A 55,937-nucleotide genomic window follows, 5' to 3' on the forward strand; every position below is an offset into this window, starting at 1 on the left:
CGCCACCCCCGCGTGTGGCTGCGCCGTCGCCTCCACCAAGGATGGCCGCACCAGCGCCTCCGCCGCCCCGGATGGCTGCTCCACCGCCAGCAGCAGCGCGCCCGGCGCTGCCTGCGCCGGCGGCGGCCAGGGCATGCCCGCCGGGTGTCCGATGCTGATTGTTAACGGGCCAGATCCTCTGATCTGGCCCGAAGGGGCCCTAAATCGCAGGGCTGGAAGACCAGACATCCGGCCGTATTTCCTTGCTTCTGGCTGGAATCCGGCTATATAGCGCGCCATCTCACACGGAAACATGGCTCTCAAAGGCCGTCCGGTGGCAGCCGGGCCAGTCAGGCTCGTTTGCTCACACGTTTCCGGAGGAACCAACCGGAGAACTATCACTATGGCGCTACCCGATTTTTCTATGCGTCAGCTCCTCGAAGCTGGCGTGCACTTTGGTCACCAATCGCACCGCTGGAATCCGAAGATGGCGGATTACATCTTCGGTGCCCGCAACAACATCCACATCATCGATCTCGCCCAGACCGTGCCGATGCTGCATCGCGCGCTGCAGGCGGTATCTGACACCGTCGCCAAAGGCGGCCGTATCCTGTTCGTCGGCACTAAGCGCCAGGCGCAGGACGGTGTTGCCGATGCCGCCAAGCGGTCGGCGCAGTATTTCGTCAATTCGCGCTGGCTCGGCGGCACGCTGACCAACTGGAAGACGATTTCGGGTTCGATCAAGCGCCTGCGTCACCTCGATGAGGTGCTGTCGTCCGGCGAGGCCAGCTCCTACACCAAGAAGGAGCGGCTGACGCTGCAGCGCGAGCGCGACAAGCTCGACCGTTCGCTCGGCGGCATCAAGGACATGGGCGGGCTTCCCGACATGATCTTCGTGATCGACACCAACAAGGAAGACATTGCGATCCAGGAAGCGCAGCGACTCAACATTCCCGTTGCCGCGATCGTCGATACCAATTCCGATCCCAAGGGCATCACCTTTGTGGTGCCGGGTAATGACGACGCCGGCCGTGCCATTTCGCTGTATTGCGACCTGGTTGCCCGCGCCGCCATCGACGGCATTTCGCGCGCGCAGGGCGATTCCGGCATCGATATCGGCGCCGCGGTTCAGCCGGTTCGCGAGGAAGTCGTGGCGGCTCCGCAGCCGACCGGCTTCCAGGGTCTTGCCGGTCCGCGCGGCACCGCCGACAACCTCAAGAAGCTCACCGGCGTGTCGGGTGCGATCGAGAAGAAGCTCAACGACCTCGGCATCTTCCACTACTGGCAGCTCGCCGAGCTCGACCACGATACCGCGCACAAGATCGGTGAAGAGGTTGGTCTTCCGAGCCGCGCTGATGCGTGGGTTGCCCAGGCCAAGACGCTGACCGCGGAAGCGGAATAATTGGTACGCCGCGTGGCCGGCTTTCCGGCCACCGGTTTCGTTCCTCAAGACTGGGCATTCCCTGGAGCTGACGACGGCACGGTGCAAAGCGCGCATGCCGCGCCTGCGGCTAACAGGCAAGAAGGATATTCGACGATGGCAACGATCACTGCAGCAATGGTCAAGGAACTGCGCGAGTCGACCGGCGCGGGCATGATGGACTGCAAGGCAGCCCTCACCGAAACCTCCGGCGACATGCAGGCCGCCCAGGATTGGCTGCGCAAGAAGGGGCTGTCCAAGGCCGCCAAGAAGGCCGGCCGTGTTGCGGCCGAAGGCCTGATCGGTGCGGTGACCTCGGGCGCCAAGGGCGTCGTGGTCGAGGTCAACTCCGAGACCGATTTCGTGGCCCGCAACGAGCAGTTCCAGGGTCTCGTCAAGATGATTGCGCAGGTCGCGCTTCACAACGGCGCCGACGTCGAGAAGATCAAGGCGGCCAAGGTTGGCGACGTTACCGTCGAGACCGCGATTTCGGATGCGATCGCGACCATCGGCGAGAACATGACGCTGCGCCGCGCGGCTTCGCTTGAAGTCGGCAAGGGCGTGGTGTCGAGCTACATCCATGGTGCCGTGATCGACGGCGCCGGCAAGATGGGCGTGCTGGTCGCGCTCGAATCGGCCGGCAAGACCGACGAGCTCGCTCATCTCGGCCGCCAGCTCGCCATGCACGTGGCCGCGACCAATCCACAGGCGCTGGATCCGTCTGGCCTCGACCCCGAGATCGTAAAGCGCGAAAAGGACGTGCTGGCCGACAAGTATCGCCAGCAGGGCAAGCCGGAAAACGTGATCGAGAAGATCGTCGAGTCCGGCCTGAGGACCTATTACAAGGAAGTCTGCCTGCTGGAGCAGGCGTTCATCCATGACGAAAAGGGCAAGTCGGTCGCGCAGGCGGTGAAGGAAGCCGAAGGCAAGGTCGGTGCGCCTGTGAAGATTGCCGGATTTGTGCGCTATGCTCTCGGCGAGGGAATCGAAAAGCAGGAATCCGATTTCGCGGCCGAGGTCGCGGCGGCCAGCGGCAAGAAGTAACCGCTGCGGTCACAATCTTCCGGCGCTAGCGCGCCGGAAGTCACCTGCGCGGGACAAGGAAGCGATAAACAATGGCTGAGCCGGTCTATCGTCGCGTCGTGATCAAGCTCTCGGGCGAGTATCTCGCAGGCAGCCACTTTTTCGGCATCGACCAGCCCACTATCGACCGTATCGCCGACGACCTGATCGCCGCGAAAAAGCTCGGCGTCGAGGTGGCGGTCGTGATCGGCGGCGGCAACATCGTGCGCGGCGTGGAAGTCTCCTCGCGCGGCGTTTCGCGCCCGACCGCTGACACCATGGGCATGCTCGCCACCGTGATGAACTGCTTGGCGCTGGAAGCCGCCATCGAGCGCAAGGGGACGCCGGCGCGTACCCTGTCGGCGTTCGTGATGCCCGAGATTTCCGAGCTGTTTACCCGCAGTGCGGCGCACAAATACCTCTCCGAGGGACGAATCGTCCTGCTTGGCGGTGGAACCGGCAATCCGTTCTTCACCACCGACACCACCGCCGTGCTTCGGGCGGCCGAGATCGGGGCGCAGGCAGTGCTCAAAGCCACCAATGTCGACGGCGTTTACAGCGCCGACCCCAAAAAGGACCCGTCGGCCAAGCGCTTCGATCGCCTGACGCATTCGCAGGCGATTGCCGGCGACTACAAGGTGATGGATGCGACCGCATTCGCGCTTGCCCGCGAGACGTCACTGCCTATCATCGTATTCTCGATCGCCGAGCCGGGTTCGATCGGCGCGATCCTGCGCGGGACCGGCCACGGCACGGTGGTTGCCGGCTGACACGTTAGTGCTGCTTCGAACCGCGGGCTTTAAGGATGCCGGCGGCTGGTTTCCAAGGAGGGGAGAGCGTTATGCCCACGCCCGGTTTTGACATCAATGAATTGAAGCGCCGCATGCAAGGCGCCACCCATTCGCTCAAGCACGAATTGGGCGGCTTGCGGACCGGCCGGGCGGCGGCGTCCATGCTGGAGCCGGTGCAGGTCGAGGCTTATGGCTCACACATGCCGCTCAACCAGGTCGCGACCATCAGCGTGCCCGAACCGCGCCTGCTCTCTGTTCAGGTGTGGGACAAGTCCATGGTGAAAGCCGTCGAGAAGGCGATCGTCGATTCCAATCTCGGCCTCTCGCCCGCGACCGAAGGGCAGGTGCTGCGCCTGCGGATTCCGGAACTCAACGAGGAGCGGCGCAAGGAACTGGTGAAAGTCGCGCATAAATACGCCGAAGCTGCCAAGGTTGCGGTCCGCCACGTCCGTCGCGACGGCCTGGATATCGTCAAGAAGCTCGAGAAGAATCACGAGATTTCCGAAGACGATCAGGAGCGGCTCGCCAACGAGGTGCAGAAGGCGACCGATGGAACGATTGCGGAAATCGATCAGTTGCTTGCGGCGAAGGAAAAGGAAATCCTCACCGTTTGACGGCAACGCTCTAAAGTTGAGACTGGTCCTGGAATTTAGATGATGCCAAACGCCGCCGCCCCCGCCACGGAAGGATCTGACCGATCCGTCCCGTTGCATGTGGCGATCATCATGGACGGAAACGGGCGCTGGGCGGCAGCGCGCGGCTTGCCGCGTGCCGAAGGCCATCGCCGCGGCGTCGATGCGCTGCGCCGCGTCGTTCGCGCCGCTCATGAACTCGGCGTGCTCTACCTGACGATCTTTTCGTTCAGCTCCGAGAACTGGTCGCGGCCGGCGACCGAAATCGGCGATCTGTTCGGCTTGCTCCGCCGCTTCATCCGCAACGATCTGGCAACGCTGCATAGCGACGGCGTGCGCGTGCGCGTGATCGGCGAACGAGAAGGGTTGGAGCCCGATATCTGCGCACTGCTGAACGAGGCCGAGGAACTGACCAAGGCCAACACCAAGCTCAATCTGGTGGTCGCGTTCAACTACGGATCGCGCCAGGAAATCGCCGGCGCCGCCCAGCGGCTAGCGCGCGAAGTGGCCGAGGGCAAGCGCGATCCGGCATCGATCGACGCCGATACGCTCGGTCGCTATCTCGATGCGCCTGACATTCCCGATCCAGACCTGATCATCCGCACCAGCGGCGAACTGCGGCTGTCGAACTTCCTGATGTGGCAGGCGGCCTATAGCGAGCTCGTGTTTGTGCCGATCCACTGGCCGGATTTCGACAAGGCCGCGCTCGAAAGCGCCATTGCCGAATACGCCAGACGGGAACGCCGCTTCGGCGGTCTGGCCGTGAAAACCGGATCGTGACCGAGCGCGAGGCCGCACCGGCGGCAGCGCCCGATTCGCGCAATCTCATGATGCGCATCGCCGCAGCCGCCGTGCTGATCCCGCTTGCGGTCGCGATCGCCTATGCGGGCGGCTGGTTCTGGGCCGCGCTGGTGACGCTGGCTGCCATCGGCCTCTTCGTGGAATGGCTCGCGATCGTGGGTCTCGCCGGCGCGATTCGCGTGACGGTGCCGGGTGTGGCCGCGCTTGCGGTCGCCGGGCTCTGTTTTGCGATTGGCCGCCTCGATGCCGCGCTGATCGTGCTCGGCGTCGGCTTCGTGGTTGTGGTGTCGATCGCGCCGGAGCGGCGCAACTGGGCCGCGGCAGGATTTTTGTACGCGGCGGCGGCCGAGATTGCCTCGGTGCTGGTGCGTCTCGATCCCGTAAAGGGATTCGCCGCGCTGATGTTCGTGCTGCTGATCGTATGGGCGACCGATAGCGGCGGCTATTTCGCGGGCCGCGGCATTGGCGGCCCGAAACTATGGCCGCGCGTCAGCCCGAAAAAGACCTGGGCAGGCGCCGCCGGCGGACTTGCCGGCAGCCTGGCTGTCGCGGTCGGGTTTGCCGCGTTCGATCTGGGCAGAATCGGGCCGTTATTGATGCTTTCGGCGGCTCTTTCGGCTGTCTCACAGCTCGGCGATCTCTTCGAATCCGCCGTGAAGCGGCGTTTTGGCGTAAAGGACTCAAGTCACATCATTCCCGGCCATGGCGGGCTAATGGATCGCCTGGACGGGTTTGTCGCTGCTGTCGTCGTGGCGGCACTTTTCGGCCTTTTGCGGGGTGGCCCCGATGGCGTCGGCCGCGGTCTTATGGTTTGGTGAAACGATGAGCGCAGTTCCATTGCGTAACAACAAGGCCGTGGCGGCAGCCGCGCGCACGGTCACGGTGCTGGGTGCCACCGGCTCTATCGGCGACAGCACCATGGATTTGCTGCGCGGCGCGCGCGACCGCTATGAGGTCGAGGCGCTGACCGCGAATTCCAATGTCGAAGCGCTGGCCAGGCTCGCGATAGAATTCGGCGCACGATTCGCCGCGATTGCCGACCCGGCGCGCCTTGGCGAACTGAAGGACGCCCTCGCGGGCACCGGCATCGAATGCGGCGCCGGCGAAAGCGCAATCATCGAAGCTGCTGCGCGTCCCGCCGACTGGGTGATGGCGGCGGTGAGCGGTGCGGCCGGATTGAAGCCCGCATTGGCCGCGGTCGATCGCGGTGCGGCCGTCGCGCTCGCCAACAAGGAATGCCTGGTCTGTGCCGGCGATTTCTTCATGCAGCGCGCCGCGAAGGCGGGCGCCTGCATTCTACCGGCGGATTCCGAACACAACGCGCTGTTTCAGGCGCTATCTTCGGGCAATCGCGAGGAGTTGGTGCGCGTGATCATCACCGCCTCGGGCGGGCCGTTCCGCACCTGGGCGCCGGCCGACATCGAGCAGGCGACGCTAGAGCAGGCGTTGAAGCATCCGAACTGGAGCATGGGCCAGAAGATCACCATCGATTCGGCGTCGATGATGAACAAGGGCCTCGAAGTCATCGAAGCTTCCTATCTTTTCGCGCTGAGCGCCGACGAGATCGACGTTCTCGTGCATCCGCAGTCGATCATCCACGGCATGGTCGAATTCTCAGATCGCTCCGTGGTTGCGCAGCTCGGCGCACCCGACATGCGCATCCCGATCGCGCACTGCCTTGGATGGCCCGATCGAATCGTTGGCCCGTCGGCCAGGCTGGATCTCGCAAAAATCGGACAGCTAACCTTCGAGGCGCCGGACTTTGAACGGTTCCCGGGCTTGCGGTTGGCCTACGAGGCGTTACGTACGGGGCGTGGTGCGACCACGGTATTCAATGCTGCCAATGAGGTGGCGGTGGCGGCTTTCATCGCCGGAAAGATCAAGTTCGGGTCGATCGCGCACCTCGTCGAAGCCACCATTAACGACTGGATTCGTGCCGGGAACCTTGCGCCTTTGAGCTCGGCCGACGACGCGATTTCCGTTGACCATAGCGCGCGAAATAGAGCCGCCTCCCTATTGCCTCAAATTGCCTTAAAGGCATCGTAGAGGGTTGGGGACGGAGCCGTTGGCTCTTGTCGAGGGGAACCTGATGTCAGAGTTTTTTCTAAGTAGTTTCAATACGTTGGGCCATGGCCTGATCGGCTACATCATTCCCTTTTTGTTCGTCCTGACCATCGTCGTGTTCTTCCATGAACTCGGCCACTTTTTGGTCGCCCGATGGGCGGGCGTGAAGGTGTTGACGTTCTCGCTTGGTTTCGGCCCGGAACTCGCCGGCTTCAACGACCGCCATGGCACGCGCTGGAAGATCTCCGCGATCCCGCTCGGCGGCTATGTGAAGTTCTTCGGCGACGAATCCGAAGCCTCGACGCCGGCCTCGGCCGAAACGCTCGCCGGCATGACCGAGGAGGAGCGGGCGGGCAGTTTCCATCACAAGAAAGTCGGCGCCCGCGCGGCCATCGTTGCCGCCGGTCCGATCGCGAATTTCATTCTGGCGATCGTTATCTTCACGTGTCTCTTCACCTTCTTCGGCAAGCCGAGCACGACGGCGCGCGTCGACAAGATCGAAGCCAGCAGCGCCGCCGAGCGGGCGGGCTTTCAGGCCGGGGACATCGTCACCGCCATCGACGGCAAGAAGATCGGCAGCTTCTCCGACATGCAGCGATTCGTCAGCGTCCGCGCCGGCGAGACCATGACCTTCACCGTCAAGCGCGGTGATTCCACGCTGCAATTGAAGGGCACGCCGGAACTGCGCGAAGTGAAGGATCCCTTCGGGAACACGCAACGGCTCGGGATTCTCGGCATTACCCGCGCGACGACGCCGGGCGAAGTCACCACCGAGAAGGTCGATCCGGCGACCGCGCTTTGGCTGGGAATCAAGGAAACCTGGTTCGTCATCGAGCAGACGCTCGCCTATATCGGGAACATCTTTACCGGCCGGGCCAGCGCCGATCAGATCGGCGGGCCGATCCGGATCGCGCAGATCTCCGGTCAGGTCGCCACGCTGGGGCTTGTTCCGCTGCTTCATCTGGCGGCGGTGCTGTCCATTTCGATCGGGCTGCTGAATCTGTTCCCGGTGCCCCTGCTCGATGGTGGCCACCTTATGTTCTACACGGCTGAGGTGCTGCGGGGGCGGCCTTTGTCAGAAAAGTCCCAGGAATACGGGTTCCGCGTGGGGTTGGTGTTGGTGCTGATGCTGATGGTGTTCGCCTTCTATAACGACTTCCATCAGGTGCCATGGCTGAAAGGGCTGTTCGGGAGATCGTAGAAGCGGCTTTTTTGTGACGTTGCCCATTGGCAACGTCTTGGAATGAAAATGGAATCGCATCGCGATGTCCGGTTTGCCGCCCTGTCGAAATTGGCTACAAGCAATGCAACTTTGGGATTCTGCCGGTTCGTAGGGGTACGAGCCGGCAGTGCAATGACGAGGGCGCGTTGCGCATGATGTTTGGAATGCGAGTGCGGGGGGGTCTGCTGGCCGCTCTGATCATGATTGCCGCGCCGATGGGGGGCGCGCTGGTGTCCGTGCCGGCTGCGGCCCAGACGGTGGCGTCGATCACCGTTGAAGGGAACCGGCGTGTCGAGGTCGAGACCATCCGTTCCTATTTCAAGCCAGGTCCCGGTGGTCGCCTCGGGCAGGCCCAGATCGACGACGGCTTGAAGGCGCTGATCGAAACCGGCTTGTTCCAGGACGTGCGAATCAACCAGGTGGGCGGCCGGCTGGTCGTGACCGTCGTCGAAAACGCCGTGATCGGGCGCATCGCGTTCGAGGGCAACAAGAAGGTCAAGGACGAGCAACTTTCGGCTGAGATCCAGTCCAAGCCGCGCGGCACGTTTTCGCGCCCGATGGTCCAGTCGGACGCCCAGCGGATCGCCGAAATTTACCGGCGCTCGGGCCGTTATGACGTGCGCGTCACCCCGGAAGTCATCGAGCAGCCGAACAACCGCGTCGACCTGATCTTCACGATCACCGAAGGCACCAAGACCGGCGTCAAGTCGATCGAGTTCGTCGGCAACGTTGCCTATTCGTCCTATCGCCTGAAGGACGTTATCAAGACACGCGAATCCAACCTCTTGAGCTTCCTCGGCGGCGCCGACGTCTACGATCCCGACCGGGTCGAGGCCGACCGCGACCTGATTCGCCGTTTCTATCTGAAGAACGGCTATGCCGACGTGCAGGTCGTGGCCGCGCTGACCGAGTATGACCCCGACAGGAAGGGCTTCCTCGTCACCTTCAAGATCGAGGAGGGGCAGCAATATCGCGTTGCCTCCGTCGACTTCCAGACCTCCATTCCAACCCTCGATGCCACCTCGATGCGCAGCTTCTCGCGCGTCAGCGTCGGCTCGGTCTACAATGCCGAGGCGCTTGAGAAATCGGTCGAGGAGATGCAGATCGAGGCCTCGCGCCGCGGCTATGCCTTCGCAGTGGTGCGCCCGCGCGGCGATCGCAATTTCGAACAGCACACCGTTTCGATCGTGTTCGCCGTCGATGAGGGCCCGCGAACCTATATCGAGCGCATCAACGTGCGTGGCAACACCCGCACCCGCGACTACGTGATCCGCCGCGAGTTCGACCTGTCCGAAGGCGACGCCTATAACCGCGCGCTGGTCGATCGCGCCGAACGCCGGCTGAAGAACCTCGACTTCTTCAAAAGCGTGAAGATCCTGACCGAGCCCGGCTCGTCGACCGATCGGGTGATCCTGGTCGTCGATCTCGAAGAGAAGTCGACCGGCGACTTCTCGGTATCGGGCGGCTATTCGACCTCGGACGGTGCGCTCGCCGAAGTCAGCATTTCCGAGCGCAACTTCCTGGGTCGGGGCCTATATGCAAAGGCAGCCGTGACCTACGGCCAGTACGCGCGCGGCGGTTCACTTTCGTTCGTTGAACCCTATTTGTTCGACTACCGCGTCGCGCTCGGCCTCGATCTGTTCTATCGCGAACAGCTCGCCAACAGCTATATTTCCTATGGCACCAAGACGCTCGGCTTCAGCCCGCGGCTAGGCTTCACCTTGCGGGAAGATCTCGCATTGCAGCTCCGCTACTCGATCTATCAGCAGGAAATCTCGCTGCCGAGCCAGCTCGCGAACTGTAATAACAATTCATCGAACTCGTTGCTCGCGTTCAATCCCACGCCGGCATTTGCGAATATTGCCGGCGCTCCCGCCGGCGGGTCGATCACAGAAGGGGGACAAACCGCCACTGACACCTCCGGCCAGGGCCTGTGGTGCTATAGCGACGGCGAAGCCTCGCTGCCGGTTCGCAGGGAATTGCAGAGCGGCAAGGCGTTGACCTCGTCGGTCGGCTATTCGTTGAACTACAACACGCTGGACAACAACAAGAACCCGACCGACGGTTTGCTGATCGACTGGAAGCAGGACTTCGCCGGTGTCGGCGGCGACGTGAAGTACATCAAGTCGGCGATCGACGCGAAGTACTACACCCCGCTGGTCGCCGATATCGTCGGCTTGATCCATCTCCAGGGCGGCATGCTGAACCAGTTCGGCGGCAGCGAACTGCGCATGCTGGATCACTTCCAGATGGGACCGAACCTCGTTCGCGGTTTTGCGCCGAACGGCATCGGTCCGCGCGACATCAACCCGTTTGGCACGCGCGACGCGCTCGGCGGCACCAAATATTGGGGCGCTTCGTTCGAATTGCAGATGCCGTTCTGGTTCCTGCCGAAGGAAGTCGGACTCAAGGGTTCGGTCTATGCCGATGCCGGCGGACTGTTCGACTACAAGGGACCGACGTCGTGGGCGCAGACGGGCGAGGTCAACGTGCCTGGCTGCGTGCCGCCGACTCAGGCGACGGCGACGACGCCGGCCAACGCCGGAACTTGCTTGGGATTGCAGCATGACAACGGCAATGTGGTCCGCACCTCGGTCGGTGTCGGCATCATCTGGGCTTCGCCGTTCGGTCCGCTGCGCTTCGACTATGCGGTTCCGCTTACGAAGGGTCAGTTTGACCGCGTGCAGGAATTCAAGTTTGGCGGCGGCACATCGTTCTAAGGTATCTTGAAGCGAAACGGACGTAAGGTCCGCGTAGCGAGAACGCCTTGGAAAGAAGAGAAACAAGAAGAGGGTCGGCTCCATCTCTTTGGAGCCGGCGCTCTGGTGCGAAGGTCGCCGGACTGCGACGGGTGGAATGGCGCAGCCGATATTTTTCAAGCAACCCCCTTCCTCGACGCTGGCCGAGCTGGCCACGTTGACAGGTGCGGTATTGGTCGACCCCGTACAGGGCGGCCATGTGATCAGGGGTCTCGCTTCGCTCGACGAAGCCGGTCCCATGCATCTGGCGTTCTTCGACAACCTCAAATACGCCGATCAGCTCAAGGCGACCAAGGCCGGCGCCTGCCTGGTGAGCCCGCGTTTCGAGGCCCAGGTCCCCGCCCATGTGGCGGTGCTGCGCGCCACCCAGCCGTTCCGCGCCTTCGTGAAGCTGGCGCGCGAGTGGCATGCGGACGCGCTTCGTCCGCAATCATGGTTCGACAATGATGGCATCGCGCCATCGGCGATCATCGATCCGTCGGCTCATCTCGAGGACGGCGTCATCGTCGATCCGCTCGCGGTGATCGGGCCCAGGGTCGAGATTGGCGCCGGAACGGTGATTGGCGCGGGTGCGGTGATCGGTGCCGACGTCAAGATCGGCCGGGACTGCAATGTCGGCGCACGCACCGCGATCCAGTTCGCCCTGATCGGCAACAACGTCCTGATTCATCCAGCCTGCAGTATCGGCCAGGACGGCTATGGCTTCATCTTCTTCGGTCCTGAGGGCCACCTGAAGGTGCCCCAGACCGGCCGGGTCCTGATCCAGAACGATGTCGAGGTCGGCGCCGGCACCACTATCGACCGCGGCAGCCTGCGGGATACCGTGATCGGCGAGGGCACCAAAATCGACAATCAGGTCCAGATCGGCCACAATGTGACCATCGGCAGGCACTGCCTGCTCGCGGCCCAGATCGGGCTCGCGGGCAGCCTGACGATCGGTGACAACGTCGCGCTGGGGGCGAAGGTGGGCATCAACAACCACCTCAAGATCGGCGACGGCGCCCAGGTGACGGCGATGAGCGGGGTCAAGGACGACATTCCGCCCAACGGCCGCTGGGGTGGCTTTTTTGCCAAACCCACCAAGCAGTGGTTCAAGGAGATTATTGCGGTGGAGCGACTGGTGCAGGGTGGCACCGCCGATCCAAAAGGTGAGAGGCGGGAGTAATGGAGGAATCACCGGTCAGGTTTGAGCTCGTCGATATTAACGAGATCCTCAAGACGCTCCCGCATCGCTATCCGATGCTGCTGATCGACCGGGTGATCAAGATCCGGACCGATTACAGTGGCATCGGCATCAAGAACGTCACGTTCAACGAGCCGCCGTTTCTCGGCCATTTTCCCGAGCGTCCGGTCTATCCCGGCGTCATGATGATCGAGGCCATGGCCCAGACCGCTGGCGTCATCGGCATCAAGTCGGTCGAGGGCACCGAGAAGCCGCGCGCGGTCTATTTCCTCACCATCGACAAATGCAAATTCCGCAAGCCGGTGATGCCCGGCGACACCATCGAGTATCACATGCGCTCGATCGGCCGCCGCAAGGCGATGTGGTGGTTTCACGGCGACGCCAAGGTGAATGGCAGCGTGGTCGCCGAGGCCGACGTCGGCGCAATGCTGACGGACTGATTGAATTTATCCCGCCACACAACTGACGTCTTCCTGATATCTTTGTTCAATCGTTGGTAGTGGAACCCACGCCGAGGTCGTTTGACGAAATTTGCCGATTAAATCTGGTTTGGGGCCACGCTTCTTTTTTAATGGAGGCGTCCGTGAGCAAGCTTGCGTCTATTATTTCGTGTTTGGTCATTTTTCTGCTGATGCCGCCGCAAAGTTACGCGGCAGATCTGGGCGGTCTCGTATCGTCCCTCAAGGGTGGTGGCTACGTCATCGTGTTTCGACACGGCGCCACCGACGATAGCCAGAAGGACGTCTACCCCTTCAAACTCGACGACATGAGCGCGCAGCGGCAACTGAGCGAAAAGGGCCGCGAACTGGCGCGCGAGCTTGGGGCGGCGCTCAAGAGGTTGGGTGTGCCGATCGGCGAAGTCTACACGAGCCAGCTCAATCGAGCCGTTGAAACGGGCAAACTGCTCAGCGGCAAGGACGTCTCTCCGGTGGAAGCATTGACAGACAGCGGCGCCGGCAGCTCATCCGCAATGGCAAATCCCGACGGCAAGAATGCCAAGGCTGGACGCGCCGTGCGCGATCTCGTCAACGCGCCCCCGAAAGCCGGCGCCAATAATCTGCGGTGACGCACAAGACCAACGTCGCGGACGCCTTCGGAAAGGAGTTTTCCGATATCCGCGAAGGCGAGGCGCTCGTCTACAAGACCAGCACTTCGGGTTCGGCTGTCCTGGTTACGCGGGTGCAGCCTGGCGAATGGATCGCGCAAGCCGGTAGCTAGATTCGGTCTCGCCTGGATAGGTATCTGCGCGGAAGGCGGCCGTGTGATCTCCGATCAATGCACATAATATCCACTGGACGCGAGGGAACTTCAGCCTCCCGACAGGTTTGTATGTCGGTGGGAAATTGTGGTTGCCGAGACGGGCCGGATGAAACTTCTCAGAGCCGCCGTAGCGCTGATAGCCTCAACCGCTGTTCTCGTCGGGGTTGCAATGGCCCGCGATGATGGCCGCTACGCCAACTCCCCGCTAAAGTCCTGGTTTGACAGCCTTAGAAGCGGAAAGGGGCCATGCTGCTCCGACGCCGACGGCTCCGCCGTCGCCGACGTGGATTGGGAATCCAGGGACGGTCACTACCGCGTGCGGCTTGAGGGCCAATGGATCGACGTGCCCGACGATGCCGTCATCACCGAGCCAAATCGTGCCGGCCGGACCATGGTCTGGCCGATCAAGGGAGCCTACGGGATTTCGATCCGCTGCTTCTTGCCCGGCAGCATGACCTGATGACATTCTTGATACCAGCGTGCCGCAACATGACGTAACGATACGTCACTGGACACCATCTGGGTGCCGCGCTAACCACCGGAAAACGCGCGATATTCGCGTGCATCGATGGGCTGGGCTGTGTGATGGGTACGATCGATCCAACCGCGCGGGTTGAGGATGGCGCTGTGATCGGCGAGGGGACGACGATCGGTCCCTATTGCATTATCGGCCGCGACGTCGTTATCGGCGCCAACTGCAATCTGATTGCGCATGTTCACGTCACCGCGCAGACCACGATCGGGGCCGGCTGCACGATTTATCCGTTCGTCTCGCTCGGCACGCCGCCGCAATCGCTGAGCTACAAGGGCGAACTGACCCGGCTGGAGATCGGCGCGGGCTGCACCATCCGTGAGTCCGTGACCATGAATGCCGGAACGGTTGGCGGCGGCGGCGTGACGCGGGTCGGCGAGCGCGGCTACTTCATGAATTGCAGCCATGTCGGACACGATTGCCAGGTCGGCAACGATGTCATCTTCGCCACGTCGGCAACGCTCGGCGGTCACTGCGAGATCGGCGATTTCGTCTTCATCGGCGGGCTGTCGGCTGTGCACCAGTTTACCCGGATCGGACCGCAAGTGATGGTCGGCGGCGTCTGCGGCGTGCGCGGCGACGTCATTCCGTTCGGCCTCGTCAACGGCCAGTATGCTGCTCTCGAAGGGCTGAACATCATCGGCATGAAGCGCCGCAAGTTCACCAAGGAGCGGCTGGCGAAAGTGCGCGCGTTCTACCAAAAACTGTTTCACGGCCCCGGCGTCTTTGCCGAGCGGCTGGATGCGGTGCAGCCCCTGGCCGGAGAGGATCCGGCGATCGCTGAAATCCTCGCCTTCATCGAGCAAGGCAAGCATCGCGCACTCTGTCTTCCCGCCGGCGACGGCAACAAGCAGTGATGATGGGATCCGCCGCAGCCATGATTTCAGCGGCTTCTGATATTTCGTCGCCCGTTGGCGTTATCGCAGGCGGCGGCGCGATGCCGTTTGCGGTGGCGGATTCGCTTAGCCAGCGCGGGATCGTGCCGGTGCTGTTCGCGTTGCGCGGCGCCTGCGATCCGGCGCGCGTCGGCCGCTTCCGCCATCACTGGATCTCGGTTGGACAACTCGGCCGTGCCACAAAGCTGTTTCGCAGCGAGGGCTGCCGCGACCTGATCTTCATCGGCACGCTGCTGCGTCCGGCGCTGTCGGAAATCAGGCTGGACTGGGGAACGATCCGCGTCATCGGCCACGTCTGGGCCGCGTTTCGCGGCGGTGACGATCATCTGTTGTCGGGGATTGGCCGCATCCTCGAACAGGACGGCTTCCGGATGGTCGGCATCCGGGATGTCGCTCCCGACATTCTGATGCCGGAGGGAAACACTGCCCGGGCCGCGCCCGATCCTGCCGCCGTTGCTGACATCGCCAGAGGGCGGGAGGTGCTTGGCGCGCTCGGCCCGTTCGACATCGGGCAGGCCGTCGTCGTGATCGACGGACATGTGGTGGCGGTCGAGGACATCGAGGGCACCGATGGGCTCCTGGCGCGCGTGGCGCGGCTGCGCGAGGCGGGGCGCATTCGCGCCAAATCCGGCCGCGGGGTGCTGGTGAAGGCCCCGAAGAGCGGACAGGATTTGCGCTTCGACCTGCCGACCATCGGTCCTAAAACCATCGAAGGTGTGGCCAAGGCCGGGCTCGCCGGCATCGCGGTGATCGCCGGCCATACGATTGCGGCGGACTCGCAAGCCATGATCGAGGCTGCGGACAAAGCCGGCCTGTTTATCCAGGGCTTATCAGCGTGACGCCGTCTCGCGCGACCGCCGGGATGGAGCGAAGGGTATTTCTGATCGCGACGGAAGAGTCCGGCGATCGCCTCGGTGCCAACCTGATGAAGGTGCTGCGCCAGCGCCTCGGCGACGCGGTGAGGTTCGAAGGCGTCGGCGGCCGCGCAATGGCGCGCGAAGGCCTGGAGACGTTGTTTCCGATCGAAGAGCTCTCGATCATAGGCCTTGCTGCCGTCATCAGGGACCTGCCGAAGATCCTCGGGCTGATCAAGGAGACGGCGATCGCGGTGACGGAAGCGGCGCCGGATGTTCTCGTAATTATCGACAGCCCGGACTTCACCCACCGCGTGGCGAAGCGCGTTCGCGCCAAGGATCCCAAAATTCCGATCGTCAACTATGCGTCGCCCTCGGTCTGGGCATGGCGGCCCGGCCGGGCGCGCGCGATGCTGAAATATATCGATCATGTGCTGGCGCTGCTGCCGTTCGAGCCCGAGGCCTATCGCAGGCTGCACGGGCCACCCTGCACCTATGTCGGCCATCCCCTGACGGAGCAACTATCGTCGTTGCGGCCGAACGCCGATGAAGCCACGCGGCGGGCGGGATCGCCGCCGGTGCTGCTGGTGCTGCCGGGAAGCCGGCGCAGCGAAATCCGCCACCACATGGCGGTGTTCGGCCAGGCGGTGGCGCGGCTGCAGGAGCAGGGCGTGGGATTCGAGCTCATGCTGCCCACCATGCCGCATCTGCAGGAAGCGGTCGTCGACGCGGTGAAAGGCTGGCCGGTTCAGCCTCAGGTCGTGATCGGCGAGCAGGACAAACGGGCGGCCTTTCGGATCGCCCACGCGGCGCTCGCCAAATCCGGCACGGTGACGTTGGAGCTGGCACTGGCCGGCGTGCCGATGGTGACGGCTTATAGGGTCGGCGCTATCGAAGCGTTCATCCTGAGGCGCGCGATCCGCGTGTCGTCGGTGATCCTCGCCAATCTCGTGATCGGCAGGGAGGTCATTCCCGAATTCCTTCAGGAAGACTGCACGCCTGAAAAATTGTCGCAGGCGCTGGGCGAAGTGCTGTTGGACTCCGCGCTGCGCCGCGAGCAGCTCGAGGCTTTCGCCACGCTGGATGCGATCATGTCGACCGGCAACCAGCCGCCGAGCGTGCGGGCCGCCGATATCGTGCTGGCGACGATGCACAAGGCGCGGCGGGGGTAGGGAGTAGGATGGGTGGAGCGAAGCGATACCCATCAATCGCTGTTTATGAAGCTGATGGGTATCGCTTCGCTCCACCCATCCTACGCATATAAGCAAAAAAGGCCGGACGCGATAATCGCATCCGGCCTTCTTTGTACATAAACGACGTCGCTTACTTCCGCTTGTCCATCGGCACATAATCGCGGCGGCCGACGCCGGTGTAGAGCTGGCGCGGGCGGCCGATCTTCTGGTGCGGGTCCTCGATCATCTCGCTCCACTGGCTGATCCAGCCGACGGTGCGGGCGACTGCGAACAGCACGGTGAACATCGAGGTCGGGAAGCCCATCGCCTTCAGCGTGATGCCCGAATAGAAGTCGACGTTCGGATAGAGCTTGCGGTCGATGAAATACTGGTCGGAGAGCGCTATCCTTTCCAGTTCCATCGCGACGTTCAGCATCGGATCGTCGCCATGGCCGGTCTCGGCGAGCACGGCGTGACACATCTTCTGCATGATCTTGGCGCGCGGATCGTAGTTCTTGTAGACGCGGTGACCGAAGCCCATCAGGCGGACTTCTGAGTTCTTGTCCTTCACCTTGGCGATGAATTCCGGAATCTTGTCGACCGTGCCAATTTCCGCGAGCATCGCGAGTGCGGCTTCATTTGCGCCGCCATGCGCCGGGCCCCACAGGCAGGCGATGCCGGCGGCAATGCAGGCGAACGGATTGGCGCCGGAGGAGCCGGCGATGCGCACTGTCGAGGTCGAGGCGTTCTGCTCGTGGTCGGCGTGCAGGATGAAGATCTTGTCGAGCGCGTCAGCCAGCACCGGATTGATCTTGTATTCCTCGCACGGCACCGCGAAGCACATGTGCAGGAAGTTCTCGGCAAAGGAGAGCGAGTTCTTCGGATACATGAAGGGCTGGCCGACGGTGTATTTGTAGGCCATCGCGGCCAGCGTCGGGACCTTTGCGATCATGCGCATCGAAGCGATCATGCGCTGCCGCGGATCGTTGATGTCGGTGCTATCGTGATAGAACGCGGCCAGCGCGCCGACGGCGGCGACCATGATCGCCATCGGATGGGCGTCGCGGCGAAAACCCTGGAAGAAGCGGGCCATCTGCTCGTGAACCATGGTGTGATGGATCACGCGGTGGTCAAAATCCTGTTTCTGGGCCGGGGTCGGAAGCTCCCCGTAAAGCAGGAGGTAGCAGGTTTCGAGGAAGTCGCCCTGTTCGGCGAGCTGCTCGATCGGGTAACCGCGGTATTCCAGCACGCCGGCGTCGCCGTCGATATAGGTGATCTTCGACTGGCAGCTACCGGTGGAGGTGAAACCGGGGTCGTAGGTGAACATCCCGGCCTGGGCGTAGAGCTTGGCGATGTCGATGACATCCGGCCCCACCGTGCCGCTGAGGATCGGGAAATCGTAGGTCTTGTTGCCTACCGTGAGCGTTGCAGTTTTGCTGGATTTTGCGTCCATCGTGAATCCCCGATGAAATCGTTACGAAAAACCGCGCCGACCCTGGTGCCATTATCGAAGCGCAGCAAGGAAAGCCGGATTGTCTAGAAGCGGCGCCAAAGGCGTAGCTTATTGCCCTGTGCACTGCAAGATGGCCGCGGCCCCCCATATGGTAGGGGCTCTTATAGCGTTTTCGAGCGAATGCCTGCCCGGACTTGATCCGGGGTGGATCCCGGTTCGCGTAAAGAAAACGCGTCAAAACTAAATGCTGGAGCCCGGGGCTCTAGCTGGCCGCCTGATCGGCGAGGCGAGCCAGGCATTTCTCCCGCCCCAGTACCGCCAAAACGTCGAAAATGCCCGGCGAAGTCGTGCGTCCCGTCAGCGCCACCCGGAGTGGCTGGGCAACGGCGCCGAGTTTGAGATTGTTCTGCTCTGCGAAATTCCGCATGGCGGCTTCCGTGGTCTCGGCGCGCCAGTCGGTGACGGCTTCCAGCGCTGTCAGGAGCTGGCCGATCAGGATGCGGGTCTCCGGCGTCAGCAGGGCGGCGGCCTTCGGCTCGATCTGAAGCGGGCGGTCGGCGAAGATGAAATAAGCACCCGATATCAGCTCGATCAGCGTCTTGGCGCGCTCCTTCAGGCTCGGCATCGCCCGCAACAATTGCGCGCGGGTGGTATCGTTGAGCTTCGCCTTGAGATCGGCGCCTTCGGGGACGTAGTCGAGCACGCTCTCGAACTTCGCCACCAGTTCGCCGTCATCCGCCTGGCGGATGTAGTGGCCGTTGAGGCTTTCCAGTTTTGCGAAATCGAATCGCGCCGCGGAGCGCCCGATGGCCGGCAGATCGAATGCATCGATCATTTCCTGCGTCGAGAAGATTTCCTGGTCGCCATGGCTCCAGCCGAGCCGGACCAGGTAATTGCGCAGCGCTGCCGGCAAATAGCCCATCGCGCGGTAGGCATCGACGCCGAGCGCGCCATGGCGCTTCGAGAGCTTCGAACCATCTGGTCCGTGGATCAGGGGGATGTGAGACATGTTCGGGATGTCCCAGCCGAGCGCATCGTAGATCTGCTTCTGGCGTGCAGCGTTGATCAGATGGTCGTCGCCGCGGATGACGTGGGTGACACCCATGTCATGGTCGTCGACCACGACAGCCAGCATGTAGGTCGGGTTGCCGTCGCCACGCAGCAGCACGAGGTCGTCGAGGTTCTCGTTCTGCCAGACCACGCGACCCTGAACCTGGTCCTCGATTACGGTCTCGCCGGTCTGCGGCGCCTTCAGGCGAATGGTGGGCTTCATGCCGGCCGCCGCTTCGGAGGGATCGCGGTCCCGCCACATCCCGTCATAGAGGCGGGTGCGGCCCTCGGCGCGCGCCTTCTCGCGCATCGCCGCCAGTTCCTCCGCAGTGGCGTAGCAGCGGTAAGCCCTGCCGCTGGCCAGCAATTGCTCGGCGACCTCGCGGTGGCGGGCAGCGCGGCTGAACTGGTAGATGACGTCGCCGTCCCAATCGAGCTCGAGCCACTTCAGCCCGTCGAGGATGGCGGCAATCGCCGGCTCGGTCGAGCGTTCGCGATCGGTGTCCTCGATCCGCAGCAGCATCCTGCCGCCGCGCTTTTTGGCATAGAGCCAGTTGAACAGCGCGGTCCGGGCTCCTCCGATATGGAGGAAGCCGGTGGGCGAGGGGGCAAAGCGTGTGACGACGGAATCAGTCATTTACCAGATGCGGGCTAAGGGTGAATTGCGGTGGTGTATAACAGGAACGGTACATAACTAAAGCCTTAGCCATGGGCAAAGTAGGCTTGGCGCGCGGGGGCGAATTTGGCAGAAGGTTCGCCAATCCCTAACAGGAACTCAGGATGACCACAGAACCGGTAGCGGCAGAGGCGGGACGCGATTTCATCCGCGACATCGTCCAGGCCGATCTTTCTTCCAAAAAGCACAGCCGGATCGTGACCCGATTTCCGCCGGAGCCGAACGGCTATCTGCATATCGGCCATGCCAAGTCGATTGCCCTGAATTTCGGCATCGCGCAGGAGTTTGCCGGCAAGTGTCATCTGCGTTTCGACGACACCAACCCGACAAAGGAAGAGCAGGAATATATCGATTCCATTCAGGCCGACGTGCACTGGCTCGGCTACGACTGGGGAACCGATCTCTATTACGCCTCCGACTATTTCGATCGCCTGTATGACTGGGCAGTGGGGCTGATCGAGGCCGGCAACGCCTATGTCGACGATCAGTCGCAGGAGGAAATCCGCGTCAACCGCGGCACGCTGACGGAACCCGGCAAGAATTCGCCGTTCCGCGACCGCACGGTGGAGGAAAACCTCGACCTCTTCAGGCGCATGAAGGCGGGCGAATTCCCGAATGGCACACGCGTGCTGCGCGCGAAAATCGACATGGCCGCCGGCAATATCAACCTGCGCGACCCCGTGCTCTACCGCATCCTGCATGCCGAGCATCCGCGCACCGGCAACAAATGGTCGATCTATCCGAGCTACGATTACGCCCACGGCCAGTCGGACGCCATCGAAGGCATCACGCATTCGATCTGCACGCTGGAGTTCGAGGACCACCGGCCGCTCTATGATTGGCTGCTCGACAAGCTGCCGGTGCCCTCAAAACCGCGCCAGTACGAATTCGCCCGCCTCAATTTGACCTACACGCTCTTGTCCAAGCGCGTGCTGACGCAGCTCGTCCGCGACGGCCATGTTTCCGGCTGGGACGATCCGCGCATGCCGACCATAGCCGGCTTGAAGCGGCGCGGTGTGCCGCCGGCCGCGGTGCGCGAGTTCGTCAAGCGCATCGGGGTTGCGAAAGCCAACAGCGTGGTCGACGTCGGCATGCTGGAATTCTGCATTCGCGAGCATCTGAACAAATCAGCGCAGCGGCGGATGGCGGTGCTGCGGCCCCTGAAGGTCGTGATCGAGAATTATCCGGAAGGCCAGGTCGAGGAGCTCGAGGCCGTCAATCATCCTGACGATCCATCGGCCGGCACACGAAAAATTTCATTCGGCCGCGAGCTCTATATCGAGCGCGACGATTTCATGGAGAACCCGCCGAAGAAATTCTTCCGCCTGTCGCCGGGCAACGAGGTGCGGCTGCGCTACGCCTATTTCATCAAATGCACCGGCGTTATCAAGAACGACGCCGGCGAAGTCGTCGAGCTGCGCTGCACCTACGATCCCGCGACCAAGGGCGGCAACGCGCCTGACGGTCGCAAGGTCAAGGCAACCATGCACTGGCTGTCCGCGAAGGATTCGGTGCCGGCGGAAATCCGCGTCTACAATCAGCTCTTCTCGAACCCGAGCCCGAGCGCTGCAAATTTCGCCGCCGACCTCAATCCGGAGTCGCTCGAAGTATTGCCCGACGCCCGGATTGAGCCTTCGGTTGCATCAGACAATTCGGGCGAGGTGATGCAGTTCGAACGGCAGGGCTATTTCGTGCGCGACAAGGATTCGGCGCCCGGCAAACCCGTGTTCAACCGCACCATCGGCCTGCGCGATACGTTTGCGAAGGAAGTCGGCGGGAAGGGCTGAAGGCGACCGATGGCATCCTCCGGACGCAGCGCGACCGACGACATCGTCTCCGGCATCATGGGCAGATGGGCGACGTCGTTCAGCAGACTGGACGCTGAAGCGCTTGCATCGCTGTACTCACGGAACGCGTTCTTTTTCGGCTCCAATTCGAATCTGTATCGCGGCAACGACGGCGTTGCCGCCTATTTCGAAGCGCTGCCGCGCTGGTCTTCGCCATCAGTTCAATTCACCGACGTCAGGACCGTGCATGCCGCGGCTGACCTGATCAACGTCGCGGGCACGGCAACTTTCACCGTCGAGAAGGATGCCGAGCCGCTGGTGGTGAAAATCACCTGGGTGATCGTTCGCGAAGCCGGCGAATGGAAGATCGTCAGCCACCACGTCTCGTCGAAGACGCCGCTGATCGAGCAATAGGCCAGCTGCGCGTCAGGGCGCGGTCCCTGCGTCATCCCATTCTAGATGTCGTAATACAAATGGAACTCGTATGGATGAGGGCGCAGCCGGATCGGGTCGACCTCCTTCTTCCGTTTGTAGTCGAGCCAGGTCTCGATCACGTCGGCGGTGAACACGTCGCCGCGGAGCAGGAAGGCGTGATCGCGCTCGAGCGCATCAAGCGCCTGATCCAGCGATCCCGGTGTCGACCTCACGTCCTTCGCCTCGGCGGGCGGCAGGTCATAAAGATTCTTGTCGATCGGGCTGCCGGGATCGATCCGGCTGTTGATGCCGTCGAGGCCGGCCATCAGCATCGCGGCAAAAGCCAGATAGGGATTGCAGGAGGGGTCCGGCGAGCGAAACTCAACCCGCTTTGCCCGCGGGTTCGGCGAATACATCGGGATCCGGCAGCAAGCTGACCGGTTGCGCTGGGAATAGACCAGATTGATCGGAGCCTCATAGCCAGGCACCAGGCGACGATAGGAGTTCGTGGTGGGGGCGCAAAGCGCGCACAGCGCCCAGGCGTGAGTCAACAGACCGCCGATGTAGTAGCGGCCGAGCTGGCTCAACTCGGCATAGTCGTCCTTGCCGTAGAACAGATTGGTCTCGCCCTTCCACAGGGACTGGTGAACGTGCATCCCCGAGGCGTTGTCCTCGAACAGCGGCTTTGGCATGAACGTTGCCGTCATGCCGTGCTCGCGGGCGGTGTTCTTCACCACGTATTTGTAGATCATCAGATTGTCGGCCATGCGGGTGAGTGTAGTGAAGCGCATGTCGATCTCGTTCTGGCCGCCGGTCGCGACTTCATGGTGATGGGCTTCGATCTGGATGCCGAGCTGTTCCATCGTCAGCACCATATCGGTGCGGAGAGCCTGCATGCTGTCGGTCGGGGGAACAGGAAAATACCCCTCCTTCGGGCGCGGCTTGTGGCCCAGGTTCGGCGCTTCCTCCTTGCCGGTATTCCAACTGCCTTCGCTGGAATCGATTTCGTGGAAGGCGTAGTTGATCCCCTGTCCGTAGCGCACGTCGTCGAACACGAAGAACTCCGCCTCCGGGCCGAAATAGCTCGTGTCGGCGTGGCCGGTGCCCTTCAGGTTGGTTTCGGCCTTCTGGGCGATGTAACGGGCGTCGCGGCTATAGGGTTGACCGGTCACGGGGTCCCTGATGTTGCAGATCAGGACCAGGGTCGATGCAGGGGAGTACGGGTCGAGGAACGCGGTGGTCGGGTCCGGCACGACCAGCATGTCGCTTTCCTGGATTTCCTGGAAGCCGCGGATGGATGAGCCGTCGAATCCAATGCCTTCGCTGAGAGCATCGACACCCGCCGCACCCGGCGGGATGGAAAAATGCTGCCATACCCCAGGCAAGTCGGTGAAGCGCAGATCGATCATCTGCACCTTCTCGTCGCTGATCGCCTTCAGGAGATCTTCGGCTGTCGCACACTTCGGAAACATGGTTTCACTCCTGTTATGGAGAGCCGCATCTTGGAGGTCGTGCCGCCATTCAGCCGCGGTGAGGCGGCTTGCAATGGGTCCTGGTTCTGCGTTGCCGCGCCGGCAGCCTCAGCTTTGGTGGGGCCCGCGCATGAGCTTCATCGCGTCTTCGATATGCCGCCAGGTTCTGGCCAGTTCGACCTCGCCTTTGGCCTCGAGTTCGATGGCGTTCTGGGCGGCTTCCGCAATGGCCTTGGGGCCATGTGCTTCCAGCAATTGCCGCGCATAGTCGTGGATTTCGATTTCTCGCATGGCGTCATCCTCCGCTCGTTCTGAGCGCAACTGTGAATTCCAGTCGCGCCGAGACCCGTAGACGTTGACACCTCGTCAAGCGCACCCAGTTTGCATCCTGCTGCGGCGCACTTGCAAGCGCGCTTTCCGGGCGGTGGGCTGCCGGGATTGGATGGTGGCGCCGGCTGCCTAGCAGCCCCGGCAAATGCTGCGCAGGGACTTTGCGAGCTGGGCATCTTCCTGCGTCATGGGCTCGTAGGGCTTTTGTTGCGCTTGCTTGGCCTCGTCGCTTTTCTGTCGGGCGGCCCGCTCGGCATCCTGGCGCTTATAGCATGCCTCGCGCTCGGATCTCGCCTCGATGAAACGGCATTGTTCAGCCGCTGCAGCGGCGGTCGCCAAGGTGCTGATCATGAGGGCGTATGAAAGGCAGGTAGCAAGCTTCATGGAGCGATCATAGCGCGAGCCGCGGCGCATTTCTTTAGGTTTCTGCCTGAACCCCGAAGGGCATGGATCTTTAGCGCAAGTCAATCAACGGCGGCGGGATGCTTCCCGTGACCTCCGATGTGTCACCGGAGTTGCGCCAAGCTGCTACTCCGAAGCATGCCGTAAGCATCAGAGCCGTCACAAGCAGAAGCGTGCAAGAAAACTGGCTCACGTCGTGCTCCGCAACCAGCCTCGAATTTCAGAGAACGAGCACGCTTTGCCGATTCGGAAAATGCAGTTCGGCTGACCTAGCGGCATTTTTCCACGCGGATGAATTGTCCTTTTGGCGGAAGTCGTCGGGGGAAATCCGTGGATGTTACGCCCTGTTTCTTCAGGTTTCTGCATCTGTTCCGCTAGCGGTCCGAATGCAGCGTCCGGTAGTCTTGCGGCCTCGATTGGATCGTAAGGTGTAAACCGGGTGGCGGAGCAGGGCGACACGTCGGGCCGGAAGCGGGGCTACGCCGGAACCTGGCCGCCGCGCGCGGCCGCGCCCATCGGTGGCTACGCGCCTTCGCGGCCCGCTTTCTGGCCGCCGTTGATCGAAACGTTGCGAACATGGGCTCGCGCGGAAGCCGGCGCAGGGCGCCTGCTGCCGTGGGTGCCGGTGGCGTTCGGGACCGGTATTGCCTTTTACTTTGCCGCCGATCATGAGCCGGTGCTGTCGGTGGCGGCTATTGTGGCGATCATGCTTGGCGCGGTCGCGATCCTGCTGCGGCGGCAAAAATTCTTTCCCATAGCTGTCTTGATTGCAGCCGTTGCGGCAGGCTTTGCGGTGGCGACCTGGAAGACGGCGCGGGTCGCGCATGGCGTGCTGGCGCGGCCGATGTTTTCGGTGTCGCTGACCGGCTTTGTCGAGACGCGCGACATTCGCGAGCGTACCGATCGTTTTGTCCTCCGCGTGGCCACCATGGAAAGCGCGCGGGGGAAGACCAAGCTCGAGCGCGTGCGGCTATCGGTAAAGAAGGGCACGGCGCCGCCGGTCGGCAGCTTCGTCGAACTGAAGGCGCGGCTGTTGCCGCCGCTTTCGCCGGTGCGGCCGGGCAGCTACGATTTCAGCCGCGACATGTTCTTTTCCGGCATCGGCGCCTCCGGCTTCGTGATGGGCGCGATCAAGACCGCGAAGCCGCCGGAGGGGGCAGGACTCCGCCTGCGCTATTCAGCGTTCATGCAGGGGCTGCGCGATGCGATCGATGCGCGGATCAGGACCACGCTGGAAGGTGACAAGCGCGCGATTGCGACCGCGCTGTTAACCGGGCGGCGTGACGCGATCTCGCCGCCGGTGAACGATGCGATGTTCATCTCCGGTCTGGGCCATGTGCTTTCGATCTCGGGCTATCACATGGCCGTCGTTGCCGGTGTCGTGTTCTTTGCGGTGCGGGCGCTGCTTGCGTTGTTTCCAACGCTCACGGTCGGCTACGCCATCAAGAAATGGTCGGCGGCGGCCGCCCTCGCAGCCGCTGCGTTTTATCTGTTGTTGTCGGGCGCCGAGGTCGCAACCCAACGCTCGTTCTTCATGACGGCCGTGGTGCTGATCGCGGTCATGGTCGATCGCCGTGCCATCACGTTTCGCACACTCGCGGTCGCGGCCATGATTGTGCTGACGGTAGCACCGGAAGCTTTGGTGCATCCGAGTTTTCAGATGTCGTTTGCTGCCACTTTGGGACTGGTGGCGCTGGTGCAAATCGGCATGCCGCGCCTGTTCGCGACAGCAGACCATACCGCGACCGCGCGTGCGGCGCTGTGGGGCGGCCGCGAGGTCACCATGCTGCTGCTGGCCTCATTGGTTGCAGGGCTCGCAACCACGCCTTACGCGGCCTTTCACTTTCACCGGGTCACGCCTTACGGCGTGCTCGCCAATCTCGCGGCGATGCCGGTGGTCTCGGCGGTCGTGATGCCGATGGGTCTCCTTGGGCTGGTCGCGATGCCGTTCGGGTTCGATGGTGTGTTCTGGGCGATCATGGGCGTCGGCATCGACTGGATGATTGCGGTGACGCAATGGGTCGCGGCGTTGCCTGGCGCGGTCGGGCGGGTGCCGGCGTTCGGCATCGGCCCGGTGATCGCGGCCAGCCTTGGCATCATCCTGCTCGGGCTGTTGCGCACGCCGCTGCGCTGGTCGGGTGCGGTGCTGGTGCTGGTGGCGGCGCTATGGGCGGCGAGGGTACCGCAGCCGGACATCCTGATCTCCGCCGACGGCCGCAATGTCGGGATCCGCGGCCAGGATGGAAAGCTGCGCCTGATGCATGCGGCCAAGGGCTCCCGGGATGCCTTCCTCCTGAAGGAGTGGCTGGCGGCGGACGCGGACGCGCGAACGGCGGCTGATGCCTCGCTCACCGCCGGCGTGTCATGCGACGACTTTGGCTGCGTGACGCAAGCGGCCGGCGGCGGTTTCGTCGCGCAGTCGTTCAAGCCCGAGGCGCTTTCGGACGATTGCGAGCGCGCGGCGCTCGTTGTGACGCTGCGGCAGGCGCCCGCGGTATGCGCGGCTTCCGTCATCGATGCCGAGCGGCTGCGACGGCAGGGCGCGCTGGCGTTGCGGCGAGGCCGTGACGGATTTGTCGTCGAGGCGGCCAAATCCCGCGGGATCGATCGCCCGTGGTCGCCGGCGATAGCGGACGAGAGCGAAGCAGACGCCGCCGTGCTGGCGCCGCGTGTCGTGCCACCGCGCGCGGTCGATGCCACGCCGGCCGAGGCGGACCTGCAGGCGGAGGAGTAGGCGGACGTCAGTGCTCGCGTCAGTGCTCGTCGAGCGAGGGACTGGCTGGTATTTCGAACGCGCCGAGGTGGAATTCCTCGGGCGCATCGGGCTCCGACGGCAGGTTGACCAGCGTGAACGACGCCTCGGGAAATTGCCGCCAGATCGCGAGATCTTCGGCAGTGATGGTGAGCCAGCCGTACCTGAACATGTACCGTCCGGGCTCAGTGACGCGTCCGGCTTTTTGCCATGTGACTTTGTTGACCACCGATTGCCCCCTCGGCGCCGAGTTCTAAAATTATATCACAATGATCCGCCGGCCGGAGCCGGCGGATCGCATAGGCTTGGCGCTTATCTATCCGGTCACGATGGATGTGGCCGGAGGTGCTTCCTTGACCTTCGGTGCACGTTCGCCATCGGTCTGAACCACCGGCAATTGCAGCACAGTCGCGCGCTGGCCTTCGCAAAGCTGCGTCACCAGCACATGGCTTCCATCAGGAAATTCGATCGCGTCATGGTGACGATCGGATACTTCGGGCTCGATCTGGTTGAACTTGCCGACCCGCCAGTCGGTGGTTCGCGTCCAGATCCAACGGTTGTCGTATTTGACGTCCTCGGCGAATGCCAATTCGGTGCCGGGAAGCATGCAGACCGCCACTGCAGGCTCGCGTTCTGACGCAAAGCCGCGGGTAGATGTACCGCGGAACGTCGTGGTGATTAGCGTCTCGCCGACCTGGGCGGGCCGCGTCGCTACAGCATGCAGGCTATAGTCACACATCGGATGGCTCCCTCGTTTGAGATAGCTGACCCGTGTCTCGAAGGAGGCACAGGCCTCTATCAGAGTGGACTTGGCGCAGAGCCTTTTCTTGTTTCTGGGCAATTCTGCGACTGGCGCACGGCGCCTAAATCACAAACGCGATAGCGCAGCTTGGTTCCCCGCGCGCCACAAAAAACCCCGGCCGAAGGCCGGGGTGGGGTGCGTCGCAGTCATGTCCGCAAAACTGGCCGGTCAGTATTTACGGTACAGCCCGATCAGCTTGCCCTGTATCCGGACCCGGTTCGGCGGCAGAATGCGGACTTCGTAGGCAGCATTGGCGGGCTCCAGCGCAATCGAGGCGCCGCGGCGGCGGAAGCGCTTCAGGGTGGCTTCCTCCTCGTCGATCAGCGCCACCACGATGTCGCCGGTGTCGGCGGTCTCGTTGCGCTGGATCAGCGCCATGTCGCCGTCAAGAATGCCGGCGTCCACCATGGAATCGCCGCGCACTTCGAGCGCGTAATGTTCGCCCGAGCCGAGCATGTCCGGCGGCACGTTGATGGTGTGGCTGCGGGTCTGCAGCGCCTCGATCGGCGTACCGGCGGCAATCCGGCCCATCACGGGGACGGCGACCGGACGATTGCCATCGTCCTCCATGACGGGCGCGCTCGAGGTGCGTTTGCCGAGCGTGCCTTCGATGACGCTCGGCGTGAAGCCGCGGCGGCCGTTACCGGCGGCAGCGAGCTCCGGCAGCTTGATGACTTCAATGGCGCGGGCGCGGTTGGGCAGGCGCCGGATGAAGCCACGCTCCTCCAGCGCCGTAATGAGGCGGTGGATTCCGGATTTCGAGCGCAGGTCGAGCGCGTCCTTCATCTCGTCGAAGGAGGGCGGTACGCCGGCCTCTTTCAGCCGTTCATTGATGAAACGCAGAAGTTCATACTGTTTGCGCGTAAGCATCGCGAGCAATCCCCCGGTTGGCGTCGTCGGTTCCGATTAGTCAGGGCCTAGATTGCGGGAGTCCCCAAACTCCCCAACTAGACACTAGCAGTCGAAACAAATCATGAACGGACACTATATGTTCGATATGTGTTCCGCAACCACTTAATTTCAGGTGAACGCATTGCGGCTGCGGCCAAAAGTGCCGTTCAGGGCATCATTCCGGCAGCCGGAGCAGCTCGCAAGGCGAACCCTTCGCGGCTGCCGGCGCGAATGGCGGACGTATCACAAGTGCCTGCGCCGCAGCCAGATTCCCCAATAACGACGAGTCCTGGTGGTTCACCGGCACCGCGATCAGCGTGCCATCCGCGCGCTCTTCGAGGCGTGCGCGAAGATAGTCTTCGCGCTGGTCGTTGGCGGCGAGATCGCGGCCCAGCAGGGCGCTTTCGCGCGGATGATGGATGTGATCGCGGCCCGATAGTGCGCGAATCAACGGCACCAGAAACAGGAAGCCGCAGACATAGGAGGAGACGGGATTGCCGGGCAGGCCGATCACCCGCATCGCGCCCAGCATTCCATGCATCATCGGCTTGCCCGGCCGCATCGCTATACGCCAGAACGCCATGGCGACGCCCTCGGCCTCCAGGGACTGCTTGACGAGGTCGTGGTCGCCGACCGAGGCGCCGCCCATGGTGATCAAAATGTCCGCGCCGGCCTCGCGGGCCCGCCGGATGCCTTGCGTGGTGGCGGCGACCGTGTCGGCGGCGATGCCGAGATCGACGATCTCGGCCCCCTCGGCCCGCGCCAGCGCCCGCAAGCCATAGCCGTTGGAATAGACAATCTGGCCGGGGCCGGGGTTTGCGCCCGGCATCACCAGCTCGTCGCCGGTGGCGAGGACAGCGACTTTCGGGCGGCGGTGCACCGCAAGCTCCGGATAGTTCATGCCGGCGGCGAGCGACAGGTCGCGGTCGGCGAGGCGGCGCCCGCGCGTGAGCAAGACATCACCCTCGCGGAAATCGACGCCGGCGGCGCGGATATGTCGCCCCGGAACGGCGGCTTCCGTAATGGTGAGGGAATCGCCGTCGATCGCCGTGTTTTCCTGGATAATGACGGCGTCGGCGCCGCCAGGGATCACGCCGCCGGTGAAGATCCGCACGGCTTCGCCTTGGCCCACCTTGCGCTCGAACGGGCGGCCGGCCTTGACCTCGCCGATCACCTTCAGCCGCACGGAGAGATCGGCGGCATCTGCCGCACGCACCGCATAGCCGTCCATCGCCGACATCGGCTGCGGGGGCTGCGTCCGCTTTGCTGCGACATCGCGCGCCAGTACGCGATGCCAGGCGGCCTCGAGCGCGATCATTTCTTCGGGCAGCGGGGCTGCACCGCTAAGGATCGCTGCAAGCGCATCGGCGACAGGCATCAAGGCCACAGGCAGACCCCTCAAATACCAAGCGCGGCAAGCGCCATTGCGACGTCATCAGGCGATGCCACATGCACCGCGGTCAAGCCTCGCGCACGTGCGCCCGCGATATTCTCGGCGGAATCGTCGAAGAATACGATGCGCGGCGCGGGGACGCCGATCGCCTTCACCACGTGATCATAGGCCGCCGCGTCCGGTTTCCGAAGCCCGATCACGGGCGACAGGTAGATTTCGCGGAAATGGCCGAGCACCCCGGCATAGGCCTTCGAGAAATGCTCGACATGCGCGCTGTTGGTGTTTGAGAAGGCGTAGAGCGGCAACCGGGTTCCGGCGCGCGCGAGCATCGCGGCAATGCCGGGCATTTCGCCGGTGAAGATCGCGTTCCAGCCTTCGAGGAACTGGAGGTCGGTGATGCCGATCCCGAGCGAGGCGCGCAGGCTTTCGAAAAACGCGGCGTCGCTGATCTCGCCGCGCTCGTGCCGCCGCCAGGCCTCATCAGGTGAAAAACGGCTGACGAGATCGGCGGGCTTGCAGCCGGCATGGCCGGCCCAGCTCGCCACCACCCTGTTGAAGTCGATATCGAGCACGACCCGGCCGAGATCGAACAGCAAGGCGTCGGCGGCGTGGGGGGCGAGCGGCGAATTCATGGCAGTCGTTTACAAAACTCGCCCGGCCTCGGCAACGGCCACGGGGATTCGCGCCCCTCACGCAATCCGGCGCTTAAGCCGGTGCGCGAGCTGTGCTAAGCCTTGGCCCGAAAAGTTTTGGAGGGGCTCGCATGAAAATCGTTGGCGTTGTGGCTGTGATGACACTGCTGGCCGGGCCGGCCTGGGCCCAGTCGCAGCCTATGCAGAAATACGGGGACCCTGACAAAGTGAAGACTCCTGCGGAAATCCGGGCCGAGAAGGAGGCCGAGCAGTCCTACCGGAGATCGCTGGGCAACATACCGGAACAGAAGAGCACCGACCCCTGGGGAACGATGCGCGGCGACGGCGCGCCGCCGAAAGCAGCGGCCAAAGATACTGCCAAGGCGCCCGCCAAGCCGAAGGCCACATCCGCCGAAGGCGCTGCAAAGTAAGAAGACACTTCCCGGCGCTATGCAGGGACAATGATGTCCGTGTGCGAGAAGATGCGGCTACTGGTTGGGCACCCGCGCCAAACGCGGCTTCGGAACCCGGCCCTCCACCTGGCAAAACGGGCTGCAGGAAGCCGATAATAGCTCCTGAGAGCTTGGCCCCGCCCGCCGTCATGGCCGGGCTCGTCCCGGCCATCCACGTCTTTTGCGAGCCGACCGGGTGACTAAAGACGTGGATGCCCGGCATCCGTCTACGCCAAGGCTTCGCCGGATTCAGTGCTAGTCCGCCGAAGCTTTAGCGAAGGCGGGCACAAGGCCGGGCATGACGACGCGAAATGTAACGTGATGATTTCATTCAGACTCTGAAAACGCGTAATGGCGCGGGTTGGCATGCCTTGATCCGACCAAAAAGCCATTGTGAGTTGGCGGGACCGGGACAGGGGCGCCGATTCACGGGGAATCGCGGGCGTCCGTAAGCCGAAAGGGACGCCCCACGATGCGCAGGAATTTTGCCTTTCTTCTCGGCACCGTGACGGGCGCGTGTCTGACGGTTCTCGTGGTGGGACCGCAGGGGGCGCATCTGGTGGCGGCGGCAAAGGCCGCGGCCCGTTCCGACACCTACACCCAGCTCAATCTGTTCGGCAGCGTGTTCGAGCGGATCAAGACCAGCTATGTCGAAAAGCCCGACGATTCCAAGCTGATGGAAGGCGCCATCAACGGCATGATCTCGGCGCTCGATCCTCATTCGCGCTACATGAATGAGAAGGGCTGGAGCGACATGCAGGAGACCACGCATGGCGAGTTCGGCGGACTCGGCATCGAGGTCACGATGGAAGACGGCCTCGTCAAGGTGGTGACGCCGATCGACGATACGCCTGCGGCAAAGGCCGGCATCCTGTCGGGCGACGTGATCACCCAGATCGACGACGAGGCCATTCAGGGCCTGTCCCTCGAACAGGCGGTGGGCCGGATGAAGGGCCCCGCCAACAGCAAGATCCGGCTCAAAGTGGTGCGCAAGGGTTCTGTCGCGCCGGTCGATATTGCCATCGTGCGAGAAATCATCCGGGTGCGGCCGGTCCGCCACAAGACCGACGGCGGCGATATCGGCTATATCAGGATCACCCGCTTCAACGAGCAGACCACTGATGGGCTGAAAAAGGCCATTGCCAGCATCGCCAAGGAGATCCCGGCGGACAAGCTCGCCGGCTATGTCGTCGATCTCCGTAACAATCCCGGCGGATTGCTCGACCAGGCCGTATCGGTGTCGAGCGCCTTCATGACGCGCGGCGAGGTGGTCTCGACCCGCGGCCGCACCGCGGAGGAAACCCAGCGCTTCAGCGCGCGCGGCGGCGACATCACCAAGGGCAAGCCGCTGGTGGTGCTGATCAACGGCGGCTCGGCCTCCGCGTCCGAGATCGTGGCCGGCGCGCTGCGCGACCACAAGCGCGCCACCCTGATCGGCACGCGCACCTTCGGCAAGGGCTCGGTGCAGACCATCATCCCGCTCGGATCAGGCAATGGCGCGCTGGCGCTGACCACCGCACGCTACTTCACGCCATCAGGCCGCTCGATCCAGGCTCAGGGGATCGCGCCCGACGTCGAAGTGCTGCAGGACGTGCCGGATGAACTCAAGAGCCGTTCCGAGCTGAAGGGCGAAGCCTCGATGCGCGGGCACCTCGCCGCCGACGGCGCCGAGCAGCCCGGCTCGCAATCCTACGTTCCGCCCAACGACAAGGATGACAAGGCGCTGAACGCGGCGTTCAACCTGCTGCGCGGCGGCACGGTGAATGCGAACGCGGCGACGGCGGCGAAGCGGGCGGTGCCGAACTAGCGGTCGCTTTCAGCCTAGAGGCCGGCTATTCCACCTTCAGCCCGAGCTGATGGACGAGCTTGCTCCACTTCTTTTCTTCCCGATCGATGTCGTCGGCATACTCGGCCGGCGTCGAGCTGAGGGGATCGCCGCCTTCGAGACGAATGCGTTTCTGCACCTCCAAATCGTTGCCGAGTTTGCGCAACTCGGCGCTGAGGATGTCTATGATCTCAGGTGGCGTGCCGTGCGGCGCAAGCAGCCCGTAATGCAACACGGCTTCGAAGCCGGGCAGTCCCGACTCGTCGAAAGTCGGCACATCGGGCAATAGCGAGAAGCGCGTCTTGCTGGTGACGGCGATGGCCCGCAGTTGGCCGGCCGCGATATTGCCCAGTGCCGGCGGCAGCACGCCGAATGCGACCGGCACGTGGCCGCCGAGCAGATCGTTCATGACCGGCGCCGTGCCCTTGTAGGGGATGACCGCGATATCGATCCCGGCCTCGGCCTTGAACAGTTCGGCGCACATGTAACCGCCGGTGCCGACGGGCGACGTGCCGATATTGAGCGTGCCCGGCGTCTTCCGCGCAACCGCGATCAATTCGGCGACCGTCTTCGCGGGAAACGACGGATGGGCGAGCAGGGCCACCGGCATCGAGGCGACGAGGCCGATCGGCGCGAAATCCTTGCGCGGATCCATGCCGAGCCTCGTGTAGAGGCTTGGGTTGATCGACAGCGTCCCGGTGTGGCCGAGCAGCAGCGTGTAGCCGTCCGGCGCGGCGCGCGCGACCGCGCGCGTGCCGATGGTGCCCCCGCCACCGCCGCGGTTGTCGACGGTCACGGTCTGGCGGAAAGCGTCCGACAGCTTTTGCGCCACCACGCGCGCCATCGCATCGACGCCGCCGCCGGCCGGGTACGGCACGACCAGCGTGATGGAGCGCGTCGGAAAGTCAGCAGCACGGGCGGTCGACATAAGCGAGGCGCCTGCGAACGCAACGGTCGATGCCATGGTGATCGCGGCGACCGTCACCAAATTGCGACGCGACAATTCATCCATGCGATGACCCTCTTGCAGGCGACGGCGACACGCCCAAGTCAAGAACACATCTTATGTTATGGCGTTCCCGACGGTTAATCCATGGCTGGAGCGTTGTAGCCCGGATGGAGCAAAGCGAAATCCGGGGCGGCCACCAACAGACGGGGAATCCCCGGATTGCGCTGCGCTCCATCCGGGCTTCTTGCTCTCCACGTCATTGCGAGCGAAGCGAAGCAATCCATCTCTCCGTTTGCACGCGGGGTGCTGATCTATCCCCTCATGCCGCGGCGCTCCTGCCGGCTATTGTTGCCGACAATTCGTTCCGAATTTGTGGCGTGTGGCACTCGCTGGCCGGGCTGCAAGGCATCGTCAAGGCACGGGTGGCGATCCGGAAACAAGACCTCTTTTTTTGAAACCTCATCTCCATCCAAGCGTAGCTCGGGCCGGACACCATGCGCGTTCAGACGGAGTAGTCATGTCGAGAAAACAGATTTTGCTCACCCTGATCTTGTCCCTCGGTTCGAGTGGAGCCCTGCAGGCAAATCCGCTCGATTCGCCCGGCGTCGTTTATATCGATGGGCTGCCATGCAACAGCGCGTGCCAGTCCTATATGGCCTGGTCTGATCAGGCATTGTCTGCCCGGCATCGCGGGGAACGCGAGACGAAGGTCGTGGTACCGGCCGAGGCGGAAATAGAGAGAGTTGAACCAGCGGTTCGTTCACGCGTGTCGAGGCAACCCGCGCCGGTTTCCCGCGCCCCGTCGCGCACCGGCACGGCGGCGTCGCACAAAGCGTCGAATACCAAAAAGGCCGTCGTCCCCAATCTCGCAGCAACCAGGAAGGATATTCCAGCGGCGACGGCGAGAGCGGCGCGGGAAAAGGCCGTCGCGGGAGGAGAGGTGCCGGAGCGCAAATTGCAAAGCTCCGACAGGCCGGAGCCGGCTCAGGCAGCCTCCATTGCCGCAGCGAAGCCCGCGGAGGCCGCCAAATCCGAGGTCAAGTCCGAGGTCGCCCTGCCGCCGCCAGCCACGCTCGAGATTGGCGCGCCGCCGGCCACGTCCGAGATCGCCGCGGCGCCCGCCACGGCCGCGAGCGCTCCCGCCCGAACAATACAACAGCAGCTCGTCGAAGCGACTGGAATGGCCGATTTCGTCACGGCAATCGGGGCGGGGCGGGAGCCGGCCAACAAATCGGACAATCCGGCAGTGGAGCCCGGTGAGGCCGACGATATCGACGAGACGGCATCCGCATCGCCAGACGATGCAGACAATCTGGTCGCGCTTGTCCTGGCACGTCCGGAGATCAGTTCGTTATCCGACCTGAACAACAAGAGCATTGCAATCGAGGAGAAGCAATCCGCATCGAGCGGACGTGTCAGCGCCGCATTCATGGCGGCGGGCGCCGCGGAAGTCCAGTTCAGCGAAGCAAAAGCCGGCGCGATCGACCGGCTGGTCAACGGCGAAGTCCCGGCCGCGGTTCTGACGTTGGCCTCGCGCGAAGCCGCAGAGCGGTTTCCCGACATCGAAGGCTTTAGGACGTTTCGGGTGCCGCTGAAGGCACGTCTCTAGCAAGCCGAGCTTGGATGAGCGAAGCGATATCGGGGTCTTGGCCAATCCCCGCATATCGCTGCGCTCATGCAGGCCACTTGCTGTCACAGAAATTAGCGTGTCTCATTCCAAGGGGCAGTCCAGGCCTGTCACCGCCGTTATTTTCGGTTGCCGCCGCGATCTTGAGGCGGCAATCATCGGGCGTTGCGCAACGCCCCAAAGCAACGGCGTAACTCCTCTGTGAAGAGATCCGGAACCTCGAGTGATGCAAAATGCCCGCCGCGGTCGAGCTCACGCCAGTAGAAGAGGCTCGGGTAGACCTGCGGGGCCCAGCTGCGCGCGACTGGCCAAACGTCATGAGGAAAGACGCTGACTCCAACGGGCAGGTCGACGCGGCCGGGATTGTTGCGCTTGCCCAGCAGCTGGGTCTGCTCAAGATACAGGCGCGCCGATGACGCGGCGGAATCGGTGAGCCAGAACAGCGTAATTTCGTCAAGCATCTGGTCGGGGGTTAGGGCGTCTTCAGGCCGCCCTGTGGCACCAGTTGCGCTGTTGAAGATGTCATAGATCCAAGCAGCCTGCCCCGCGGGTGAGTCAGCAAGCGCATAGCCGATCATCTGTGGCCGCGTCGCCTGGAGCTGGAAATAGCCCGAATTCTTCTCGCGGAACGTGTTCATGATTTCCACCGCCCGTTTCTGGTCCGGTTGAAGCTCGGCTGGGATCACGTCAGGAATCGTTTGTGCAAAGTTGAGGTGGATCGCTGCGAGACCCGGCGCCCGCTGTTGCGCGATCGCGGTCGTCACGAACGCTCCCCAGTCGCCTCCTTGCGCGACGTACCGCCGATAGCCGAGCCGTTGCATGAGCACGCCCCAAGCTCGCGCGATCCGCTCGGAGTTCCAGCCTCGTTCGGTCGGCTTGTCGGAGAAAGCGAAGCCCGGCAGCGAGGGGATGACGACATCGAATGCGTCCGCCGCCGTACCACCATGTGCAATGGGATCGGTCAGTGGGCCAATGACTTCGCGAAACAACAGAATCGTGCTTGGCCAACCATGCGTCAGGATGATCGGCAGGGCGTTCGAGTGGCGTGACCGAACATGAATGAAGTGTATGCCGAGATCGTCGATCACGGTTTTGTACTGTGGCCATCGGTTGAGCTCGGCCTCGCACCGCCGCCAGTCATAATCTGTTCGCCAATAGGCGACGAGTTCCTTGAGTTTTTCGAGCGGTGGACCCTGATCCCATCCTGCTCCAGTCTCGCGCTCCGGCCACCGCGTCTGCTCAAGGCGCCGTCGCAGATCGGCAAGGGCCTCATCCGATGCGTGATAAGCGAAAGGAACGATGGGGTCGTCGTCGCCCTGCGCGAGCGCATCCGCCGGGCCGAGGACAAGCGCCAAAGGACCCACAGTCGCTGAAGTGCCTGTCAATGCAGCAGCGCTTGAGACAAGCAATTCGCGCCGGGTCATTTGCTCAGTATGAGAACCCATACGAGGCATCTGCTTTTCCAGCATATGAGGCATACTCTGCCGGGCTCTGCCGGGCATAACGAACGCGCGCGAATGCGGTTCCGATCGAAAAATGGACCCTGCATCCGGGTGGCGGAGTTAATTACGGTGCCTCATTCCAGGGAGCAGTCCAGCACTGTCACCGTCATTCTTCAAGCCATCGTGAGAGCCCCGGAAACGCACCGTGGATATGATTGGCAAGGTTGGCTAGCGCAGCGACGGCAAGGCAACGAATTGCATGTATGAGGTGTCAAATGTCTGCACCCTGCAAGTTTGAGCTAAGTATTCTGAAACACGATGAGAAAGCGCTCATACAGACCTCTCATCACCCCGAAATTGGTGATGTGGATCGCGCGACACTTGAAAACCTGAAATCATCGCTCAGAAAACTCCGCGACAAGGAGCGTACGCTCGCCTTCCAGCGGCGCCGGATCAGCAAAGGCACCGCCGAGCCTCGCGGCCAAAGCGTTTCGGGGACTGCCGAGCATTCTCTCCGCCGTAAGCAGGTTTTCGTCGCTGCCCTGAAGCGGGTTAACAAGGAGCTCGCTCGCCTCCAAAAATTTGAGGCGAGGAGGGAACTGGGAGAAGCGGCTCGGCGAGCGCTTTCTCTTCGGAGAGCACAGCAATTCTCCCGCCCGACAAATGAGCCAACTTCCCATGAAGGCATGAAGTCGATTCCGAGTCGCCGACGAAATATCAAGCTCCCGCGATCAACGATTGGACGGGTGTCACAGGCGAACAAGAGAGCACAGGCCGCAAGAGATTCCCGCCGCTGACCGGCCTCATCCAATTGGAATTACGGTGACGTGCTGCACCGTAATTCGTGTCTACGCCCGCAATTACTATCGGCTTGTCGTGAGCCTCGGGCGAAGCAAGCCGCGAGAAGGCGAAGGTGTGTTTGCGTAGGATGGGTGGAACGAAGCGATCCCATTGGAAACCAGTTTTCGTCGTCCCTGCGAACGCAGGGACCCATACGCCGCGGCGGATGTTGTGTGAGCGAGATGGTCGACCGCTTTGCTTCAACAATGCAGATCGGTGGTTATGGGTCCCTGCGTTCGCAGGGACGACGAGGAGGCGGTCGCTTCTCGCAATGAGAGTTGCAGGAAGCGTCACGCGAAAACGCAGTGATCGCCTACGCCGTCCGCACAATCGGCTTGCGCCGGCGCGGCCGGTTCGCCCGCGCCGCCTCGGGCCCCTGCCGGTGCGCCGAAAGCAGCGGCCTGATCTCCGCTGCCGGCTTCGGCGCGCTGAACAAGTAGCCCTGCATTTCCGAACACCCGAGTTCGCGCAGCAAGTCGCGCTGCTGCGCGGTCTCGACGCCTTCGGCCGTCGTCGTCATGTGGCGATCGGCGGCGATGGTCACCACCGCCTGTACAATGCTGGACGATCCTTGCGGCTCGGCGATGTCGGTGATGAAGCAGCGGTCGATCTTGATCTTGTCGAACGGGAAGCGCTGCAGGTAGCTCAGCGAAGAATAGCCGGTGCCGAAATCGTCCAGCGCGATGCGGACGCCGATGCCGCGAAGATCGTGCAGAACGGCGAGCGCTGTCTCGTCGTCGCGGATCAGCACGGCCTCGGTGATTTCGAGTTCGAGCCGGTCCGCGGCGAGGCCGGATGCGGCCAGCGCCGCTATCACCTTCAGCGCCAGCGTGCCGCTCCTGAACTGAACCGGCGAGACGTTGACCGCGAGCCTGATATTGCCGGGCCAGCTCGCCGCTTCCTTGCAGGCAGTGGTCAGCACCCACTCGCCGAGCTGGTTGATCAGGCCGGTGTCCTCGGCGAGCGGCACGAACTCGGCGGGCGAGATCATGCCGCGCTGCGGATGACGCCAGCGTACCAGCGCCTCGCAGCCGGTGATCGCGTTGGTCTGCAGGCTGAGGCAGGGCTGGTAGTAGACCTCGAAGCCGCCATTGACGAGCGCCTGGCGCAGGTCCATTTCCAGGCTGCGGCGGGCGCGCACCTCGGCTTCCATGTCCGCTTCGAAGAAGCGGTAGGTGCGGCGGCCGGCGGCCTTGGCGGCGTACATCGCCAGATCCGCATTCTTGAGGATCTGGTCGATATCGGAACCGTCGCGCGGCGCCAGCGCGATGCCGATGCTGGCATCGGTGGTCACCTGATGGCCGAGGCATTGATAGGGGATGCGGATCGACTCGAAGATGCGGCTGACCAGCATCATCACGTCGTCGGTATCCTCGATGCCGGTCTGAACGATGGCGAACTCGTCGCCGCCGAGCCGGGCCACGAAATCGGATTTCCGCGCGCAGGCGGCGAGGCTCGCCGCGACCGATTTCAAGAGCTCGTCGCCGATCATGTGTCCGAGCGAATCGTTGACGCTCTTGAATTCGTCGATGTCGATATAGAGCACCGCCAGTTGCCGGCTCGGCGCGGCGTGAGACAATTCGCGCTTGAGCTGTTCGTGGAACAGGGTGCGGTTCGGCAGGTTGGTCAGCGCGTCGTAATGGGCGAGGTGGGTGATGCGTTGCTCGGCGCGCCGGCGCTCAGTGATGTCTTCGTGCGTCGCCAGCCATCCGCCGTCCGGTACGGGCTCGTTGACGACCTGAATAGAGCGCCCGTCGGGCGTCGAGATGACCATGACGTTCCGGTGCGCGACTTCGCGCAGCACCATCTCGACATAATGATCGATGTCGCCGACGAACGAACCGGTTTCCTTGCGATGGGCAATCACCTCGCGAAAGCTGCAGCCCGGCTTTACGACGTCGGCCGACAGGCCGTACATCTCGAGATAGCGGTTGTTGCAGATGATGAGATGCTGCTTCGAATCGAACAGCAGCAGCCCTTGCGTCATGTTGTTGACGGCGGTGTCGAGGCGCTGCTTTTCCAGCGTCAGCCGCCGCTTCGAGGCGCGGTGCTGATGCGAAAGCTTGCGAACGACAAGAAACAGCAGGGCGGCGATCGCCAGCACGGAAAGTCCGGCAATCGTGATCACGATTCCGATCTGCTCGCGCCAGTCGGCCAGCGCGGCCGATGTCGTCGTCGATGCGATGATCAGAAGTGGGAAATTCGTCAGCGCGCGCGAGGCGATCAGCCGGTCCTCGCTGTCGATCGGACTGGCGAGGCGCGAAGTGCTGCGGGGCCGCTCGAATACCTGCCGCTGGGCGGCCGGACCGTTCCTGAAGTTCTTGCCGATCAACTCGGGCACGTGCGGGTAACGGGCCAGCAGCGTGCCGTCGCTGTGGTGCATGGCGATCGAGGAGCCGGGCCCGAGTGCTACGGTTGCGAAGAACTTTTCGAAATTGACGGGTTCGATGCCGCGGCCGATGACGCCGAGGAGTTCGCCCTTCGGCCCGGTGACCTTGCGTGCGATCACCGTAGTCCAGACGCCAGTGACGCGGCTGTAGACCGGCTCGACCAGCATCTCCGGGGATTGCGGGCTGGACTTGAAGGTCCTGAAGAACGCGCGGTCTGCCGAGTTGACTATTGGCGGCGGCCAGGCGACCGATGCGTTGATCAGGTTACCGTCGGCGTCGAAGACGTTGACGCCGCCGACATAGGACAACGCGTCGATCTTGGATTTGAGCATCAGGTGGATGTCATGGCTGGACATCCGGGGCTTGTAGTTTTCGACAGTCGCGATCCCGCTGGAGCGCATGAACGCGATCAGGTCCTTCTGAACGACCTGGAAGTCTTCAAGCTGCTGGTCGAAATGGCGGGCGAGCAGCAGCACGGTGTTTTCCAGCTCGCGTTCGCTGTTGCGCAGCGCGCGCTCGCGGAAATTGCCGGCCATGATGGTCGCGCCGATCGCGATGGCGGCGATCAGGAGCGTGCCGCCGAGAACCAACCAGCGGATCGGGCCGCCGCGGAAGGCGGACGCAATCCTGAATGATGTGGTGCCGGTCGAAGCCATGGAACGCGATTGCTGCCAGGAATGGACTTCCGGAAGCGGTTATCTCAACCCCCGGCCCATGACACCGATACTGCGCCGAGATGGAATTGACGTTAGGAAGTCTGGTTAATGAATGGTTATTCCGGTGGCGAGCGGGGGCGATGACAACCTCAGGAGAGGGTCCGGTTTCCGGGCATCCGCAGGCGTCCGGGTGCCAGCGGCAGGTAGCGCTGATGGGACACTCAATGTTGCCTTCATGCGCTCAGCGACGGATGGCGGCGATGCCAGGATGTGACCCTCTGGAAAGCTGCGCCAGCGCGTACCAGCGTGGCCTCGTCGAGATTGGCGGCCACAAGCTGAAACGCGATCGGCATTCCGGTTGCGGAAAAGCCGCCGGGCAGCGTGATGGTGGGATGGCCGGTCATGTTGAACGGGCAGGTGTATTCCTGCAGTCTGGCAATCAGGTCCGGCTGCTCGCCGAGCGTCCGTATCATGGCGAGCGTCAGGGGCGGGAACGGGTGAACCGGAATGAGCAGCAAATCGATTGTCTCGAACAGCGATGCGACCCGGCCGCGCAGTTCCAGTCGGCGCAGCAGGACTCTCTGGTAGTCGAGAGCGGATAATGTGCGGCCTGCCTCGATGACGGCGGCGAGGACCGGGCCATAGTCATCCTTGCGGGCCGGATAGGTTGCATCATGCGCGACCGCTGCCTCCACCGCACAATTCGGCACCCAGTCGGCGACGGCCTGCTTCACATCGGGAAACCGCACATCGACGATGTCAGCGCCAAGCGCACGCATCGTCTCGATCGCCTCGCCCAGCACCTGCTGGGTCGCAACGTCCACGCCGTCGCTGCTCCACTTCGCGTCGAAGCCGATCCGCAGGCCTCGTACGTCCTGTTCCGCTACGACCAGATAGTCGGGCACAGAGTCGAGGACCGCTGTCGGATCGGCACGATCGCGTCCGGCAATGACGCCAAGCATTGCGCCGGCATCGGTCGCGCTCCGGGCAATGACCCCGACATGGTCCAACGTCGCTGCCAGTTCGAACACGCCGTGGCGGCTGACGCGTCCCCAGCTTGGCTTCAAGCCGGTCAGGCCGTTGGCGGCGCACGGCCAACGGATCGATCCGCCGGTATCGGAGGCGAGCGAGCCATAGCAAAGTCCCGCCGCAGTTGCGGCTGCTGAGCCGCTTGACGAAATGCCCGGCCAATAGTCGGGATTCCATGGATTCCTGGGCGGCGTCACAGATGGATGATGATCGGAATAGGCGCCTTCCGTAAGCTGCAGCTTCCCCAGCACGACCGCGCCGGCTTCATTCAGGCGGTGCACCACAGTTGCGTCTTGATCCGGCCGGAAATTGCCGTGGATGATGGTGCCGGCGGCCGTCGGAACATTCTTTATCCAAAATAGATCTTTCACCGCAATCGGAACGCCGTGCAGCGGCCCGCGATACCGGCCCGATGCGATTTCGGCGTGCGCGGCTTCGGCCTGCGCCATCGCAGCGTCGGCCATCACCTGAACGTAGCTGCCGAGTTCACCGTCCAAAGCGGCGATGCGATCGAGTTGCGCGCGCGTTGCTTCCAGCGGAGAAATTTTGCGGTCCCTGATGCGTGCCGCAAGCTCCGTGAGCTCAAGGTAGTGCAGATCGTCGGTGACAACGTCCATTCCGGCTCGGTCAGCGATGCGGCGGCTGGAATCTTCCGGCGAATGACCAGCCATCGGTGAACACCTGTATAAACGTTATACTGGTGTCGATTGCTGTCAACCGGTAAATCTGATTTACTGGTGTTTCATGTCGAAGCTGTCCAAACAGTTCAAGGTTCCCGACGAATTGGCCAATCTCTACGATTTCGCCAATACACTCGACGTCAGGCATTTTACGCATCATGGCGTGCAACACCCGCAAGGTGATGAACTGACGAATGCGAAGGAACTCGCGGCGTGGATGCGGCAACGCGGGTTGTTGCTCGCCGATGCGAGGATCTCGCCTGCGATGCTCGCAACCGCGCTTGAGCTCCGGACCTTGATCCGCGACTATGTGCAGCGTGACCCGCCGGAGCGGAGCAGGAACAAGGATTCGGTCCGCGCGCTGAACAAGGTGCTCAAGCTGTTTCCGCTGCTCGCGACGGCAAGGAATGACGGCGGCATGGTGCTCAGGGCCGCGCGTGACGACGCGCTGGCAGGGCTCTCATCGGTTGTCGCGGAGCTCTATGACGGCTCCAGAAATGGAACGCTCGATCGGTTGAAGATGTGCGCTTCCGACGAATGCCGCCGCGTATTCTTCGATCGTTCGAAGCCCGCGACGCGGCGATGGTGCATGTCGTCATTGTGCGGGAACCGCATGAAGACGAGGAATTATCGCGAGCGCCAGCGTAACGCTGAATAGGTCATCTTGTGTCGGCCGATCGGCTTGGTCCGCAGAAACTGCACGATCTGGCGAAAGTTGGCGAAGTCGTCACCGCGTGGATGTCAGGGATCGATGCGCTCGCTTCCTCACGACGGCGCCGGCCGCCGGAGAGCCGTCCGACATGCCGTAGCCCTGGTTGAACCGCCGCGGGTCGGTGTAGGGATTGCCCGGACCTTTGTTCTGGCAATTGGCGTTTGGATAGAAGAATGCGCAATAGCCTGGTTCGTAAATCACTTGCTGTGCCATGGCAGGTGTCTTGGCAGGTGCCGAGATCACGGCCAGCGCAACCGCCGCGCCAACAAGCCGGTAGATCGACATCGGATTCCTCCTTGCGAAAGGTCCCGATAGCAAAAACCCCGAAAGCGCGGCGCGCATTCCGCGCCGCATGGGTCACACACGCGTGACAAAAGCGACGCCGTCAGCTCACCGCTCGGCGCGATAATGGCCGGACTTGCCGCCGATCTTCTCGACGAGATGGATGCCTTCGATACAAACGCCGCGCTCGACCGCCTTGATCATGTCGTAGATGGTGAGACAGGCGACCGACACCGCTGTCAGCGCTTCCATCTCGACCCCCGTCGGCCCCGTGACCTTGACGGTGGCGCGGACGATGCAGCCGGGCAGTTTTTTGTCGGGCGTGATGTCGAGCGTCACCTTGGACAGCGCCAGCGGATGACACAGCGGGATCAGCTCCGACGTGCGCTTGGCCGCCATGATGCCGGCAATGCGGGCGGCGCCCAGCACGTCACCCTTCTTGGCATTGCCGGAGATAATCAGATCGAGCGTCGCCTTGCCCATGACGACGCGTCCTTCGGCTACTGCCGTGCGCTCGGTCGCTGCCTTGGCCGAGACATCGACCATCCGCGCTTCGCCCGATGCATCGATATGGGTGAGGGCGGAGCCGCCTTTGGAAGCCTTCCGCGCCATCTGCTAGCCGGTCCCGGTCGCACGCGGTGCGGTGGCGCGCGCGAGCAGCGCGCGCGTTGCCGCCGTCACGTCGGCCTGCCGCATCAGGCTTTCGCCGACGAGGAAGGTCGACATGCCGACGCGCTCGAGGCGGGCGAGATCGGCAGGCGAAAAGATGCCGCTTTCGCCGACCATCAGGCGATCACGCGGGATCAGCGGCGCCAGCGCCTCGCTGGTCGCAAGCGTCGTCTCGAAGGTCCGTAAGTTACGGTTGTTGACGCCGATCATCGGCGAACGAAGTTTTAGCGCGCGGTCGAGCTCGGCGCGGTCGTGGATTTCGATCAGCACGTCGAGGCCGAGCGCAATCGCCGCGTCCTCGATATCTCTGGCGGCGGCATCGTCGAGCGCAGCCATAATGATCAGAATGCAATCCGCGCCATGGGCGCGGGCTTCCACCACCTGATAGGTGTCGAACAGGAAGTCCTTGCGCAGCACCGGCAGATTGGTTGCCGCGCGCGCCGCCACCATGAAATCGAGATGGCCCTGGAACGAGGGCGCATCCGTCAGTATCGATAGGCACGCCGCGCCGCCGGCCTCGTAAGCCTGGGCCAGCGCCGGTGGATCGAAATCAGCGCGAATGAGCCCCTTCGACGGTGAGGCCTTTTTCACCTCGGCGATCAGCGCGTAGTCGCCACGGGCGAGTTTTTCCCGAATGGCGCGGACGAAGCCGCGTGGTGGCTGGGCCGCTTTGGCGCGGGCCTCGACTTCGGCAAGCGGGTGCGCCCGCTTGGCCGCAGCGATCTCTTCGCGCTTGTAAGTCTCGATCTCGCTCAGAATATCGAACATCTCTGGGGCCCCTTGGATCAGCCGCGTGAGACCGCGATCAGGTGCTTCAACCGTGCCGCGGCCGCGCCGCTGTCGAGCGATTTGGCGCCGATCGCGACACCCTCTTTCAGGTCCCTGGCACGTCCGGCCACGACCAGCGCCGCCGCGGCGTTGAGTAGCGCGACGTCGCGATAGGCGCTCGGCTTGCCGTTGAGCACGCCTTGCAGCGCGACCGCGTTGGCATCGGCGTCACCGCCCCTCAGCGCGTCGACATTGCAACAGGTGAGACCCGCGTCCTCCGGGGTCACCTCGAACGTGGTGATCTTGCCGTTATCGAGGCTGGCGACGAAGCTCGGGCCGGTGAGGGTGATTTCATCGAGACCGTCGGAGCCGTGCACCACCCAGACGGCTTCGGAGCCGAGATTTTTCAGCACCTGCGCCAGCGGCTGCACCCAGTGCCGGGAGAACACGCCGACCATCTGACGTTTCACGCCGGCGGGGTTGGAAAGCGGGCCAAGCAGGTTGAAGATCGTGCGAGTGGCGAGTTCGACCCGGGTCGGGCCGACGTTTTTCATGGCCGGATGGTGGGCGGGCGCGAACATGAAGCCGATGCCGGCCTCGGCGACGCAGCGGCCGACCTGGTCGGGCGTGAGGTCGATCTTGACGCCGAGGGAAGCCAGTACATCGGCCGCGCCGGAGCGTGACGACAGCGCCCGGTTGCCGTGCTTGGCGACTGGCACGCCGGCGCCCGCGACGATGAACGCCGCACAGGTCGAGACGTTGACCGAACCGGAGCCGTCGCCGCCGGTGCCGACCACGTCGACCGCGTCCGCGGGCGCGTTGACCCGCAGCATCTTGCTGCGCATCGCCGCCACTGCGCCGGTGATCTCGTCGACGGTTTCGCCGCGGACCCGCAGCGCCATCAACAGCCCGCCCATCTGCGAGGGCGTGGCCTCGCCGGACATCATGCTGTCGAACGCGGACGCCGCCTCATCACGCGACAGCGTCGCGCCGGTGGCGACTTTTCCGATGATAGATTTGAGGTCGTCCATCGCTTGGCTTTCAGGATTGGGTGTCGTCTTCAAGCATGACCGGCTGGCGAACCTTAGGTTTATTTTGCGATCATGCTCAGTTGTTAGCGCCCGTCACCTGCGCGAAGGCGGCCTGGTTGATGGTGGTACCGATCTCGGATTCGATCTTCGTTATGTATTGCGCAACCTGTTCTTCGGTCAGGCTGCGCTGCAGGGTGTCCTTTAGTTTCTTCAGCTCCTCGGAGGCAGCATCGACCTGCGGTACGGTCACATCCGTAACGCGGAACACGATCCACTCGCTGCCGCCTGCGCCCGGCGTCTGCCCGACGCCGTCCTTGGGCGTCCGGAACGCGGCCGTGATGGCGGCGGAAGGTACGCCTGACAGCGAGGCGTCGCGGCGGAAACCGGTCGCGGTCTCGACCTTCGCTCCGACTGCTGCGGCCTCCGCGGCAAGGGTGCCGCCTTGCTCGACCTTCTGCACCATCTCGGTTGCCTTCGCGCGCAGCCTGCTCGAAATCTGGTCTTCGCGCCATTTCGCCTCGACCTGGCTGCGGACCTCGTCGAGCGTGCGTTCGCGCGAGGGCGTAATGCCGAGCACGTCGTACCAGACATAGCCACCGGCAAACTGGATCGGTTCGTTATCCACGCCGACATCGCTGTTGAAGGCCTGTGAGACCACGTCGAGGCCCCGTGGAATGTTGGCCACCGGCTGGCCATCGGGCGTGCGGCCCGAGCGGTCGACGGCGTCGATCGTGACAGCGGTCAGGCCGAGCTTCTGCGAAGCCTCGACCACATTGGCGCCACCGCTGCGCTCGTCTTCCATCTTGTTCTGGATTTCGCCGACCTTGAGGCGCGCGCGTTCGGTCGCGAGTTCCTTCTTCACCTGCGCTGCTACGCTTTCAAAGGTCGGCGTCACGCCCGGTTCGATATTGCCGACCTTGACCAGCGCCACGCCGAACCGCCCCTGCACCGGCTGGCTGACTTCGCCGGACGACAACGAAAACGCCGCGTCCGCAATCGCCGGATCGATGATCTCGCTCTTTGCGATCATGCCGAGGTCGACGTCCGCCAGATTGAGATTGCGCTCCTTGGCGAGGTCGTCGAACGACATTCCCGACGTGATGCGGCTGCGCGCGGCCAGCGCCTCGCCTTCGTTGGGAAAAAACATCTGCGACACTTCGCGCTTTTCCGGCGTGCCGAGTTGGTCGCGGCGCTGCTCGAAGACGTTCTTCGCGTCCTCGTCGGAGACCTCGGTCCACTTGCCGATCTCTTCGGGGCTGATCACGACAAAGGCCAGTTTGCGATATTCAGGCGCGCGAAACTGGGTCTTGCGCTCCTCGAAATAGGCGGCCAGCGCCTCGGGCGAGGGCGGATCGATCGTGCCGGCCTGCGCGGCGTCGAGTTTGACATACTCGATCGAGCGCTGTTCGTTCTGGAAACGGGTCATGGCGTCGATCAGGACTTTCGGCGGCTCCACCCCGGCCGAGACGGTGCCGGCGATCTCGCGCCGCAGCCCGACACGCCGCTGTTCGGCGAGATAGCGTTGCTCGGTGTAGCCGAACTGCCGGATCGTGGCCTGGAAGCGCTGCGCGTCGAACTTGCCGCCCAATCCCTGGAAATTGGGGTCGTTGTAGATGAGCCGCATGGTCTCATCCTGGGACTGGGCAAGCCCCATGCGCCGGGCTTCCTCGTCCAGCGCGGCTTCGGCGATGGTCTGTTGCAGCACCTGCCGATCGAGCCCGAAGGCGCGGGCCTGCTCCGAGGTGAGCGGCCGACCGAAACGACGGCCGAGCTGTTGCAGCTTTTCCGTGTAGATCTGGCGGAACTGCTCGGTCGAAATCTCGGTCTTGCCGATCTTGGCGAGCGACGACTGCCCGAACCCCTTGAAGATGTCGGCGATGCCCCAAACTGCGAAACTGACAATCAAAACGCCCATCACGGTGGCCATGACAATCTTGCCGAGCCAGTTTGATGAGGCTTTCCGCATTCCTCGAAGCATGGGTCCAACTTGTTTTTGCAGGAGAGGGGAACCGGGTCGTGCCCAAGGGAATTCGATCCGGGACCGAAAACCGCAACAAGGCGTCACCGAGTTGAAAACCCATCATAAAGTGGCCGCAGCCCCCCGGCAACCTCGCCCGCATGGGCTAATTGAAGCGGTTAATCGCGGCGAGATCGTCCGACCGCCATCTGGAACTGGCGGCGTGCCTCTGCTAGCGCATCCAGAACGCTGACATTTGCGGGACAAATGACATGACCGACGCTATCCGGCCGCTGATCGCCGGCAACTGGAAAATGAACGGCCTGAAATCTTCCCTGGCCGAGTTCGAAGCCATGATCGCCGGTGCGGGTGCGTTGGCTGGCAAGGCCGACCTGCTGGTTTGCCCGCCAGCCACCCTGATCGCCGGTTTCGCCGACAAGGCGCTCGGTTCAAAACTCGCCATTGGCGCCCAGGATTGCCACCCAAAAGCCTCGGGCGCCCATACCGGCGATCTTTCGGCGGAAATGCTGGCCGATGCCGGGGCCAGCGCCATCATTGTCGGGCATTCGGAGCGGCGCGCCGACCATGGCGAAACCGACGCGCTGATCCGGCAGAAGTCGGAGGCGGCTTGGCGGGCACGGCTTTCAGCGATCGTCTGCATCGGCGAGACCCAGAAGCAGCGTGACGCCGGCCAGACGCTGGATATCTGCGGCGCGCAGCTCGCCGGTTCGTTGCCGGATGGCGCGACATCAGCCAATCTGGTGGTGGCCTATGAGCCGGTCTGGGCGATCGGTACCGGGTTGACGCCGACGCCTGGGGATGTCGAGCAAGTTCATCGCTTTATCCGGGGCGTTCTCACCAGCCGATTTAAGGCTGAGGGGAGCAAGATCCGGATTCTCTACGGCGGCTCGGTCAAGCCCTCCAACGCGGCGGAATTGATGGCGGTCGCCGACGTCAACGGCGCACTTGTCGGTGGCGCCAGCCTGAAAGCGACCGATTTTCTGGCGATTGCCGAGGCCTGCTAGAGCGTTTTCGAGCGAAGTGGGCTCTAGCTCAGGGCGGGCATACCCTCCGGCAGCCGCTTCCAGTAGACCAGCGTGCCCGTGAGGCCGCCATGGGGTTTGAGCGCGTAGTCCGGAATGACGCCGGTCAGCTTGAAGCCCATCCGTTCGTACAGGCCGGCCGCGCCTTCGTCCTCGGCGGTATCGAGCACGAGCAGCCAGCGGCCGCGCGCGATCGCCATCTGCTCGGCCTCGCGTAATAGCGCCGTGGCGATCCCGCGGTGGCGGTGGCTGACGCGCGTCATCATCTTCGCGATCTCGGCACGATGTGGCTGGTTTGGCGGAAGATTGAGCAATAGCGTCACGGTCCCGATCAGGCGCTCGCCGTCAAAGGCGCCGAGAACGATCCGCTCGCCGCGCCCGGCCGCGGCCAGCGAGTCGCGCCAGAACGCTTGGGCCGCCATCTGTGACAGTGGATGCATGAAGCTGACCGATCCGCCGTTCGCAACCGTTTCGATCAGGATTTCACTGAGCATCGCGCAAATTTCGGGCGAAGGGCTCAAGGCTTTGATCTGGATATCCGACATGAGGATGAATTTCCGCGAAGTTCACTTTCGATGATTGACGGTACGGGCGGAGCGCGCGCGCTTGATCTCTGCAATCCGTTCGACATCCTCGACCTGCAGGTGACGGCCGCGTTCGAGAATTTCCAATGTGTATTCTTCGTAAGTCAGTCCCAGCCGCTCGGCTTTCCCGATGCGAAACGCGACGATGCCGGGCGAGGGGTTGTGCCAGGCCGCGCGATGCGCCGCCTTCCAGTAGAAATAGTTTCCAATTCCTCCGTTGCCCCATTCAGGACGGTGCTCTTGGTCGAGCGGCGGACCGCCATTGTGGCCGGCAGGCGCGAGGTTTGCCGGATCCGCCGGCTCGGTCGGAGAACGCCTGATGTCGGTCTCCGCCATCGCCAGCTAGCTCCGGGCAAGGGCAACGACATAGGCGCAGGGCGCGGCGCTCTCGTTGGCAAACGTCACTTCCGCCGGCGGACCGAAGCCGAGGCAGTCGCCGGAGGCGAGCTCATGGCGTTCGCCGCCATCGATGAGGACGAGCGCGCCTGACAACACCCAAAGGACTTGGCGGATGTGCGCGTAGGACGAAGCGGGCAGCGTCACGCGTTGCTTCGCCGGCATCTCGACCTTGATGATCTCGACGGGATGATCGGGCCGGCTGAACACCTGGCGGCGCAGGTAGCCGGTCTCGGGATCGCGCCACACCGGCTGCTCGGCGGCGCGCGAAAGACGTCCGCCCTGGCCTTCAGCACGCAGCATCAGGCCGGCGAGGGTGAGGTCGAAGGCGCTGGCGAGCCGAACCAGCACCACCGCGGTCGGGCTGACCTCGGCGCGCTCGATCTTGCTGATGGTGGCCTTGGAAACCCCGGAGCGCTCGGCCAGATCGGCCAGCGACCAGCCGCGGCTGTCGCGCTCGAGCCGCAGGCGGTGGGCGAGCCGGGCGCTGAGGTCGTCTACTATAGTATCCATTTGTCTATTATAATAGAAAATTGCTGCGACCTCAAGTCCGGATTCGAATGTCGCGCGAGAACTGGGACAGCCTTGCCGTCGCGCCTGCGGCAATTATCTCCACGGCGGCGGTTGGGGGTGACAATGCCCCGTCCGATCGTGTAACACCGCGCAACTTCAGGAAAACCCGCAAGCTCTTGGTGCAGCCGAAGACCGGCGCGCTTCGCTTGTGACGGAAGGTTTTGAGATGCAGACCGTCATTATCGTCGTTCACCTCATGATCGTCTCGGTGCTGATCGGCGCCGTGCTGCTGCAGAAATCCGAAGGCGGCGGCCTCGGCATGGGTGGGGGCGCCGGCTTTATGTCGAGCCGCGGCACAGCCAATCTTTTGACGCGGACGACGGCGGTCCTGGCGGGACTTTTCTTCCTGACCAGCATGGCGCTGGCCTGGCTCGCCGGCGTCGACCGCAAACCGGCCTCGATCCTCGGCGCGCCGACGACGCAGTCCCAGCCGGGTGGCGCGCCAGTCGCTCCGCCGACCTCCGGCGGCGTGCTCGATACGCTTAAGAAGGTGGATGAACAGCAGGGCCAGTCGGGCCCGCAGGCGCCGCGTTCGCAATAAAGCAGGGTGGCTATGCAGGGCGGCCTCTACCGTCCTGCAGCAGAACTTCCCATCAATGGCCTGAAATCGCTTTAAAATTCACGTCACCCACAGCCCGGCGAAATGTTCGCCCGCGCATGCGATTCGTTTTGGCGAATCGGGGCAGTGGCCTTAAAGGTAGAATCCCATGGCGCGGTACATATTCATCACCGGCGGCGTGGTTTCTTCGCTCGGAAAGGGTCTGGCTTCGGCGGCACTCGGTGCCCTGCTGCAGGCTCGCGGGTACAAGGTCCGCCTCCGCAAGCTCGACCCCTATCTCAACCTCGATCCCGGAACAATGTCGCCGTATCAGCACGGCGAAGTGTTCGTGACCGATGACGGCGCCGAGACCGATCTCGATCTCGGCCATTACGAGCGCTTCACGGGGCGTCCGGCCACCAAGGCCGACAACATCACCACCGGGCGCATCTATCAAGACATCATCACCAAGGAACGCCGCGGCGATTATCTCGGCGCGACCATTCAAGTCGTCCCGCACGTCACCAACGCGATCAAGGAATTCGTCCTCTCCGGCAACGACGAATATGATTTCGTGCTGGTCGAGATCGGCGGTACCGTCGGCGACATCGAGGGCCTGCCGTTCTTCGAGGCGATCCGTCAGCTCAAGAACGAATTGCCGCGCGACCACGCCGTCTACATTCATTTGACGCTGCTGCCTTACATTCCGAGCGCCGGCGAACTGAAGACAAAACCGACCCAGCACTCGGTGAAGGAACTGCGCTCGATCGGCATCCAGCCGGACATTCTGCTCTGCCGCACCGACCGCGAAATCCCCAAGGAAGAGCGCCGCAAGCTCGGCCTGTTCTGTAACGTGCGCGAAAGCGCCGTGATCGAGGCGAGGGACGTCGACAACATCTACGCGGTGCCCGAGGCCTATCACGCCGCCGGCCTCGACGACGAGGTCTTGGCTGCGTTCGGCATCACGCCAAAAATTCCGCCGGCGCTGCAGAGCTGGAACGTCATCAACGAGCGCGTGCGCAACCCGGAAGGCGCGGTGACCATTGCCATCGTCGGCAAGTACACCGGCATGAAGGACGCCTATAAATCGCTGATCGAGGCGCTGTCGCATGGCGGCATCGCCAACAAGGTGAAGGTCAATCTCGACTGGATCGAGAGCGAGGTGTTCGAGAACGAGGATCCGGCGCCGTTCCTCGAACACGTCAACGGCATTCTGGTGCCCGGCGGCTTCGGCCAGCGCGGCGCCGAAGGCAAGATCCGCGCGGCCCAGTTTGCGCGCGTCCGCGACGTGCCGTATTTCGGTATCTGCTTCGGCATGCAGATGGCGGTGATCGAAGCCGCACGCAATCTCGTCGGCATCGAGAACGCGAACTCCACCGAGTTCGGCCCGACCAAGGAGCCGCTGGTCGGCCTGATGACGGAATGGCTGCGTGGCAACGAGCTGGAGAAACGCTCGAAAACCGGCGACCTCGGCGGCACCATGCGGCTCGGCGCCTATCCCGCAACGCTGAAGCGCGGCAGCCGCGTCTCGGCAGTCTATGGCGGCGCAACCGAGATTTCCGAGCGACACCGCCACCGCTATGAAGTCAACACGGCCTACAAGGACCGGCTCGAGCAGCACGGCCTGCGCTTCTCGGGCCTATCGCCCGACGGCGTGCTGCCGGAGATCGTCGAATACGAGGATCATCCCTGGTTCATCGGCGTGCAATTCCACCCCGAACTGAAGTCGCGGCCGTTCGAGCCGCACCCGCTGTTTGCGTCGTTCATTCAGGCCGCGGTGGTGCAGAGCCGGCTGGTCTGACGTCCTGTCTTGACTGGACCATCGTTGGTTGGCGCCAGCTCAGACGTCGATATGACCGTGCTCCGTGTGACCAGTTTGCTTTGCGGTCGGCGCGTCAATCGATAGACCGCCGCGGGTGGTACATTGAGCATTGCACGGTCGATTAGCTTTGCTTTCAATCCGAGCCGATCGAGAATAGGGCGCGGCACTGGACACCGAAGTCCGTAGGTGAACTGATAAAACGCTGCGCCTGGTCGCATATAGCTGAACGCGCCGCCGACGATCGAGACGATTTTTCGGGTGGACATGTTGAGCAGCGGAAGGCCGCTGACGACTGCACCCACCGGCGCACCGTCGAAAAGGCGCTCCGTCGCCAGTCTCGCAGCATCCATCCAGAGGACGCGGGCGCCGGGGAAACGCACCTGCAACAACTTCATGAAATCGGAGCCGTATTCGACCAGCGTCAGATCCTGCTGGTGGATACCGCGATTCAAGAGCTGGTAGGTGAACGCTCCCGTGCCGGGGCCAAGTTCGAGGATCGGACCGCTCGATGCCGTGATCTCGCTGGTGATGAGATCGGCGAGCGCCGGGCTGGACGGGGCAATCGCGCCGACGCGGCCGGGAGCTGACATCCAGGCGAGGAAGAAGGAGAAGAAGTCGTGTGACATGCGCACTCCGGCAGAGAAAATTGATCACGTCTCGATTCGATGACGAGGCGTAATCAATGTCGCGTGCCTGCATTGCGACAGCATTGCGCGGCCACAGTGCGTGTGCGGTTCTATTTCACGGAGGAAGCAGGCGGCAGCGCGAGGCGGAAGCACGCGCCGCCATTCGGGCCGTCGAACACCGACACGTGACCGCCGTGCACACGGGCGATCTCACGCACCATGTTGAGTCCGAGACCGGCGCCGCGGTCGAGCGGCGTGAGGCGATAGAACGGCTCGAAAATCAGCGTGCGCTGTTCCGGCGGAATGCCATCGCCTTCGTCACTGACGTCGATGGTCGCGGGCAAACCGACGTGAATACTGATGGTTCCGCGGCGGCCACCATGCTGGATCGCGTTCTGTACGAGGTTGGTTAGCGCGCGTTCAAGTGCGGAACGATCGCCGATGACCTCGACGCATTCGGCTGCCGTATCGAGTGCCAGCTCGTAACCACCGGCTATTGCGAGCGGTGCAAGGTCGGCGACGACGCCTTGCGCGATCGCCGCAATATCGACGCGGCTGAAGGGATGCCGACATTGATCGAGGCGTTGGATGTCGAGCAGTTGTTCGGCCAGCGTAGATAGCCGCGCGGTATCCTCAAGCAATCGCGTCTTGTCGGGCCCCGCCGGCAGCGATTCCAGCCGCGTGTTGAGGATCGCTATCGGCGTGCGCAGTTCATGCGCGGCGTCGGCAACAAAGCGCTGGTGGCGCTGATAACCTTCATCCAGCCGCGCCAACGCGTCGTTGATGGCGGTAACCAGCGGCACTACCTCGAGCGGGATGTCATGAGCGGAAAGCCGGGCGCCACGCTGATGAGTATCGATCTGGCGCGCCTGCGCTGCCGCCATATCTAGCCCGGCGAAGGCGCGCAACACCACCAGCGGCGTCGCAATGAACGTCGCGGTCGCCATCAGAAGCAGGCCGGGAAGGGCGATGCCGAGGAACGCCAGCGAAGTGGCGAGCACGGTCTTGCCGCTGGACATCTTTCCCTGTGTCGCCGTGAGGATCTGCACGTCGCCGGCGGCGCTGTTGACGCGCTTCAGCCGTGCCGGCGGCTTGCGAGCATCGTCTTCAAGGAACCGCCAGCCGAGCCGTGCCTGGCCGATATGATCGAGCGCATCGCCGATCCTGGAAAACTCGACGGGTACTTTGCCTTCCGACAGCGAACGTCCTTCCTTGTCGCGCACCAGGAACCAGAGGTCCGGCGTGCCATCGCGCAATTGCTTGAGTTCTGTCGTGGGGCGCAGCATCAAGCTGCCATCCGCGTCGCGCGCGAGCGACCGCTGCACGATGTCGATCACATGATCTTCGTCCCGCTCCACCAGCAGAAAGCCTGAGGCCCATAGCGCACCGATCAAGATGATGACCAGCGTCACCAGCAAAGCGGCCTGCAGCGATATCAGCCGCCAGCTCAGCCGCGAGCGCAGGCAATAGTGTTCAGAGCGCCCGGTCACGGCACCTTCCTTAACAGATAGCCGACGCCGCGAATGCCGTGGATTTCGACTGCGGCGTCCACGTCGGCAAGTTTGCGGCGTAGCCGCGAGACATGAGTATCCAGCGCGTTCGACTGCACCGCGTCATCGAAGCTGTAAACGGCTTCCTCGAGCGCGGACCGCAGCACGGTCCGGCCCAGGCGCCGTACCAGAGTTTCCAGCACCAGCAATTCGCGCCGTGGAAGTTCGAGCGGGCGTCCATCGACGCTGGCCTCGCGATGGCCGAAGTCGAAGGCGAGCCGCCCGGCCTTCACGATATCCGGCTGTAGGCCGGAGGGCCGACGCAGCACGGCGCGGAGCCGTGCCAGCAATTCCTCGACCGCGAACGGCTTTGCCAGGTAATCGTCCGCACCGCTGTCGAGGCCCTCAATCCGCTCGGTAAGCTCGCCACGCGCCGTAAGCACAATGATGGGTACCCCATAGGCCCGCGCCCTCAGTATTGGGATTAGCGCCAGGCCATCGCCGTCAGGGAGTTGGCGGTCGAGCAGCACCGCGCCGTGGACGTCTGCGGCAATGGCCTCTTCGGCCTCGGCAAGCGTCGCCACATGGTCCACCACCATGTCGTAGCGCTTCAGTGCCGAAGCGAGCGCCGCAGCCATTTCCGCTTCGTCTTCAACGAGCAATATCCGCATTCCCTGCACCTGACATCTGACCGGGTCGAATTAGCGCCAGTATCATTACGGCAGCATTGCGGGAACACCCCAAGGGAGAGCCCTAGGTCGCGGCCTCGGGCCAGTTTGGGGCAGCAACCAGCCATGCGCCGCACGCCGAATGGTGCGCGGGATCGGCCCAAGACAGCCTCTCGAACAACCGCTATAACCGCGCGCGAAATCACT

Annotated in this window: 53 protein-coding genes; 28 read left to right on the forward strand and 25 right to left on the reverse strand. The window is 63.3% G+C overall.

What is annotated here, in order from left to right; genetic code table 11:
• Window positions 1-382: 382 nt before the first annotated feature.
• From GWE18_RS29995 to lpxB, 17 genes are all read left to right on the forward strand, one after another.
• Window positions 383-1,381 (forward strand): 30S ribosomal protein S2, encoded by a 999-nt coding sequence (locus GWE18_RS29995; RefSeq protein ID WP_275189334.1) that lies wholly within the window; start codon window positions 383-385, stop codon window positions 1,379-1,381.
• Window positions 1,382-1,516: 135 nt separating this feature from the next.
• Window positions 1,517-2,443, forward strand: a complete 927-nt coding sequence (gene tsf, locus GWE18_RS30000) for a translation elongation factor Ts (RefSeq protein ID WP_275189335.1) — start codon at window positions 1,517-1,519, stop codon at window positions 2,441-2,443.
• A gap of 71 nt (window positions 2,444-2,514) precedes the next feature.
• On the forward strand, window positions 2,515-3,231 hold the full coding sequence (gene pyrH / locus GWE18_RS30005) for a UMP kinase (RefSeq protein WP_275189336.1): 717 nt from the start codon (window positions 2,515-2,517) through the stop codon (window positions 3,229-3,231).
• Window positions 3,232-3,302: 71 nt separating this feature from the next.
• Complete coding sequence (frr, locus tag GWE18_RS30010; RefSeq protein ID WP_057851302.1) at window positions 3,303-3,866, forward strand: ribosome recycling factor; 564 nt, start codon at window positions 3,303-3,305, stop codon at window positions 3,864-3,866.
• A gap of 42 nt (window positions 3,867-3,908) precedes the next feature.
• Window positions 3,909-4,664, forward strand: a complete 756-nt coding sequence (locus GWE18_RS30015) for an isoprenyl transferase (RefSeq protein WP_275189337.1) — start codon at window positions 3,909-3,911, stop codon at window positions 4,662-4,664.
• A complete protein-coding gene (locus GWE18_RS30020) occupies window positions 4,661-5,503 on the forward strand; it encodes a phosphatidate cytidylyltransferase (protein ID WP_275189338.1) in 843 nt (280 codons plus the stop codon). Before GWE18_RS30015 ends, GWE18_RS30020 begins: the two co-directional genes overlap by 4 nt.
• A gap of 4 nt (window positions 5,504-5,507) precedes the next feature.
• Window positions 5,508-6,731 carry a 1-deoxy-D-xylulose-5-phosphate reductoisomerase gene (gene dxr, locus GWE18_RS30025; RefSeq protein ID WP_275189339.1) on the forward strand — a complete coding sequence of 408 codons (1,224 nt, stop codon included), beginning with the start codon at window positions 5,508-5,510 and terminating at the stop codon, window positions 6,729-6,731.
• Between the two features lie 43 nt (window positions 6,732-6,774).
• Window positions 6,775-7,950: an RIP metalloprotease RseP gene (gene rseP, locus GWE18_RS30030; RefSeq protein WP_275189340.1), complete on the forward strand. Its 1,176-nt coding sequence runs from the start codon at window positions 6,775-6,777 to the stop codon at window positions 7,948-7,950.
• 173 nt (window positions 7,951-8,123) lie between these two features.
• A complete protein-coding gene (bamA, locus tag GWE18_RS30035; protein ID WP_275189341.1) occupies window positions 8,124-10,691 on the forward strand; it encodes an outer membrane protein assembly factor BamA in 2,568 nt (855 codons plus the stop codon).
• A 136-nt stretch (window positions 10,692-10,827) separates the two neighbouring features.
• Window positions 10,828-11,895, forward strand: coding sequence for a UDP-3-O-(3-hydroxymyristoyl)glucosamine N-acyltransferase (gene lpxD / locus GWE18_RS30040; protein WP_275189342.1), 1,068 nt, complete (start codon window positions 10,828-10,830; stop codon window positions 11,893-11,895).
• Entirely contained in the window at window positions 11,895-12,353 is a 459-nt protein-coding gene (gene fabZ, locus GWE18_RS30045; protein ID WP_275189343.1) for a 3-hydroxyacyl-ACP dehydratase FabZ, read from the forward strand. The genes lpxD and fabZ overlap by 1 nt, the downstream gene beginning before the upstream one ends.
• Window positions 12,354-12,412: 59 nt before the next feature.
• Window positions 12,413-12,979, forward strand: a complete 567-nt coding sequence (locus GWE18_RS30050) for a histidine phosphatase family protein (RefSeq protein ID WP_275189344.1) — start codon at window positions 12,413-12,415, stop codon at window positions 12,977-12,979.
• On the forward strand, window positions 12,976-13,131 hold the full coding sequence (locus tag GWE18_RS30055; RefSeq protein WP_275189345.1) for a hypothetical protein: 156 nt from the start codon (window positions 12,976-12,978) through the stop codon (window positions 13,129-13,131). The genes GWE18_RS30050 and GWE18_RS30055 overlap by 4 nt, the downstream gene beginning before the upstream one ends.
• Window positions 13,132-13,279: 148 nt before the next feature.
• Entirely contained in the window at window positions 13,280-13,633 is a 354-nt protein-coding gene (locus GWE18_RS30060) for a hypothetical protein (protein WP_275189346.1), read from the forward strand.
• Window positions 13,634-13,758: 125 nt separating this feature from the next.
• Window positions 13,759-14,562, forward strand: coding sequence for an acyl-ACP--UDP-N-acetylglucosamine O-acyltransferase (lpxA, locus tag GWE18_RS30065; RefSeq protein ID WP_275189347.1), 804 nt, complete (start codon window positions 13,759-13,761; stop codon window positions 14,560-14,562).
• 20 nt (window positions 14,563-14,582) lie between these two features.
• Window positions 14,583-15,440, forward strand: coding sequence for a UDP-2,3-diacylglucosamine diphosphatase LpxI (lpxI, locus tag GWE18_RS30070; RefSeq protein WP_275189348.1), 858 nt, complete (start codon window positions 14,583-14,585; stop codon window positions 15,438-15,440).
• A gap of 23 nt (window positions 15,441-15,463) precedes the next feature.
• Window positions 15,464-16,627, forward strand: coding sequence for a lipid-A-disaccharide synthase (gene lpxB / locus GWE18_RS30075; RefSeq protein ID WP_275189425.1), 1,164 nt, complete (start codon window positions 15,464-15,466; stop codon window positions 16,625-16,627).
• A gap of 151 nt (window positions 16,628-16,778) precedes the next feature.
• On the opposite strand, the gene gltA is transcribed toward lpxB, so the two are convergent.
• A complete protein-coding gene (gene gltA, locus GWE18_RS30080) occupies window positions 16,779-18,080 on the reverse strand; it encodes a citrate synthase (RefSeq protein WP_275189349.1) in 1,302 nt (433 codons plus the stop codon).
• A gap of 262 nt (window positions 18,081-18,342) precedes the next feature.
• Complete coding sequence (gltX, locus tag GWE18_RS30085) at window positions 18,343-19,767, reverse strand: glutamate--tRNA ligase (RefSeq protein ID WP_275189350.1); 1,425 nt, start codon at window positions 19,765-19,767, stop codon at window positions 18,343-18,345.
• A 143-nt stretch (window positions 19,768-19,910) separates the two neighbouring features.
• On the opposite strand from gltX, the gene GWE18_RS30090 reads away from it, so the two are divergent.
• Both GWE18_RS30090 and GWE18_RS30095 read left to right on the forward strand, forming a co-directional pair.
• On the forward strand, window positions 19,911-21,593 hold the full coding sequence (locus tag GWE18_RS30090) for a glutamine--tRNA ligase/YqeY domain fusion protein (RefSeq protein WP_275189351.1): 1,683 nt from the start codon (window positions 19,911-19,913) through the stop codon (window positions 21,591-21,593).
• Window positions 21,594-21,602: 9 nt separating this feature from the next.
• Window positions 21,603-22,007 carry a nuclear transport factor 2 family protein gene (locus GWE18_RS30095; RefSeq protein ID WP_275189352.1) on the forward strand — a complete coding sequence of 135 codons (405 nt, stop codon included), beginning with the start codon at window positions 21,603-21,605 and terminating at the stop codon, window positions 22,005-22,007.
• Window positions 22,008-22,048: 41 nt separating this feature from the next.
• On the opposite strand, the gene glnA is transcribed toward GWE18_RS30095, so the two are convergent.
• From glnA to GWE18_RS30110, 3 genes are all read right to left on the reverse strand, one after another.
• Window positions 22,049-23,479, reverse strand: coding sequence for a type I glutamate--ammonia ligase (gene glnA / locus GWE18_RS30100; protein ID WP_275189353.1), 1,431 nt, complete (start codon window positions 23,477-23,479; stop codon window positions 22,049-22,051).
• 108 nt (window positions 23,480-23,587) lie between these two features.
• Window positions 23,588-23,770 carry a hypothetical protein gene (locus GWE18_RS30105; protein ID WP_275189354.1) on the reverse strand — a complete coding sequence of 61 codons (183 nt, stop codon included), beginning with the start codon at window positions 23,768-23,770 and terminating at the stop codon, window positions 23,588-23,590.
• Between the two features lie 168 nt (window positions 23,771-23,938).
• Window positions 23,939-24,193 (reverse strand): hypothetical protein, encoded by a 255-nt coding sequence (locus GWE18_RS30110; RefSeq protein WP_275189355.1) that lies wholly within the window; start codon window positions 24,191-24,193, stop codon window positions 23,939-23,941.
• Window positions 24,194-24,650: 457 nt separating this feature from the next.
• Here GWE18_RS30110 and GWE18_RS30115 point away from each other — a divergent pair, with 457 nt between their 5' ends.
• Window positions 24,651-26,945 (forward strand): ComEC/Rec2 family competence protein, encoded by a 2,295-nt coding sequence (locus GWE18_RS30115; RefSeq protein WP_275189356.1) that lies wholly within the window; start codon window positions 24,651-24,653, stop codon window positions 26,943-26,945.
• A gap of 19 nt (window positions 26,946-26,964) precedes the next feature.
• On the opposite strand, the gene GWE18_RS30120 is transcribed toward GWE18_RS30115, so the two are convergent.
• The 5 genes from GWE18_RS30120 to GWE18_RS30140 form a co-directional block, all read right to left on the reverse strand.
• Window positions 26,965-27,192 carry a hypothetical protein gene (locus GWE18_RS30120; protein ID WP_057848833.1) on the reverse strand — a complete coding sequence of 76 codons (228 nt, stop codon included), beginning with the start codon at window positions 27,190-27,192 and terminating at the stop codon, window positions 26,965-26,967.
• A gap of 87 nt (window positions 27,193-27,279) precedes the next feature.
• The gene (locus GWE18_RS30125; protein WP_275189357.1) at window positions 27,280-27,702 is read right to left on the reverse strand and encodes a hypothetical protein; all 423 of its coding nucleotides are present in this window, start codon (window positions 27,700-27,702) and stop codon (window positions 27,280-27,282) included.
• Between the two features lie 231 nt (window positions 27,703-27,933).
• Window positions 27,934-28,635 carry a transcriptional repressor LexA gene (lexA, locus tag GWE18_RS30130; RefSeq protein ID WP_275189358.1) on the reverse strand — a complete coding sequence of 234 codons (702 nt, stop codon included), beginning with the start codon at window positions 28,633-28,635 and terminating at the stop codon, window positions 27,934-27,936.
• 196 nt (window positions 28,636-28,831) lie between these two features.
• Window positions 28,832-30,043, reverse strand: a complete 1,212-nt coding sequence (gene glp, locus GWE18_RS30135) for a gephyrin-like molybdotransferase Glp (RefSeq protein WP_275189359.1) — start codon at window positions 30,041-30,043, stop codon at window positions 28,832-28,834.
• A gap of 11 nt (window positions 30,044-30,054) precedes the next feature.
• The gene (locus GWE18_RS30140) at window positions 30,055-30,681 is read right to left on the reverse strand and encodes an HAD-IA family hydrolase (RefSeq protein WP_275189360.1); all 627 of its coding nucleotides are present in this window, start codon (window positions 30,679-30,681) and stop codon (window positions 30,055-30,057) included.
• Window positions 30,682-30,812: 131 nt separating this feature from the next.
• Between GWE18_RS30140 and GWE18_RS30145 the strand changes: the two genes are divergently transcribed.
• Window positions 30,813-31,112, forward strand: coding sequence for a hypothetical protein (locus GWE18_RS30145; RefSeq protein WP_275189361.1), 300 nt, complete (start codon window positions 30,813-30,815; stop codon window positions 31,110-31,112).
• Window positions 31,113-31,605: 493 nt separating this feature from the next.
• Window positions 31,606-32,940, forward strand: a complete 1,335-nt coding sequence (locus GWE18_RS30150; protein ID WP_275189362.1) for a S41 family peptidase — start codon at window positions 31,606-31,608, stop codon at window positions 32,938-32,940.
• A 25-nt stretch (window positions 32,941-32,965) separates the two neighbouring features.
• Here GWE18_RS30150 and GWE18_RS30155 read toward each other — a convergent pair whose 3' ends face one another.
• Complete coding sequence (locus GWE18_RS30155; protein ID WP_275189363.1) at window positions 32,966-33,970, reverse strand: tripartite tricarboxylate transporter substrate binding protein; 1,005 nt, start codon at window positions 33,968-33,970, stop codon at window positions 32,966-32,968.
• 454 nt (window positions 33,971-34,424) lie between these two features.
• Between GWE18_RS30155 and GWE18_RS30160 the strand changes: the two genes are divergently transcribed.
• On the forward strand, window positions 34,425-35,516 hold the full coding sequence (locus GWE18_RS30160) for a hypothetical protein (protein ID WP_275189364.1): 1,092 nt from the start codon (window positions 34,425-34,427) through the stop codon (window positions 35,514-35,516).
• 173 nt (window positions 35,517-35,689) lie between these two features.
• Here the strand turns inward: GWE18_RS30160 and GWE18_RS30165 are convergent, their stop codons facing one another.
• Window positions 35,690-37,003 (reverse strand): epoxide hydrolase, encoded by a 1,314-nt coding sequence (locus GWE18_RS30165; protein WP_275189365.1) that lies wholly within the window; start codon window positions 37,001-37,003, stop codon window positions 35,690-35,692.
• A gap of 248 nt (window positions 37,004-37,251) precedes the next feature.
• Here GWE18_RS30165 and GWE18_RS30170 point away from each other — a divergent pair, with 248 nt between their 5' ends.
• Window positions 37,252-37,773, forward strand: coding sequence for a hypothetical protein (locus GWE18_RS30170; protein ID WP_275189366.1), 522 nt, complete (start codon window positions 37,252-37,254; stop codon window positions 37,771-37,773).
• A 356-nt stretch (window positions 37,774-38,129) separates the two neighbouring features.
• Here the strand turns inward: GWE18_RS30170 and GWE18_RS30175 are convergent, their stop codons facing one another.
• Together GWE18_RS30175 and GWE18_RS30180 are read right to left on the reverse strand one after the other, a co-directional pair.
• Entirely contained in the window at window positions 38,130-40,862 is a 2,733-nt protein-coding gene (locus GWE18_RS30175; RefSeq protein WP_275189367.1) for an EAL domain-containing protein, read from the reverse strand.
• Between the two features lie 233 nt (window positions 40,863-41,095).
• A complete protein-coding gene (locus GWE18_RS30180) occupies window positions 41,096-42,508 on the reverse strand; it encodes an amidase (protein WP_275189368.1) in 1,413 nt (470 codons plus the stop codon).
• A 127-nt stretch (window positions 42,509-42,635) separates the two neighbouring features.
• Here GWE18_RS30180 and GWE18_RS30185 point away from each other — a divergent pair, with 127 nt between their 5' ends.
• Window positions 42,636-43,229 (forward strand): CGNR zinc finger domain-containing protein, encoded by a 594-nt coding sequence (locus GWE18_RS30185; protein ID WP_275189369.1) that lies wholly within the window; start codon window positions 42,636-42,638, stop codon window positions 43,227-43,229.
• 69 nt (window positions 43,230-43,298) lie between these two features.
• Here GWE18_RS30185 and GWE18_RS30190 read toward each other — a convergent pair whose 3' ends face one another.
• From GWE18_RS30190 to GWE18_RS30210, 5 genes are all read right to left on the reverse strand, one after another.
• A complete protein-coding gene (locus GWE18_RS30190; RefSeq protein WP_275189370.1) occupies window positions 43,299-43,568 on the reverse strand; it encodes a hypothetical protein in 270 nt (89 codons plus the stop codon).
• 105 nt (window positions 43,569-43,673) lie between these two features.
• Window positions 43,674-44,177 (reverse strand): cyclic pyranopterin monophosphate synthase MoaC, encoded by a 504-nt coding sequence (moaC, locus tag GWE18_RS30195; protein WP_275189371.1) that lies wholly within the window; start codon window positions 44,175-44,177, stop codon window positions 43,674-43,676.
• Window positions 44,178-44,180: 3 nt separating this feature from the next.
• Complete coding sequence (trpC, locus tag GWE18_RS30200) at window positions 44,181-45,002, reverse strand: indole-3-glycerol phosphate synthase TrpC (RefSeq protein ID WP_275189372.1); 822 nt, start codon at window positions 45,000-45,002, stop codon at window positions 44,181-44,183.
• Between the two features lie 17 nt (window positions 45,003-45,019).
• A complete protein-coding gene (trpD, locus tag GWE18_RS30205) occupies window positions 45,020-46,033 on the reverse strand; it encodes an anthranilate phosphoribosyltransferase (protein WP_275189373.1) in 1,014 nt (337 codons plus the stop codon).
• Window positions 46,034-46,109: 76 nt separating this feature from the next.
• Window positions 46,110-48,011: a peptidylprolyl isomerase gene (locus GWE18_RS30210; protein ID WP_275189374.1), complete on the reverse strand. Its 1,902-nt coding sequence runs from the start codon at window positions 48,009-48,011 to the stop codon at window positions 46,110-46,112.
• 251 nt (window positions 48,012-48,262) lie between these two features.
• On the opposite strand from GWE18_RS30210, the gene tpiA reads away from it, so the two are divergent.
• Window positions 48,263-49,015, forward strand: coding sequence for a triose-phosphate isomerase (gene tpiA / locus GWE18_RS30215; RefSeq protein ID WP_275189375.1), 753 nt, complete (start codon window positions 48,263-48,265; stop codon window positions 49,013-49,015).
• 23 nt (window positions 49,016-49,038) lie between these two features.
• Here the strand turns inward: tpiA and GWE18_RS30220 are convergent, their stop codons facing one another.
• From GWE18_RS30220 to GWE18_RS30230, 3 genes are read right to left on the reverse strand one after another with little or no spacing between them, the layout of a single operon-like run.
• Window positions 49,039-49,578, reverse strand: a complete 540-nt coding sequence (locus GWE18_RS30220) for a GNAT family N-acetyltransferase (RefSeq protein ID WP_275189376.1) — start codon at window positions 49,576-49,578, stop codon at window positions 49,039-49,041.
• 21 nt (window positions 49,579-49,599) lie between these two features.
• A complete protein-coding gene (locus GWE18_RS30225) occupies window positions 49,600-49,953 on the reverse strand; it encodes a hypothetical protein (RefSeq protein WP_275189377.1) in 354 nt (117 codons plus the stop codon).
• A 6-nt stretch (window positions 49,954-49,959) separates the two neighbouring features.
• Window positions 49,960-50,526 (reverse strand): XRE family transcriptional regulator, encoded by a 567-nt coding sequence (locus tag GWE18_RS30230; protein WP_275189378.1) that lies wholly within the window; start codon window positions 50,524-50,526, stop codon window positions 49,960-49,962.
• Between the two features lie 226 nt (window positions 50,527-50,752).
• On the opposite strand from GWE18_RS30230, the gene secG reads away from it, so the two are divergent.
• Together secG and GWE18_RS30240 are read left to right on the forward strand one after the other, a co-directional pair.
• On the forward strand, window positions 50,753-51,127 hold the full coding sequence (gene secG / locus GWE18_RS30235) for a preprotein translocase subunit SecG (RefSeq protein ID WP_275189379.1): 375 nt from the start codon (window positions 50,753-50,755) through the stop codon (window positions 51,125-51,127).
• 166 nt (window positions 51,128-51,293) lie between these two features.
• The gene (locus GWE18_RS30240) at window positions 51,294-52,925 is read left to right on the forward strand and encodes a CTP synthase (RefSeq protein ID WP_275189380.1); all 1,632 of its coding nucleotides are present in this window, start codon (window positions 51,294-51,296) and stop codon (window positions 52,923-52,925) included.
• On the opposite strand, the gene GWE18_RS30245 is transcribed toward GWE18_RS30240, so the two are convergent.
• The 3 genes from GWE18_RS30245 to GWE18_RS30255 all read right to left on the reverse strand — a co-directional run bounded on the left by GWE18_RS30245 (window position 52,892) and on the right by GWE18_RS30255 (window position 55,733).
• Window positions 52,892-53,572: an rRNA adenine N-6-methyltransferase family protein gene (locus GWE18_RS30245; protein WP_275189381.1), complete on the reverse strand. Its 681-nt coding sequence runs from the start codon at window positions 53,570-53,572 to the stop codon at window positions 52,892-52,894. The genes GWE18_RS30240 and GWE18_RS30245 overlap by 34 nt on opposite strands.
• A gap of 110 nt (window positions 53,573-53,682) precedes the next feature.
• Window positions 53,683-55,062: a HAMP domain-containing sensor histidine kinase gene (locus GWE18_RS30250; RefSeq protein ID WP_275189382.1), complete on the reverse strand. Its 1,380-nt coding sequence runs from the start codon at window positions 55,060-55,062 to the stop codon at window positions 53,683-53,685.
• A complete protein-coding gene (locus tag GWE18_RS30255; protein ID WP_275189383.1) occupies window positions 55,059-55,733 on the reverse strand; it encodes a response regulator transcription factor in 675 nt (224 codons plus the stop codon). Before GWE18_RS30255 ends, GWE18_RS30250 begins: the two co-directional genes overlap by 4 nt.
• Window positions 55,734-55,937: the final 204 nt, after the last annotated feature.

It is taken from the genome of Bradyrhizobium sp. CSA112, assembly GCF_029051645.1.
Classification (GTDB): Bacteria; Pseudomonadota; Alphaproteobacteria; order Rhizobiales; family Xanthobacteraceae; genus Bradyrhizobium.

Excerpts from the sequence above, each read along its gene's own strand:
- GWE18_RS29995 (WP_275189334.1), top strand. The coding sequence starts at position 383 with ATGGCGCTACCCGATTTTTCTATGCGTCAGCTCCTCGAAGCTGGCGTG.
- tsf (WP_275189335.1), top strand. The coding sequence starts at position 1,517 with ATGGCAACGATCACTGCAGCAATGGTCAAGGAACTGCGCGAGTCGACC.
- pyrH (WP_275189336.1), top strand. The coding sequence starts at position 2,515 with ATGGCTGAGCCGGTCTATCGTCGCGTCGTGATCAAGCTCTCGGGCGAG.
- frr (WP_057851302.1), top strand. The coding sequence starts at position 3,303 with ATGCCCACGCCCGGTTTTGACATCAATGAATTGAAGCGCCGCATGCAA.
- GWE18_RS30015 (WP_275189337.1), top strand. The coding sequence starts at position 3,909 with ATGCCAAACGCCGCCGCCCCCGCCACGGAAGGATCTGACCGATCCGTC.
- dxr (WP_275189339.1), top strand. The coding sequence starts at position 5,508 with ATGAGCGCAGTTCCATTGCGTAACAACAAGGCCGTGGCGGCAGCCGCG.
- rseP (WP_275189340.1), top strand. The coding sequence starts at position 6,775 with ATGTCAGAGTTTTTTCTAAGTAGTTTCAATACGTTGGGCCATGGCCTG.
- bamA (WP_275189341.1), top strand. The coding sequence starts at position 8,124 with ATGATGTTTGGAATGCGAGTGCGGGGGGGTCTGCTGGCCGCTCTGATC.
- lpxD (WP_275189342.1), top strand. The coding sequence starts at position 10,828 with ATGGCGCAGCCGATATTTTTCAAGCAACCCCCTTCCTCGACGCTGGCC.
- fabZ (WP_275189343.1), top strand. The coding sequence starts at position 11,895 with ATGGAGGAATCACCGGTCAGGTTTGAGCTCGTCGATATTAACGAGATC.
- GWE18_RS30060 (WP_275189346.1), top strand. The coding sequence starts at position 13,280 with ATGAAACTTCTCAGAGCCGCCGTAGCGCTGATAGCCTCAACCGCTGTT.
- lpxA (WP_275189347.1), top strand. The coding sequence starts at position 13,759 with ATGGGTACGATCGATCCAACCGCGCGGGTTGAGGATGGCGCTGTGATC.
- lpxI (WP_275189348.1), top strand. The coding sequence starts at position 14,583 with ATGATTTCAGCGGCTTCTGATATTTCGTCGCCCGTTGGCGTTATCGCA.
- lpxB (WP_275189425.1), top strand. The coding sequence starts at position 15,464 with ATGGAGCGAAGGGTATTTCTGATCGCGACGGAAGAGTCCGGCGATCGC.
- gltA (WP_275189349.1), bottom strand. The coding sequence starts at position 18,080 with ATGGACGCAAAATCCAGCAAAACTGCAACGCTCACGGTAGGCAACAAG.
- gltX (WP_275189350.1), bottom strand. The coding sequence starts at position 19,767 with ATGACTGATTCCGTCGTCACACGCTTTGCCCCCTCGCCCACCGGCTTC.
- GWE18_RS30090 (WP_275189351.1), top strand. The coding sequence starts at position 19,911 with ATGACCACAGAACCGGTAGCGGCAGAGGCGGGACGCGATTTCATCCGC.
- GWE18_RS30095 (WP_275189352.1), top strand. The coding sequence starts at position 21,603 with ATGGCATCCTCCGGACGCAGCGCGACCGACGACATCGTCTCCGGCATC.
- glnA (WP_275189353.1), bottom strand. The coding sequence starts at position 23,479 with ATGTTTCCGAAGTGTGCGACAGCCGAAGATCTCCTGAAGGCGATCAGC.
- GWE18_RS30105 (WP_275189354.1), bottom strand. The coding sequence starts at position 23,770 with ATGCGAGAAATCGAAATCCACGACTATGCGCGGCAATTGCTGGAAGCA.
- GWE18_RS30110 (WP_275189355.1), bottom strand. The coding sequence starts at position 24,193 with ATGAAGCTTGCTACCTGCCTTTCATACGCCCTCATGATCAGCACCTTG.
- GWE18_RS30125 (WP_275189357.1), bottom strand. The coding sequence starts at position 27,702 with ATGTGTGACTATAGCCTGCATGCTGTAGCGACGCGGCCCGCCCAGGTC.
- lexA (WP_275189358.1), bottom strand. The coding sequence starts at position 28,635 with ATGCTTACGCGCAAACAGTATGAACTTCTGCGTTTCATCAATGAACGG.
- GWE18_RS30140 (WP_275189360.1), bottom strand. The coding sequence starts at position 30,681 with ATGAATTCGCCGCTCGCCCCCCACGCCGCCGACGCCTTGCTGTTCGAT.
- GWE18_RS30145 (WP_275189361.1), top strand. The coding sequence starts at position 30,813 with ATGAAAATCGTTGGCGTTGTGGCTGTGATGACACTGCTGGCCGGGCCG.
- GWE18_RS30150 (WP_275189362.1), top strand. The coding sequence starts at position 31,606 with ATGCGCAGGAATTTTGCCTTTCTTCTCGGCACCGTGACGGGCGCGTGT.
- GWE18_RS30155 (WP_275189363.1), bottom strand. The coding sequence starts at position 33,970 with ATGGATGAATTGTCGCGTCGCAATTTGGTGACGGTCGCCGCGATCACC.
- GWE18_RS30160 (WP_275189364.1), top strand. The coding sequence starts at position 34,425 with ATGTCGAGAAAACAGATTTTGCTCACCCTGATCTTGTCCCTCGGTTCG.
- GWE18_RS30165 (WP_275189365.1), bottom strand. The coding sequence starts at position 37,003 with ATGCTGGAAAAGCAGATGCCTCGTATGGGTTCTCATACTGAGCAAATG.
- GWE18_RS30170 (WP_275189366.1), top strand. The coding sequence starts at position 37,252 with ATGTCTGCACCCTGCAAGTTTGAGCTAAGTATTCTGAAACACGATGAG.
- GWE18_RS30175 (WP_275189367.1), bottom strand. The coding sequence starts at position 40,862 with ATGGCTTCGACCGGCACCACATCATTCAGGATTGCGTCCGCCTTCCGC.
- GWE18_RS30180 (WP_275189368.1), bottom strand. The coding sequence starts at position 42,508 with ATGGACGTTGTCACCGACGATCTGCACTACCTTGAGCTCACGGAGCTT.
- GWE18_RS30185 (WP_275189369.1), top strand. The coding sequence starts at position 42,636 with ATGTCGAAGCTGTCCAAACAGTTCAAGGTTCCCGACGAATTGGCCAAT.
- GWE18_RS30190 (WP_275189370.1), bottom strand. The coding sequence starts at position 43,568 with ATGTCGATCTACCGGCTTGTTGGCGCGGCGGTTGCGCTGGCCGTGATC.
- moaC (WP_275189371.1), bottom strand. The coding sequence starts at position 44,177 with ATGGCGCGGAAGGCTTCCAAAGGCGGCTCCGCCCTCACCCATATCGAT.
- trpC (WP_275189372.1), bottom strand. The coding sequence starts at position 45,002 with ATGTTCGATATTCTGAGCGAGATCGAGACTTACAAGCGCGAAGAGATC.
- trpD (WP_275189373.1), bottom strand. The coding sequence starts at position 46,033 with ATGGACGACCTCAAATCTATCATCGGAAAAGTCGCCACCGGCGCGACG.
- GWE18_RS30210 (WP_275189374.1), bottom strand. The coding sequence starts at position 48,011 with ATGCTTCGAGGAATGCGGAAAGCCTCATCAAACTGGCTCGGCAAGATT.
- tpiA (WP_275189375.1), top strand. The coding sequence starts at position 48,263 with ATGACCGACGCTATCCGGCCGCTGATCGCCGGCAACTGGAAAATGAAC.
- GWE18_RS30220 (WP_275189376.1), bottom strand. The coding sequence starts at position 49,578 with ATGTCGGATATCCAGATCAAAGCCTTGAGCCCTTCGCCCGAAATTTGC.
- GWE18_RS30225 (WP_275189377.1), bottom strand. The coding sequence starts at position 49,953 with ATGGCGGAGACCGACATCAGGCGTTCTCCGACCGAGCCGGCGGATCCG.
- GWE18_RS30230 (WP_275189378.1), bottom strand. The coding sequence starts at position 50,526 with ATGGATACTATAGTAGACGACCTCAGCGCCCGGCTCGCCCACCGCCTG.
- secG (WP_275189379.1), top strand. The coding sequence starts at position 50,753 with ATGCAGACCGTCATTATCGTCGTTCACCTCATGATCGTCTCGGTGCTG.
- GWE18_RS30240 (WP_275189380.1), top strand. The coding sequence starts at position 51,294 with ATGGCGCGGTACATATTCATCACCGGCGGCGTGGTTTCTTCGCTCGGA.
- GWE18_RS30245 (WP_275189381.1), bottom strand. The coding sequence starts at position 53,572 with ATGTCACACGACTTCTTCTCCTTCTTCCTCGCCTGGATGTCAGCTCCC.
- GWE18_RS30255 (WP_275189383.1), bottom strand. The coding sequence starts at position 55,733 with ATGCGGATATTGCTCGTTGAAGACGAAGCGGAAATGGCTGCGGCGCTC.